Here is a 55,133-nt window from a genome sequence, read left to right as displayed (position 1 = left end):
TGGCGGGGGGGACGAGCGAAGTATCGTCTCCCATCGAACGCAGGAGGGCTCCACGCTGCGTGGAGCCCTCCGTCCGAACCGCGACTTCACAGGGTCTCGCCCGTCGTAACGGTCACGGGGCGAAGGTGAAGGCGCAGGGCGTGGCCTGCACGAAGTTCAGGTTGTTGTTGCCGCGGTCCAGCGCGTTCTTCAGCGCTTCCTGGTACGAGCGGAAGGCGCTTCCGTCCGTGGCCACGCCGTGCGCCCCGAGCTCGGTGTTGGCCTCGGCCATCACCGCGTTCACGGCCGCGAAGCCGAGCGCGTTGGCGCTGGTGCTTCCCGGCGCGTAGATCAGCGACCCGCCGTTCACCTTGCCGTTGAACACGTTCAGCTCCATCGCCGCCAGCTGCGCCGAGAGCATGTACGCCATGTTGGTGGCGGTCGCGCTCAGGATCCAGCTGCGGAAGCCCGCGTAGTTCGCCGGGTCGAACCCCGTGCCGTTCGCGTTGCGCAGGTTCAGCGCGGTCAGCATCGCCAGGTCGGCCGCGTCGATGAACGACTGGCCGTTCTTGTTCGACCAGAAGCCCAGCGTCAGCCCGCCGCCGGCGCCCACGCACAGGTTGCCGAACGTCACCGTCGCGTCGGGCGGCAGGGAGACGATGGCCGAGGTCGCCGTGGTTGCCATCCAGTTCGTCTCCACCGGCATGAACTCGGTCACCGTGTAGGTGTCCTGCTCCAGGAGCACGTCCACCGGCGTGTAGCGGGTCCAGTCCAGGCCGTCCTGGATGCGCACCTTCCAGCCGGTGACCGGCTGCGCGTCGTCATCCAGGCCGTTGGCGTTGGCGTCGTAGAACTTGCGCACGTGCAGCGTGCCGGTGATGGGGTCTTCCTTCACCTTGAAGTTGTCGGTCTTCGAGGCGCTCGGGTCGAACCCCGCGTCCTTGCTCACCCACACCTTGTACTCGCCGCCGGGGTTCGACGTGGTGTTGAATCCCTTCACCGCCAGGCCGGGCGGCAGGAAGACGATGTCCTGCAGCTGGTAGCACGAGGCGAACTCGCCGCCCGCCACGTGCACCGGCGTGGGCGCGGCGCTGCCGACGCTGGTGCCCAGCAGCGTGCCGCCGGGCTCGGTCACCTGCACGTAGTAGTCGCCGTCCGGGAGGCCGGCCGCGCCGGTGTGCGCCGGCCCGCCGTCGACGTAGACGTCGGCCTTGCTGCCGAAGATGTTGACGTTGGTTCCCGTGCACGCCACGCCGGTGGTGAAGATCGCGCCCGCGACCGGCCCCAGTGCCGCGGAGGGGGGCGTCGGCGTGCGGCCCGGCGCCGTGGGCGAGCCGCCCTGGTCCGAGCACGCCGCCGCGGCGGCGAGAAGCGCGAGGGGGATGAAGCGGAGGGTCCTCATGATGGGGCTCCTTCGACAGGGCCGGCGCGAGCGGCCGGCGGTGCGCTTCTTCGGTAGCCCGGCAGTCTGCGGGAGACCCGTGGCTTTGCGGACCGGCCTCGCGGCCGGGGTGCCGTTGTCGGAAGGAGGGTGGGGAGGGCGGAGTGCCCGTCCCCGGGGAAAGCTCGTGAGGGATTGGGTTCCCGTGGCTCCCCGTCAGCCGGGCCCGGCGCGAAGCGGGCGCGGAACCATTCGAATGGATTCGGCTGAATCGGGGGAGAGGCGCGTTCCGGTGCCGCGGAAGAAGTGCTGCGTCATGGCATCGGGCAGGGATGGATAGAGCAAGCGCCATTCCCCTCCCACACCACGTCGCCCCTGAGGAAAGCTGTTGGTGGACAATGACTTGGGTGATCGGTGAATCTGTCGGAAAAGGCGCCGTGTGGGTGGTGCGCGACATCTTGGCGACACTCATGTCCCACCCACCCCACAGAAAGAATGGGGCCACATATGAACAAACGGCGCACATCGGAGGAGACATTTTGGGAAAAACGGGACTCGTGCGCTGAGACTGCGGGACATCGGAAGGCTCCGGACGTTTGCTCCCTCGCCCGCGGCGGTTAGACTGTCGGCAGCTTCCACCTGAATCCCCCAGCGCCGGACCGCGGAATGGGCGAGCGGCCCTCCTTCACCCTCCGTTTCCTGGACCACCTTGCCGCGCTGGGGGTGGGAGATGGCGCGCACGTGCTGGTGGCGCTCTCCGGCGGCGTGGACTCCGTCGTCCTCCTGCACCTGCTCCGCTTCGCCGCGCGCGGGATGGGGATCGCCCTCTCCGCCGCGCACTTCGACCACGCGATGCGGCCCGGCAGCGAGTGTGACGCGCGCTGGGCCGCCGGCCTCTGCCGCGCGTGGGAGGTGCCGCTCATCGCCGATCGAAGCAATCGCCCGCTGCGGACGGAGGAGGAGGCGCGGGACGCGCGCTACGCCTTCCTGCGCGAGGCGCGCGAGCGGTCGAACGCGGATTGGATCGCCACCGCGCACCACGCCGACGACCAGGCGGAGACCGTGCTCTTCCGCGTGCTGCGGGGGACGGGCGTCGCCGGGCTGGCGGGGATCGCGCCGGTGGACGATGCGCGGCGACTCGTCCGCCCGCTCCTCCCCTTCTGGCGCGCGGAGATCCGGCGCCACGCCCGCGAGCACCGCCTGCGCTGGCGCGAGGACCCGACCAACGCCGCCGCCGACCCCGCGCGCAACCGCATCCGCCTGGAGATCCTCCCCGCCATCGAGCGGACGATCGCTCCCGGCGCGCGGCGCGCGCTGGTGCGCCTGGCCGCGCTCGCGCGCGAGGACGAAGCCGCCTGGGAGGCCGTTCTCCGGGCCGAGGCGGAGGGGTTGGCGAGGGAGGAAGACGGGGGCATCGTCCTTGTTCGGGAACGGCTTGCGGGTTATGATTCCGCCGTGGCCGCACGGCTGCTGCGCGGCCTGCTGCGCCGGCTGGGGGCGGTCCCGGACAGGGACGGAACCCGGTCGGCGCTCCGGTTTATCGGAGCCGCGCCCAGCGGGCGCGAGATGGCGCTCCCCGGCGGCATCCGCATCCGCACCGAGTTCGGCACCGCCCGCATCGAGCGCGCGTCCGCCCCCCCGCCCCCCGACCTCCCCCTGGCCATCGACGGCCCGCGCGGGGCCGGGACCTGCCGCATCGGCGGCCGCGAGCGCCGCGTCGCCTGGCGCTCGGACGGCGGGCACGCGGCGGCGGACGACGCGACGGCGGTGACGCTCCCGGCCGGCGAGGTGGAGCTCCCGCTGCTGCTGCGCGGGCGGCTCCCCGGCGACCGGGTGCGCACCCCCGCGGGCGGGCGCACGCTGAAGCGGCTGTTCAACGACCGGCGCGTGCCGCGGGGCTCCCGCGCGCGCGTTCCCGTGCTGGCCGACGCGGCGGGAAGGGTGGTGTGGGTGGCGGGGCTCGCGCGTCCGGTGCGCCTGCCCGGGCCGGGCGAGCCGGCACTAACAGTCCAGATCGACGATGCCTGATTCGGCGGAAACGCTGCAGCGGACGGGGGGGCGCGAGCTCACCCGGATCGTGTATGACGAGAAGACCATCGCCGCGCGCGTGGCCGAGATGGGCCAGGAGATCGCGGGCGCGTACGAACCCGACGAGCCCCTGCTGGTGCTGGGGCTGCTGAAGGGCTCCTTCATCTTCCTCAGCGACCTGGTGCGGCACATCCCGCGGCCGCTGCACGTGGACTTCATCGTGGCCAGCAGCTACGGGAGCGGCACCACCACGTCGGGCCACGTGAACCTCCTCTACGATCCCTCCATCTCCCTCGAGAACAAGCACATCGTGCTCGTGGAAGACATCGTGGACAGCGGGACCACGCTCTCGCGGCTGGTGCCCATGCTGGAGGAGCGCGGACCCTTGTCGCTGGAGATTTGTACTCTTCTCCACAAGCACATCGCGGCCAACCTGATCCGCGAGCCCCGCTGGGTGGGCTTCGACGCCCCCCACGAGTTCCTGATCGGGTACGGGCTGGACCATTCCGAGGATTTCCGCAACCTGCCGTTCATCGGGAGCCTGAAGCACGACTCCTGAGGCGGCGGGCTGCATCGCGGCCGGGCGACCGGCGCGCACACGGGACGCAAGCAATGGCTGAAGCACCCAATCCCCCTCCCGCCAAGGGGCCCAAGCTGGGCCGCATCACCCGCACGGTCAGCTTCTGGGCGCTGCTGGTGGTCATGTCCATCCTGCTGGTGGAGATGACCAGCGGGAGCCAGCGGCAGACCGCGCAGATCACCTACTCGGAGCTGCAGAAGCAGATCACCGAGCGCAACGTGGCCAGCATCGAGATCATGGGCGGGCTCGAGGGGCAGACCGCGCAGGGCGAGCTGCGCCGCGCCATCCAGGGGCAGCAGGGCCCGGTGCAGCGCTTCCGCACGCGCCTGCCCATGGCCAACTCCGAGAAGCTGCTGGAGCAGCTGCAGGGCTCGGGCGCCATCATCAGCGGCAAGGACGCCGAGATGAACTGGTGGTCGCTGCTCAAGAACATGTTCCCGTGGCTGCTGATCATCGGCTTCTGGGTGTTCATCTTCCGGCAGATGCAGGCCAGCGGGAACAAGGCCTTCCAGTTCGGCAAGAGCAAGGCGAAGCTCCTCTCGGGCGACACCCCCAAGGTCACCTTCGACGACGTCGCGGGCGCCGACGAGGCCAAGCAGGAGCTGCAGGAGATCGTGGAGTTCCTGAAGGACCCCAAGCGCTTCAGCCGCCTGGGCGGCCGCATCCCCAAGGGCGCGCTGCTGGTGGGCCCCCCGGGAACGGGGAAGACGCTGCTCGCGCGCGCCGTGGCCGGCGAGGCCGGGCGCCCCTTCTTCTCCATGTCGGGCTCGGACTTCGTGGAGATGTTCGTGGGCGTGGGCGCCAGCCGCGTGCGCGACCTGTTCGAGCAGGGGAAGGCCCATGCGCCGTGCATCATCTTCATCGACGAGATCGACGCCGTGGGCCGGCACCGCGGCGCCGGGCTGGGCGGCGGGCACGACGAGCGCGAGCAGACGCTGAACCAGCTCCTGGTGGAGATGGACGGCTTCGAGGGGAACGACGGGGTGATCCTGGTGGCCGCCACCAACCGCCCCGACGTGCTGGACCCGGCGCTCCTGCGCCCGGGCCGCTTCGACCGCCAGATCGTGGTCGACAGCCCCGATGTGAAGGGGCGCGAGGGGATCCTGAAGGTGCACCTGAAGAAGGTGCCCACCGCGGGCGACGTCAGCATTCCCGTCCTCGCCCGCAGCACGCCGGGAATGAGCGGCGCCGACCTGGCCAACCTGGTGAACGAGGGCGCGCTCCTGGCCGCGCGGCGCAACAAGGACCTGGTCTACATGGCCGACCTCGAGGACGCCAAGGACAAGGTGATGCTGGGCGCCGAGCGCCGCTCGCTGGTGATGAAGGACGAGGAGCGCCGGCTGACCGCCTACCACGAGGCGGGCCACGCCATCTGCGCGGTGAAGGTGGCGGGGAACGACCCGCTGCATAAGGTCACCATCATCCCCCGCGGCCGCACCCTGGGCGTGGCGTACACGCTTCCCGAGGACGACCGGGTGTCGATGACGCGCCAGCAGATCGAGGCGCGGCTGGTGATGGCGTACGGCGGGCGCGTGGCCGAGGAGCTGGTGTTCGGCCGCGAGCGGGTGACCACCGGCGCGCAGGGCGACATCCAGATGGCCACCTCCATCGCCCGCAACTACGTGACGCACTGGGGGCTCTCCGACGTGGTGGGCCCCATCCTGGTGGCCGAGGCGGAGACCGAGGTGTTCCTGGGCCGCGACCTGGGAACGCGCCGCGGGATCAGCGAGAGCACCGCGCAGACGGTGGACGCCGAGGTGGCGCGCATCATCGGCGAGGCGTACGAGCGGGCCCGCGGGGTGCTGACCGAGCACCTGGACCTGCTGCACCGCGTGGCCGGCGCGCTGCTGGAGCGCGAGACGCTGACGCGCGAGGACGTGGAGCTGATGGCCGAGGGGAAGCAGCTGCCGCCCTTCCGCACCTCGGAGCCGGTCCTTTCGCCCCCCGACATCCCCGAGCCGGTCCCGGCCGCCGCCAAGGAGCGCGCGCCGAGCGGGCCGGTGGAGCTGAAGCCGCGGCTCGCCTGAACGGCGGGTGCGAAAGTGCGAGGGTGCGAGAGTGCGAAAGTGACGGGCTGAAGCGCGAATCCGTGCTCTTCGACGGGGCTTGCAGCGAGTGGCGGAACTGCCGTGGAGACGGTAGTTTCGCCACTCGCTCTTTGTACTCTCGCACCTTCGCACTCTCGCACTTTCGCACTCGTTTGCTGACTGCGGCGAACCCCGGCACCTGGCGCATCCGCGGACGGACGCTCTCGCTGGAGCGCCCCGTGGTGGTCGGCGTGCTGAACGTGACGCCCGACAGCTTCAGCGACGGGGGCCGCTTCCACGCGGTGGCCCCCGCCTTCGCGCGCGCCCGCCAGCTGGTGGCCGACGGCGCGCACGCGCTGGACCTGGGCGGCGAGTCCACCCGTCCCGGCGCCGCGCCGGTGCAGGCGGACGAGGAGATCGCGCGCATCCTTCCCGTGCTGCGCGCGGTGAAGGCGGAGCTGGGCGTTCCCGTCACCGTCGACACGCGCAAGGCGGCGGTCGCGCGCGCGGTGCTGGCCGAGGGCGCGGACGCCATCAACGACGTTTCCGCGCTGGCGGATCCGGAGATGGCGGCCGTGGTGGCCGACTCCGGCGCCGGGCTGGTGCTGATGCACATGCGCGGCACGCCGGAAACGATGCAGACGCTGATCGGCTACCGCGACGTGGCGGCCGAGGTTGCCGACGAGCTGGAGCCGCGGCTGGCGCGGGCGGTGGACGCCGGCGTCGCCCCCGAGCGGATCGTGGTCGACCCGGGGATCGGCTTCGCCAAGACGGCGGCGCAGAACCTGGAGCTGATCGCGCGGCTGGACGTCATCGCCGAGCGGCTGGGGCGGCCGGTGCTGCTGGGGCCCAGCCGCAAGGCGTTCATCGGCGCGCTGCTGGGCGGCGTGGAGGCTTCGGGGCGCGACGCGGGGACGGTGGGGGCGTGCGTGGCGGGGCTGGCGCGCGGCGCCCGCATCTTCCGCGTGCACGAGGTCCGCGCGGCGCGCGAGGCGCTGGACGTGGCCGACGCCATCTTCCAGGCGGGGGCGGCGTGGGCGCGCTGATCGACCGCATCGCCTTCCTGGCGCCCGGGTGGCGCGACGTGGTGGAGGTGCTCCTCGTCGCCGCCGTCATCTACCGCATCCTGCTGGTGTTCGCGGGCACGCGGGCCTTCCAGATGCTGCTGGGCTTTTTCCTCCTGGTCGGCATCTACGTCGTCTCGCGCATCCTGGGCCTCACGCTGGTGGAGTACCTGCTGACGCAGCTCTTCAACTTCGGCGTGATCGCGGCGCTCATCGTCTTCCAGCCGGAGCTGCGCAGCGGGCTGGCCGCCCTGGGGCAGAACCGCATCTTCCGCGCGTTCACGGGAATGCAGGGGCGCGAGGTGGCCGGCGAGATCGTGGAGGCGGTGGAGGAGCTGTCGCGCGACAAGGTGGGCGCCATCATCGCCATCGAGGAGGAGATCGGGCTGGGCGAGTACCTGGAAACGGGAACGCAGCTGCAGGCCCGCGTTTCCGCGCCGCTCCTGCAGAACATCTTCACCCCGTACTCGCTGCTGCACGACGGCGCCGCGGTGGTGCGGGGCGACGAGATCGTGGCCGCGGGCGTCATCCTTCCGCTCACGCAGTTCCCCGTGACCGACCGCACCCTGGGCACCCGCCACCGCGCCGCGCTCGGCCTGAGCGAGGAGACGGACGCGCTGGTGATCGTGGTCAGCGAGGAAACCGGGATCGTCTCGGTCGCTCACCGGGGCCGCCTGGTCCGCGGCGTGACGCCGGACAGGCTCCAGCACATCCTCGCCGCCGGCGCGCTGCCGGGCGAGAACGGCGGCGCGCCCGCGGCAATCGCATCCGGCGCCGGAGCATCCGCGCCGCCGCCGAAGGGCTGAGCGACGCAGGAGGATGAACGAAGAGGGCCGCCAGCGATGGCGGCCCTCTTAGTCTGAAAATTCGGCGGCAGGCCGGCCGGGGCTCAGAGGCGGTCGCGCCAGTATCTCGGCTCACGGCTCTGATGAGCCAGCGCGATGATCTCCACCGCGTCTTCTTCGGTGACGCGGAATACGACCGTGTACGGGAAACGGCGGAGCGGCTTGTTTCGCACGCCCTCGGGCCCGGCGGCGAGGCTTCTCGGATATTCGAGGATCAGATCCAGCGCGGAGCGAAAATCCTCCGCGAAGGCAGCTCCCCGCGCCTGCGATTCGGCCTTGTGCCGCGCGATCGCGCCGAGATACTCGGCTTTCGCGCTCGGGTCGAACCACAGCGGCCTCACCGGAGCAGTTCCTCGGCCTCCCGGAGCACATCGTCACCCGGAACCAGCTTCGTCTTTCCGGAATCGATGTCGTGGATCCGGCGGCGGATCTCCTCGTTCCACGGCGCCTCGACCGCAGGTTCCACGCGCAGGCTGGCGATCAGTGCCTCGGCCAGCCGCTCGCGCTCCTCCCTCGGGCGGGAAAGCACATCCGCCGCAACTTCGTCGATCGTCTTCACCGCTCCTCCGCATCCAGGATTGGCATCTCCATCCACTTTAACGGCTTCGGGTGCGGTCTGGAAGTGAGGTCGTTCCCGCTCGCGGCGCCTGGAATCATACTCGGGCGTGCCCGGAGTGTATTCCGCACGGAGCCGTGCCAGCGCTTCCCTGGCATCCACCGCTTCGATCTCGCCCCTGAGAAAAGCCTCGTACCGGCGCGTGGACTCTGCGTCCCACCACTCGGCGATCTCGCGCTCCACGCTTTCGGCCAGCAGGTCGGCGAGGCGCGCGCGCTCTTCGCGGGGGAGCCGGAAGAGCTCGGCTTCGAGCTGGTCGAGCGGGATCGTCATCTCGTGATGCAGCGCGGTTCCCATGCAATCCTTCCTTTCCCAATGTGTAGAAGGTCTCGTGCCATGTGCGCGAGACCGTTGCAGCGGGAGGCGGGGAGATGGACGGCGGTTTGCAAATATTCTGTTCAACTTAATGGGTGTCATCTCCGGACGGAAGCTCTCGCCGTGGACGCACTGGCGCCGCCGAACGGCTTGCCGCACCCCGTGCCCGGGCTTACGTTCGTCGCCATGGAAACCGATGGGCTCGCGGCCCGGCTGGCGGAGGTGCGGGAGCGGATCGAGCGGGCGCGGCAGCGCGCGGGACGCACCGACGGGGTGACGCTGGTCGCCGTCACCAAGACGCATCCCCCCGCCGTCGTCCAGGCCGCGATCCGCGCCGGCGTGGCGGACGTGGGCGAGAACCGGGTGCAGGAACTGGGCGACAAGGTGGACGCGGTGGGCCGGCGCGCCGTGCGCTGGCACCTGATCGGCCACCTGCAGCGCAACAAGGTGGCGAAGGCGCTTCCGCTCTTCGACCTGCTGCACTCGCTCGACTCGGTGCGCCTGGCGGAGACCCTCTCCGCCGAGGCGGTGAAGGCGGGCGTCACCGTGCGCGCGCTGGTGGAGGTGAACTCGGCGGGCGAGGCCACGAAGGGCGGCTTCCCGGCGGCCGGGGCGGTGGACGCCGTCGGGCGGATCCTGGAGCTGCCGGGGATCGAGCTGGCGGGGATGATGACGATGGCGCCGTTCACCGACGACCAGGCCGTGGTCCGCCGCGCCTTCGCCGCGACGCGCGAGCTGCGCGACGAGGCCGCGCGGCAGCTGCCCGCCTTCCGCGGCGGGGAGCTTTCGATGGGAATGAGCAACGACTTCGAGATCGCCGTGGAAGAGGGTGCCACCCTGGTCCGCGTCGGCTCCAGCATCTTCGGGGAGCGGGGATGATCGACCTTACGCCGCTCGACGTCCGCAAGAAGAAGGGCGACTTCCGGCGGGTGATGCGGGGGTACGACCCCGAGGCGGTCGACAACTTCCTGGACGAAGTGGTCGCCCGCATGGAGGAGCTGGTCCGCGAGAACCAGGCGAACACGGGCAAGGTCGCGCAGATGGCCGAGGCCATCGCCGACTACCGCGAGCGCGAGCGGGCCATGAACGACGCCCTGGTCTCGGCCCAGCAGCTGCGCGAGGGGATGCGCGAGCAGGCCCAGCGCGAGGCCGACCTGGTGCTGCGCGAGGCGCGCTCCGAGGGCGAGCGCATCGTCTCCGACGCCAAGCGGCAGGTGACCTTCGCGCTCGAGGCGCTCCGGCGCGTGCAGGGGCAGCGCGTGCGCTTCCTGCGCCTGTTCCGCGCGCTGGTGGAGCGGCAGCTGGGCGAGATCTCGGAGGAAGAGGAGCGCACCGCGGCGCTCGGCCGGCTGGACGCCGAGGTGGACCGCGCCGGCATCGACGACGGGGAGGGGTGAGGGTGGAAGGAGACACGAAGCCGCTGGCGGAGCGCATCGCCGAGACCGTCGCCGCCATCCGCGCGCGGACGCAGGCAACGCCGCGCGTGGGAATCATCCTGGGCACCGGGCTGGGCGGGCTGGCGGAGCGCATCCAGGTGGAGACCGCCATCCCCTATGCCGATCTCCCCAATTTCCCGCTCTCCACGGTCGAGTCGCACACCGGGCGGCTGCTCTTCGGCACGCTGGGGGGGAAGGCGGTGGTGGCCATGCAGGGCCGCTTCCACCGCTACGAAGGGTACACGCTGCAGCAGGTGACCTTTCCCGTGCGGGTGATGCGGGCGCTGGGCGTGGACACGCTGATCGCCAGCAACGCGTGCGGGGGGATGAACCCGCTGTGGACGCCCGGCGACCTGATGCTGATGGCCGACCATATCAACCTGCTGGGCGAGAACCCGCTCACCGGGCCGAACGACGACGCGCTGGGGCCGCGCTTCCCCGACATGTCGCAGCCGTACGATGCCGAGCTCCAGCAGCTGGCGCGTGAAGTGGCGCTGGAGCTGAAGATTCCGCTGCGCACGGGCGTCTATGTCGCCGTCGCCGGACCGAACCTGGAGACGCGCGCCGAGTACCGCATGCTGCGGATGATGGGCGCCGACGTGGTGGGGATGAGCACCGTTCCCGAGGTGATCGTGGCCCGGCACGGGGGGATGCGGGTGATGGGCGTGTCGATCATCACCGACGCGTGCCTGCCGGACGCGCTGGAGGAGGCCGACATCGCCACCATCATCGCCACGGCGGGGCGCGCGGAGCCGAACCTGACCCGGCTGGTGGAGGGCGTCGTCGCGCGGATGTAGCGCGCCCCATCTCCATCCGCCCCAACCTTCTGAGCATCCCGATGAACCGCATCCTCTCCCGCGCCACGGCGGCAATCGCGGCGGCGCTTCTCCTCGCCGCCTGCGACGTGAACGCCAACGGCGGCGCGAACGCGGCGGCGGACTCCACGCAGCCGGCGGGAACGCGCCCCGCGCCCACCCCGCAGACCAACGCCGCGCCGCAGACGGGCCCCAACACGCCGCCGGCCGAATTCACCGAGCCGCCGGTGGAGAACCGCGACACCGTGCACCGCATGGGCCCTGCGCAGACGTACGCGTCGTGCATCGCCCGGGCGCGCGCCGCCAGCGAGGACGAGCGCCCGCTGCTGGAGCAGACCTGCAAGCGGCTTCCCGACGCGCCGAAGTAAGCCCCGCCATGCTCTATCCGGAGACGCTCCGCGCCGTGGACGGCTGGTGGGCGGGCGTCTTCGGGTGCTCCCACACCGCCCTGCTCCCGCGCCGCCCCACCGTCGTCCCGCGCCCCGCGGCGGACGCGTACCATGGCGTGCAGGCCATGACTTTCGGCGAGGCCGCGCCGGTCGCCACGATCTCCCCCGCGCTGTTCGCGGACTTCCGCGACCCCGTCAAGGCGGCGCTCGCGGGCGGGCTGGATGCATCCGCGCCCCTCTGGGCGGGGATCTTCGGCGCTGCGGTGGAGGCGATCGTCGGCCCCGCGGCGGTGCGTTGCGCCGACCGCGCCACCTTCCGCCCGCTCCCCGTCTCCCCCGCCGTCCGCCTGCTGGCGGAGGGGGACGAGCCGGCGCTCGCCCGGCTACGCGCGGCGGTGACGGCGACGGAGTGGGAGCACGGCGGGAGCGAGATCGTGCACCCGTGCGCCGGCGCGTTCGTGGACGGCGAGCTGGCGGCGCTGGCGGGGTACGAGGTGTGGGGGAAGTCGATCGCGCACATCTCCGTCGTCGCCCATCCCGCGCACCGCGGACGGGGCCACGCCGCCGCGGCGGTGAGCCGGATCGCGGCGCTGGCGCTGGAGCGGCGGCTGGTGGCGCAGTACCGGACGCTGGAATCGAACACGCCCTCGGCCGCCATCGCGGAGCGGCTGGGGTTCGTGCCGTACGCGCGCAGCCTGGCCGTGCGGCTCCGCGGGGAGGCGGGGGGCGGATGACGAACGACATGGCGGCGCCGGCGGGCGGCGCGTACAGCGAGCTGCAGGCCGGCCTCATCATCGGCACGGTGGAGCGGCTGGAGCAGCGGATCGCGGAGCGCTTCCCCGGCTCGGGCCTCAGCCGCGTGGCGGGCGAGCTGGCCCGCATCGGGGGCGAGACGGAGCGGGTCGTGGCGCGCCTGCGCCGCCCCATCTGGACGATCCGGATCGCCACGTTCGCCGGCGTGGTCGCGCTGATCATGTTCGCGCTCATGCTGGCGTCGCTGTTCGTGAGCGTGCCGCCGGCGGCCTCGCCGGGGGCCGAGAGCCTGTCCGAGCTGCTGCAGGGGGTGGAGGCGGGGGTCAACGAGGTCGTCTTCCTCTCGCTCGCCGTTTTCTTCCTGGTCTCGCTGGAAGCGCGGGTGAAGCGGCGCCGGGTGATCCGCGCGCTGCACCGGCTGCGCAGCATCGCGCACATCGTGGACATGCACCAGCTGACCAAGGACCCGCAGTTCGTGCTGGGCGGCGGGAAGGACACGGCCTCCAGCCCGCGGCGCACGCTCACGCGCTTCGAGCTGGCGCGGTACCTGGACTACTGCTCGGAGCTGCTGTCGCTGAGCAGCAAGCTGGCCGCGCTGCACGTGCAGTACGTGAACGACCCGGTGGTGCTGGACGCGGTGAACGACATCGAGACGCTGGCGGCCAGCCTGTCCAACAAGATCTGGCAGAAGATCATGATCCTGGACACGGTCGACGAGGAGCCGGACGCGAGGCGCGGGTGATGAGGGGGGAATCGGCCGGGCAGCGGCCGGTGGGCGGCTGGACGCGGGCGGCGAGGCGCCGCGGCCGGCCGCGCGATGGAGACGCGCCGCCGATTCGTCCACTCCGGCCGCCTCGTCCTCACCGCCGTCCTTCCATGCGCCCTCTGACGCTCGCCGCGCTCCTCCTGCTCCTGATCGTGCCGGCCACGGCCGCGCAGCGCGTGGTCGTCACCCACGGCGACGTGTGGTTCGAGCCGGGGCACGGCCGTGCGGCTCGCCGGCTGACCACGGACGGCCGCACGCTGCAGGCGGCGCTCTCGCCCGACGCGCGGCTGGTGGCGTACGTCCGCTCCACGCCGGGCCTGCCGGTGGAGACGGGGAGCGGGACGCAGGAGGCGACCGAGCTGTGGACCGTGGCCGCCGACGGCACGCGCCGCACGATGCGGGTGCGCGGCCACGGCGCCCGGCCGGTGGAGCGCATCGTGGCCGCGATGCAGGATCCGCAGTTCTCGCCGGGCGGGCGCCGCATCTACTTCGCGTCGGCGGCGTGGGCGGTGTCGGCGGCGGTGCACGTGTTCGACCTGGACGCGGGGCGCGAGCGGTTCGTGGCGCCCGGGTGGCTGGCCGAGGTGGTGCAGAAGGGCCGGTACGCGGGAAACCTGCTGGTAGGGCAGCACCGCTACTTCCTGGCGGGCGGCTCGTACGACTGGCTGTACCTCCTCACCCCTTCCGGAAGGGAGATCGGCCCGGTGCAGGCCGATGCGGTACCGTACGACAGCACCCTCGCCGACTTCCGCATGGACTCCGGCGCGGGGCTGATGGCGCCCGGCACCCCCGGCGCACGCCCCGCGGGCTCCGCGGAGCCGGATTGAACACCGGCATCGCGGGCAGGCGCGGCGAATTGCCGCGCCGGTTATATTCCGCGATCTTTTTTCGCGCCGCGCGGCCCGGGTCCGGAAGCTGCTGAACCCCGGCCCCACGCGTTCTCGTCCACCGCCCGCGTGTCGCGGGGATGGGGACCGGCCGGCGGCGTCCGCGGGTAACAGGTGGACTCCCGCCGATGATGCCGCGCCGGCGCGCGCGAACCGAAGCATGAACGGATGACCGAGAACGTGATGACGCAGAGCCAGCCCATGGCGGCAACGACCCCGGCCGACGAGGCGCGCCGCAAGATGGTGCTGTATGCCGCGACCGTGGGCGGCGTGATCGTGCTGGACCAGGTGACCAAGGCCATGGTCCTGCGCACGCTCCGCCCGTACACGCCGGTGGAGGTGGGCGGCGACTTCTTCCGCCTGACCTTCATCTACAACACCGGCGCCGCGTTCGGGCTGCACCTGGGCGATGCGTCACGCTGGGTGTTCATGGCGCTGGCCGCCGTGGCCGTGGTCGTGCTCTGGGTGATGTTCCGCGGCACGCCCTGGCGCGACCGGCTGCGGCTGATCGCCATCGCCAGCGTGACCGGCGGCGCCATCGGCAACGTGATCGACCGGGTGCGCTCGGCGCGCGGCGTGGTGGATTTCCTGGACTTCGGGGTGGGCGAAACGCGCTGGCCGGTGTTCAACGTGGCCGACATCGCCGTGACCTGCGGCGCGCTGCTGCTGGCCTACTCGCTCTGGCGCGAGGAGCAGAAGATCGAAACCGAGCTGGATATTGCAGAGCCCGCCGACTGACCGCACGCTGGAGCTGGCCGCCGGCGACGACGCGGCCGGCCGGCTGGACGCGTGGCTGGCCGCGCGTCTCGACGTGTCGCGCAGCCGCGCCACGCAGTGGATCGACGACGGCCGTGTGACGCTGAACGGCGCGCCCGTCCGCAAGAAGGACCCCGTCTCGCCGGGCGACCGCCTCACCGTCACCATCCCCGCTCCCGAGCCGTCGGACGTCGCGGCGGAAGACATCCCCCTCCACATCGTCTACCAGGACGCCGACCTGGCGGTGATCGACAAGCCCGCCGGCCTGGTCGTGCACCCCGCCGCCGGCCACCGCACCGGCACGCTGGTGAACGCGCTGCTGCACGGGGTGCGCGACCTGTCCGGCATCGGCGGCGTGCTGCGCCCGGGGATCGTGCACCGGCTGGACAAGGACACCAGCGGCCTCATGCTCGTGGCCAAGAACGACGACGCGCACCGCGCCCTCTCGCACGACCTGAAGCTGCGGAAGATCCGGCGCGCGTATCTCACCGCCTGCTGGGGCCACCTCCCGCAGGAGACGGCGAGCGTGGACGCGCCGATCGGCCGCCACACCACCGACCGAAAGAAGATGGGGGTGGTGCCCGACGGACGCCCGGCGCGCACGCACTTCCACCGCCTGGAGCGCTGGCGCGCCGCCGACCTGCTGCGCGCCGAGCTGGAGACCGGCCGCACGCACCAGATCCGCATCCACCTCCTCCATCTCGGCCACCCCGTGGTCGGCGACGCGACCTACGCGCCCGGGCGGGAGAAAGGCTTCGGCGGCGCCGAGCGCGGGTGGGCGCAGTCGTTTGCGCGCCGCGTCCCCCGCCAGTTCCTCCACGCCGCCGAGCTCCGCTTCCAGCACCCGAGGACGCGCGAGGAAATGCGCTTCGAGGCGCCGCTCCCCCCCGACCTTGCCGCCGCCACCGCGTGGGCGCGGGAGACGAGCGGGACGGCGCTTACGTAGTACGTTTTCTCCTTACGTGGTAAAATGTCTTCCTTTTTGGTGGCTTACGTGGTAAAATATTACCCGGAATCCCGAATCCGGGCGCTTACATGGTACGAAATCTCCCGCTCGCCAGTCTTCCCGAGGTCTTCGTCAGCACGCGGGAGCTATCCTCCGGCGTGGCCGAAGCCGTGCGCGCGGGTGCCGTGCGGAAGCTGGCCAGCCGGCTCTACACCACGAATCTCACCGATTCGCCCGACGCCGTCGTCCGGCGCCATCTCTGGCAGATCGTGGGGCTCCTCTTCCCCGATTCCGTCGTCAGCTACCGGACGGCGCTGGAGGCGAAGCCAACCCCGCGCGGGACGATCTTCCTCACCGGTCCCTATGATCGCATCGTCGAGCTTCCCGGGCTGCGCGTGCGGCAGCTGAAGGGGCCGGGGCCGCTGGACGGCGACAACCGCTTCGTGCAGACGCTGTGGCTGGCATCGCCCGCGCGGGCGTTCCTGGAATGCCTGCGCGTCCGGCGCGTGCGCGGGCCCGAGTCCCCCGCGCTCACGCGCGACGAGGTCGAGGCGCGGCTGGAGCGGATGGTGCGCCACGGCGGCGAGGCGGAGGCGAACGCGGTGCGCGACCGCGCGCGCGCCATCGCGCCGGCACTGGGTGCGGAAGCCGCGGCGGACGAGCTGGACGAGCTGATCGGCGCGCTGCTGCGGACGCGCACCGCGAACCTCGCCTCGCCCGCGGCGAGGGCGCGCGCGGCGGGCGAGCCGTACGACTCCGGGCGCACGGAGCTGTTCCGCGTGCTCCACTCGGCACTGCTGGAGTGGCCGGTGCGCGCGCGTCCCGACCCCGTCATGAGCGGAACGGCGTTCGAGAACCTGGCGTTCGTGGACGCCTACTTCTCCAACTTCATCGAGGGAACGGAGTTCGAGATCCAGGAAGCGGTGGAGATCGTCTTCGAGAACCGCATCCCGCGCGCGCGCCCCGAGGACGCCCACGACGTGCTGGGCACGTATCGCGTGGTCGGGAGCACGCGCGAGATGACGAGGAGCGCGGTGGGCGAGGGCGCCGATTTCGACGAGTTCATGGCGATGCTGAAGCAGCGGCACGCCACCATCATGGGCGGCCGCCCGGAGAAGCGCCCCGGCGAGCTGAAGAGCACCGTGAACCGCGCCGGGCTGACCGTCTTCGTCGCTCCCGAGCTGGTGACGGGAACGCTGCGGCAGGGGTGGGAGATGCTGCGCTCGCTCGCGGAGCCGTTCAAGCGCGCGGCGTTCATGATGTTCGTCGTGAGCGAGGTCCATCCCTTCGACGACGGGAACGGCCGCATCGCGCGGGCGATGATGAACGGCGAGCTGGTGGCGGGCGGCCAGCGGCGCATCTTCATCCCCACCTCGTACCGCGACGACTACCTGCTGGCGCTGCGCGCGCTCTCGCGGCAGAACGTGCCCGACGCACTGCTGAAGATGCTGGACTACGCGCAGGCGTTCTCGGCCGCGATCGACCTCGCGGACCTGCAGCGCGCGCTGGACGTGCTGCGGACGTGCAATGCCTTCGAGCGCGACACCGAAGCGCGGCTGCGCATGCCGCCGCCTCCGGGCGCCTGATCGCCGGCCGATCCCACCAGCGCGAGACTGCCCGGAAAGAAGGCCGCGGAAATCGTTCTCCCGGACGGGCGTGCCGGAGCGCGGTGGCCCTTCGTACTCCCGTACTTCCGTACTTTCGTACTCCCGCGCAGCGGGGCCGCGCTTTCTTGACCGCCCCTGACGCCCCCGCTATGTTGGTCCGCTCACGACCACAGAGTGCGGCTCCCCTTCAGGCCGGCGATGCTCCACACCGACACCGAAGACGTTCCCGCCGCGGCCGGCGCGCCCGAGGGCGAGGCGGCCGAGCCCGAGCGGATGGTGCTCTTCGTGGTCGGCGAGCACCGCTTTGCGGTTCCCGTCGCGCGCATCCGCGAGATCATTCCCGCCCGGCCGTACACGCCGCTCCCCGGGAGCGGCGCGCACGTGTGCGGGCTGATCAACCTGCGCGGGCGCATCGTGACCGTGGTGGACCTGGGCGCCCGCCTGAACCTTCCTCCCGCGTCGCGCATCCCCGAGCACAGCATCGTGATCGTGGAGCACCGCGGGAAGCTGGCGGGGCTGGCGGTGGAGGAGGTCGCGCGCATCGTGCAGGTGGACCCCGGCACCCTGGCCGACAGCGCCGAGACCCTGCGCTCGCTTCGCATCGACCGCGCGTACCTGCGCGGGGTGGGCGAGGTGGACGACGAGATCTTCGTCGCCATCGACCCCGACGAGATCTTCGACCCCATCCTGGCTTAGGGCGCTCCGGCGTACCCACCCCAACCCAAGCACGACAGACGGAGGCTTGATGAGTCAGACCGTGTTGATCTGCGATGACGCCATCTTCATGCGCACCATGATCGGCGACATCCTCACCCAGGCCGGCTTCCAGATCGTGGCCGAGGCCGAGACCGGGGTGCAGGCGGTGGAGAAGTACCGCCAGTTCAAGCCGGACCTGGTGACGATGGACATCGTGATGCCGGACATGGGCGGGATCGACGCCGTGCGCGAGATCATGAAGGAAGATCCCGGCGCCAAGATCCTGATGTGCAGCGCCATGGGCCAGCAGGCGCTGGTGATCGAGGCCATCCAGGCCGGCGCCCGCGACTTCGTGGTGAAGCCGTTCCAGCCCAGCCGGGTGCTGGAGGCCGTGCAGCGGGTTCTGGGGTGAACCGAAAGTGCGGAAGTGCGTGAGTGCGGAAGTGCGCTTCGACCGCGGATGCGGCCGGAGTCTTCGTCCACATCCCATGCACCGGCCGCACCGCCGCCCGGCCCGCGGCACACGGCCCGCCGCCGCTCCTGATTCAGCGCACTCCCGCACTTCCGCACTCACGCATTTTCCGTAATGGAACTCTCGCAGTACGGGGAGCTCTTCCTCTCCGAGTCGCGCGAGCACGTCTCGACGATCAACCACCTGCTGCTTTCCCTGGAGTCCGATCCGGGGTCGCGGCAGGTGGTGGAGGGGGTATTCCGCGCCGTCCACACCATCAAGGGGATGAGCGCGACGATGGGCTACCGCTCCGTCGCCGACCTCTCCCACGAGATGGAGAACCTGCTGGACCGCATCCGGCACGGGAAGGCGCAGGCCACGCCGGAGACCATCGACCTGCTCTTCGCCGCCTGCGACGCGCTGGAGCGGGCCATCGAGCTGGCGGTGGAGGAGAGCGGCGACGAGCCGCGGCTGGAGGCGCTGCTCACGCGGCTCCGCGCCGCCGCGGGCGACGACGTCTCGTTCGACATCTTCGCCCCGCAGATCGAGCTCGACGCCGCTCCGCCGCGCGAGATCGACCTCGCCGCCGAGGCGGAAGACGGGGCGCTCGCCGTCCGCGTTCAGGTCGCGAAGGAGGCTCTCCTTCCCGGCGTGCGCGCCTTCATGGCGCTGAAGCGCGCGCGCGAGCTGGGCGAGGTGAGCGGGGTGGAGCCGGGCGAGGCGGCGCTGAACGAGCCGGAGTTCACCGGCGCGCTGCGCTTCGTCCTGCGCACCGCCGCGCCCGCGGACGAGGTGCGGCGCGCCCTCCTCTCCGTCGGCGAGATCGGCTCGGTCGACGTGGGCGAGCGGCGCGTGGAAGCTGCGGCCGAGATCGCGTCGCCCGACGCGGGGGCGGAGGAGGGGCGCGCGGCGGCCGGGGCGGCGGGGCGGGCGCGGCACATCCGCGTGGACCTGCGCCGGCTGGACGCGCTGATGAACCAGGTGGGCGAGCTGGTCATCGCCCGCGACCGGCTGCGCAGGCTGGTGGGCCCCGACGTTCCCGAGCTGGCCGAGACGGTGGACCAGGCCAGCCGGCTGATCGGCGAGCTGCAGGACGAGGTGATGCGGGCGCGCCTCGCCCCCGTGTCGCAGGTTTTCGACCGCTTCCCCCGCCTGGTGCGCGACGCCGCGCGGACGCTGGGGAAGAAGGTCGACTTCGTGATGGAGGGGAAAGAGATCGAGCTGGACCGCTCGATGCTCGACGAGATCGGCGACCCGCTCGTCCACCTCCTGCGCAACTCGCTGGACCACGGCATCGAGGCGCCGGCCGAGCGCCGCGCGCACGGCAAGCCCGAGACGGGCACGCTCCGCCTGTCCGCCAGCCGCGAGCGCAGCCGCATCATCATCCGCGTGGAGGACGACGGGCGCGGGATCCAGCGCGAGCGCGTCCTCGCCAAGGCCGTGCAGAACGGGCTGGTGACGCGCGAGGAAGCCGCCGCGCTCCCCGACGAGGAAGTCCACCGCCTGCTGACGCGCCCCGGCTTCTCCACCGCCGAGACGGTGACGGACGTCAGCGGGCGCGGCGTGGGGCTGGACGTGGTGGCCACGCGCGTGCGGGCGCTGGGGGGGATGCTGGAGATCTTCAGCGAGCCCGGCCGCGGCACCTCGATGACGCTGCAGCTGCCGCAGACGCTGGCCATCGTTCGCGCGCTGCTGGTGCGGCAGAGCGGCGAGACCTACGCGCTGCCGCTCACCCACGTCGGCGAGACCGTCCATCTCCTGGCCGACGAGGTGGGGACGGTGAAGGGGCGCAACGTGGCCTTCCTGCGCGACGAGGTGATCCCGCTCCTGGGGTTGCGCCAGATCCTGCGCACCAACGGCACGCGCCCCGACGGCGAGAAGCGCCACGCGGTGATCCTGGAAGTGGGCGAGCAGCGCATCGGCCTGGAGGTCGATGCTCTGATGGGGCAGCAGGAGATCGTGGTGAAGCAGTTCGACACCACCGCCGACACGCTGCGCCTGTTCTCCGGCGCCACGATCCTCTCCGACGGGCGCCCGGCGCTGATCCTGGACGCCGGGAGTGTGCTGGCGGCGGCGAACGCGGCGTAGGGGACAGGGATAGGGGAGAGGGACAGGGCGAGCGGGACGATGCGAGTGTGCGTCCGCCGCATCGCGCCCTCTCCGGCCGGCTCAGGCCCTCCACCTCTCCCGTACCGGGAGAGGTAGCTTGGCCGGCATTGCTGCGGATGGACGCGCCTTCGTCGCGGAGGGGGCGCTCTGCGGGGGAGATGGAAACTCCGACGTTGCAGTTCGAGGCGTAAGAAGTTAGCTGTTCCTGATGGCGATGCGGACAGATCCGGCAGGACCACGACCCGAAGTTGATGCAGGTCCGACACACGCACACGAGGCGACCGCGAGTATGACGCTCGACCTGCGGGACCTGGGGGCCATTCAGATCGACGCCCTCCGCGAAGTCAGCAACATGGGGGCGGGGCACGCCGCCACGGCGCTGTCGCAGATGACCAACACGCGGATCATGATCAACGTTCCGCGCCTGCAGGTCACCGCGCTGGAGGACGTGCCCGACATCATGGGCCACCCCGAAGAGGTTGTGGCCGCCGTGCTGATGCACATGCTGGGCGACCTGACCGGGCGCACGCTGCTCATCTTTCCGCGCAACAGCGCCATGCGCCTGGCCGAGATCCTCCTGCACCGGCAGCCGGGCTCCAGCCACGTGTTCGGCGAGCTGGAGCAGAGCGCCATCAAGGAGGCGGGGAACATCCTCTCGGCCGCCTACATGAACGCGCTGTCGGACTTCATGGGGCTCATGCTCCTCCCGTCCGTCCCGTCGCTGGTGATCGACCTGTGCGGCGCGGTGCTGACCACGGCGTACACCAACTTCGGGCACGAGCGCGACTTCGTGTTCTGCATCCAGACCGAGTTCGTGATGGACGGCGACGAGACGGTGCAGGGCCAGTTCCTGCTCCTTCCCGACGTGGAGTCGCTCGAGATCATCCTCCAGGCGATCCGCCTTGCCTGAGCTGCAGGACCTTTCCCCCGCCGCCCACGAGCCGCGCCCGCCCCACTCGGAGCGCGACCTGCGCATCCTGCGCGGATTCGCCCAGCGGATCGACGCCGCCGACGCGGGCGCGCACAACAACCTGGGCGTCCTCTACTTCAACAAGGCGCTGTACGAGGAGGCGATCCAGCAGTTCCAGCGCGCGCTGGCCATCGACGCCAAGATGGTGGTGGCGCAGCGGAACTTGGAGATCGCCTACTTCGCCACCGGCTACTACGACCGGATGATCTCGGAGCTGCGCGAGCGGCTGCGCGAGGACCCGGCCGACGCCGAGGCGCGCACCCGGCTCGCGACCGCGTACCTCAACACCGGCGACCACGCCGGCGCGGTGGCCGAGCTGAAGCGCGTCCTGGCCCAGGACCCGGACGACCTGGGCGTCCTCATCCAGCTGGGGCAGGCGGAGAAGGCGGGGGGGAACTTCGAGACGGCGATGACGTGGTTCCTGCGCGCGCTGGAGCACGATCCCGACAGCGCCGTGCTCCACTTCTACGTGGGCGAGCTCTACTACAACCGCGGGCTGAACGACGAGGCGCTGCGCGAGCTGACGCGGGCGGTGGAGCTGAACCCGGAGCTCCCGGACGCGCACTACGTGCTGGCCTTCGTCTACGGCGACATGCAGGACATGGAGCGCGCCAGCCAGGAGTCGCGCCGGGCGATGCAGCTGAACCCCCACTTCGCCAAGGCGCAGGCCAACCTTTCGCTGGACCGCTACAGCACCGCGCGCTACCAGGAGCTGGTCGGCGGGCGCGTGCGCCGCCCCGAGGTGGCGCAGGGCGAGAAGCTGGCGCACTACAACCTGGGGATCGCCTTCCGCCAGAAGGCGCTGTACGACGAGGCGCTGCGCGAGTTCGGGCGCGCGCTGGAGCAGGCCGAAGAGCCGGCGCTGGTGCGCCAGGCCATGGCCGAGGTCTACCTCCTCCAGGGAAAGGCGTCGCAGGCGCTCGATCTCTACGACCGGCTGCTGGCCGAAGACGAGAAGAGCCCCAAGCTCTGGAACGAGCGCGGCGTCTGCCAGCACCAGACGGGGGATGTCGACGCAGCCGAGGGGAGCTACCGCCGCGCGCTGGACAGCGACGCCGGCTACGCGCTGGCGTGGAACAACCTGGGCGTGGTCCGCCTGCACCGCGGCGACGATGCGGGCGCCGAGGAGGCGTTCGCGCAGGCCGTGGGCCTCCGCGCCGAGTTCGTGGACGCGTGGTGCAACCGCGGGCTGATGTACCTGCGCCGCGGCCGCCACGGCGCCGCGCTGGACGCCTACCGCGCCGCGCTGCGCGCCAGCCCCGACGCGGCGGCCGCGTGGAACGGCATCGGCGCGGTGCTGATGGAGACCCGCCGGTACGAGGAGGCGAGGAACGCCTTCGTCCGCTCGGTGGAGGCCGACCCCGACTACGCCGAGGCGCGCTACAACCTTTCCTTCGTCCTCAGCAACCTGGGCGACTTCGAGGGGGCGCTGCGGGAGACCAAGCGCGCGCTGGAGCTGAACCCGTACTACACCACGCCGCGCTACAAGCTGTCGATCGACGTGCAGTTCGAGTACGCCGAGGTGCTGGCGCCCGAGCTGGACGCGGCCGAGCGCATCAGCGGCGACGCGGGGGTGGAGAGCTTCACCTTCGACGACCAGGCGCTGGACCAGATCTTCAGCGAGCTGGCCCCGCAGCCCGCCGCCGCGCCGGCGACGGCTCCCGTCGCCGCGGCGGACGCCTTCGCGCTGGCCGAGGACTATCTCTCCAAGGGGCTGCTGGACCGCGCGCTGGGCGAGGTGCGGCGCGTGGCCGTCGCCGGGGCCGACCCGGTGCAGGCGGCGCTGCTGACCGCGCAGATCTTCCTGCGGCAGGGGCTGGAGGGCGAGGCGCTGGAGCGCTTCGACAGCGCGATCGCGCGGCTGGAGGCGCAGCCGTGGGGGCCGGATCACGCGCGCGCCTGGGCCGGCCGCGCCCGCGCGCTCCTGCGCCTGGGCCGCCCGGCGGACGCGCGCGAGGCCGCCGAGATGGTGCGCGAGCACGACCCCGACCGCGTGGACAACCTGCAGGTGCTGGGCGAGGCGCTGCTGGGCGAGGGCGAGGCGACGGAGGCGGTGCGCGTCTTCTCGCGCGCGGTGGAGCTGGCGCCGAAGGATGCCGGGCTGCTGCGCAACCTGGGCCGCGCCGCGGTCGCCGCGGGAAAGCCGGACGACGCCGAGCGCGCGCTGAAGCTGGCCATCCGGCTCGATCCGGACTTCGTCGCGGCGCGGCTGGAGCTGGGGCGGCTCTACCTGGACCGCGGGCGGACGGAGGACGCGATCGCCGAGGCGCGGGCGGCGCTGGACGTGCTCCCCACGTACTTCGAGGGCGCGCTCCTCCTCGCCTCGGCCTACCGCGCGGCCGGGCGCTTCGGCGAGGCGGTGCACGGGCTGGTCGATCTCCTCGCGGGCGACCCGTACCACTTCGACGCGCTCCTCCTCCTGGGGCAGGTGCTGCTGGACGACGGGCGGCGGGCCGACGCGCGGACGGCCTTCGCGCGCATCCTGCGCTTCGATCCCCATCGCCCCGACGCGCTGTTCCACCTGGGGATGGTGGCCGCGGCGGAGCGGCGCTTCCGCGAGGCCATCGAGCACTGGCGCCGGGCGGTGGAGGCGGACCCCGAGGGGCCGTGGGCCGCGCCCGCGCGCGAGAACATCGACACGGCGCTGGACTTCGCGAGCGTGTTCCGCACCGCGGCGGCGCCCGCCGGCGCGGGCTGACGGGGGGCGGGGATGGCGATCGAGGGACCGCTTCGCGAGCTCGCGCTGAGCGACGTGTTCCAGCTCCTGGACCTGTCGCGCAAGACCGGCGTGCTCACCATTACCGCCGAGGGGCGCCGCCGCCCGGCCATCGTCCGCTTCGACCGCGGCGCCGTGACCGGCGCGGAGCTGGGCGAGGCGCACGAGCGCATCGGCCACCTGCTGCTGCGCGCGGGGAAGGTCACCGAGCGCCACATCGAGGCGGCGCGCGAGGTCCAGGCGCGCTCGCCCGGGCGGCCGCTGGGCGAGATCCTGGTGGAGATGGGCGCCGCCGGCGTGGCCGACGTCCGCCGCCAGCTGCGCTTCCAGATCGAGGAGGCGGTCTATGCGCTGATCCAGTGGAAGGACGGCTACTTCCGCTTCGAGGAGGGGCCCGCGCCGCAGGCCGGCGCCGTCCATCTCCGCGTTCCCACCGAGAGCCTGCTGATGGAGGCGGCGCGGCGGGTGGACGAGTGGAGCACGCTGGAGAGCAAGGTCCCCCACATGGGCGTCATCCCCGCCCTGGTCCCCGACACGCCCGACGGGACGATGCTCGACCTTCACCCCGCCGAGTGGGAGGTGCTGGCCGAGATCGACGGCGGGCGCACGCTGAAGGAGATCGCGGGGGCCATCGGGCGCGGCGAGTTCGAGGTGGCCAAGATCGTGTACGGGCTGGTGACGGCGGGGATCGTGGAGATCCTGGAGGAGCGCGCCGACGAGCCCGGCGGCCCGGTGATGGAGCGCCCGCTGCGCGACGCGCTGGGCGAGGCCAAGCTGGCGATCAGCGACGGCCACGCGGACCGGGCGCGGCGCACGCTGGACGAGCTGTCGCACACGCACTCGGACCACCCCGAGGTCTGGCTCCTCCTGGCGCAGGCGCAGCGCAAGCTGGGCCGCTGGGGCGAGGTGGTGGCGTCGCTGGCGCGCGCGGCGGCGCTGGACCCGCTCTCTGCCGTCACGCACTACGAGCTGGGCTTCGCGGCCGCGCACACGGGCGACATGCACCGCGCGCGCGACGCGTGGTCGACGTATCTCCGGCTGGAGGACGGCGACCCGGTGCGCCGCGAGAAGGCCCGCTCCGCGATGGCGGCGGCCGACGCGCTGCTGGCCACCATGGGCGAGGAGGCCGGATGAGCGCCACCCCGCAGCAGGTCCGCCAGTGGAGCGACGAGGTGGCGGCCGACGCCGGCAGCCCCGCCTTTCTCCCCCTCGCCGAGCACTACCGCGCGCTGGGGAAGGGCGATGCGGCGCTCCGGCTGGTGATCCGCGGGCTGGAGCGGCATCCTAACGACGTCGAGGCGCACTATCTTCTCGGCTGCCTGTACCGCGACGCGGGCGAGCAGGTGAAGGCGTTCGACGAGTGGGACATCGCCCTGGCGCTGGCCCCCGAGCACCACGGCGCGCGCCGGCAGATCGGCTTCCTCTGCCTGGAGCGCGGGGAGCTGGAAGACGCCGAGCGCCACCTGGAGCGCGCGCTGGAAAGCCAGTTCGACGATGCCGAGGTGCGCGACGCGCTGGAGCGGATCCTGGCGGAGCGGCGCGCGGCCCGCGGCCGCGGGAGGGGACAGGGGACGGGGGACAGGGGACAGGGAACGGCGGGGGCGACGGAGGCTCCGGCTCGTCCCGCGGTCGCCGCGACGACGTCACCGCCTGCCACGTCACCGATGACAGCCCCGGCTCCGTCCGCCGATACGCCGATCGCGAGCGCGGGGGAAGGGCACGTGTTCGACGTGCTGCTGCGCGACCTGGCGGCGCTGAGCGCGGAGCGGGGGATCGTGGGCGCGGTGATGCTGGACGCGCAGGGGTTCGTGGTCGCCGGCGAGATGCACGTGGGCGGGCGCGACCGCGGCCCCGAGATCGCCGCCGTCCTTTCCCCCGCATCCGACGAGGCGCAGCGCGCGGTGCGGCACCTGAAGCTGGGCGCGTGGAAGGGGATCATGGTGGAGACGCCCGACGCGGTCATCCGCCTCTCTCCCACGCCCGACGGGGGGATGGTGGCCGTGGCCGGGCGCCGCGACGTGCCGATGGGATGGGTGCTGCGGGTGGCCGCGCGGGCGCGCGACGCCGCGGTGCGCTTCCTGGGCGGAGGCGCCCCGTGAGCGCCTACGGCGAGCTGCTGGACCGGGTGAACCGCGTTCCCGGCGTGCGCGGCAGCATGGTCGTGGCCCTCGAGGACGGGCTGATCGTGGAGGAGGACCTGATGGTGGGCGTGCCCGGCGGCGCCGTGGCCGCGCTGGTGGCCTCCATCTTCCGCCGCGCCCGCCGCTCCGTGCAGTCGGCCGAGTTCGGGTCCGCCCAGTTCGTGCAGGTGGAGGCCGACGACGGCCTGCTCTTCGCCGCCGCGCCGCCGCAGCTGGGCGACCTGCTGCTGGTGGTGATCGCGGAAGGTTGGGTGAACGTCGGGCTGGTGCGGCTCGAAGCGGCGAAGGTCGTAGAGGCGCTGGGATGAGGCGCGCGGACCTCGCGCAGTTCGTGGGCGCGCTGGCGCCGCCGGTGGAGCGCTTCGCCCGCGAGGGCGGGCTGCGCCTGGTGCTGCTGATCAACGAGAGCGGGCAGGTGCTGGCTCAGCGGGGGTTCGCGCGGGCGCTGGACGTGATGGGGGTGGCCGCGCTGGGCGCCGGCATCCACGCCTCGTCGCACGCGCTGGCGGTGATGCTGGGCGAGGGCGGCTTCCGCCACCTGCACCAGGGCGGCGCGGTGAGCCAGGTGTTCATCGGCCCCTTCCGCACGCCGGCCGAGGACCTGATCGCCATCGCCGTGTTCGGCGAGGACTCGTCCATCGGGCTGGTGCAGGTGTTCTTCGACGAGTTCGTGCGCGAGGTTGCGGCGCTCCCCGGGTGGAGCGAGACGCGGCCCACGGCCGACGCGGCGTCGTTCGAGCGGGACCTTACGGCGGGGCTGGAAACCATCTTCGGCGGGCAGGACGGCGCCGCCGCGGGACCGGGTGCGTAGATTTCGCCATCGACGGCGAAGCGATGCACGGCAGAGAGATTGGAAGGAAGCGGAACGGCGAATGTCCCTGGTCAACTACTCGACCCGCGAGATCACCTCCAAGATCGTGTACTACGGTCCGGGGCGCTCGGGGAAGACCACCAACCTGCAGTACATCTACGGCCAGGTGCCGGAGGACCGGCGCGGGCGGATGGTGTCGCTCGCCACCGAGACGGACCGCACCCTCTTCTTCGACTTCCTGCCGCTGGACCTGGGCACCATCTCGGGCTTCCAGACGCGCTTCCAGCTCTACACCGTTCCCGGGCAGGTGTACTACGACGCCACGCGCAAGCTCGTGCTGCAGGGCGCCGACGGCGTGGTGTTCGTGGGCGACAGCCAGCGGGCGCAGGCCGAGGAGAACGTGGAGAGCTTCCGCAACCTGCAGGTGAACCTGCTGGAGCAGGGGGTGGACCCGCGCCAGATCCCCATCGTCCTCCAGTACAACAAGCGCGACCTGCCGGACGTGATGAGCGTGGAGGAGATGGACGACCTGCTGAACTACCGCGACCTGCCGCGCTACGAGGCCCGCGCGCTGGCCGGCGCCGGCGTGTTCGACACGCTGCGCGGCATCAGCGAGCAGGTGCTCCGCCGCCTCTCGCAGCGCTTCGGCCGCGGCGTCACCGCGGCCACCTGAGCAGCTGCCTTTCCTCCCGATTACCAGCCGCCGACGCGCATTTTTACGCCACCGTGCGTACGCGAGTACGCACGGTAGCCGTCTTCTGGCGCGGCCTTGTAGAATCTCCCGACCCGTTCATCTTTCGATGGACGGCTTCTCCTTCTGATCACGCGGGGCGGCCGGATTCCTGATCGATCGCATCCATCGAAAAGGGAGGGAGCAATGGCGAAGAAGAAGGTGCCCTGGCGCACGGTCATTCGTCCCGAAGGTTCGGGGCGGTTCACGGAGGAGCAGATCAGGGACGCCGTTCGCGCAGTGAAGGAGCGCAACGAGAAGCGTGCCGCCCAGGCGCGGAAGCGAGCCTCCGAGTCCGGCCGGGAGGCTGGCGATCCTCGGAACCGCTGATGGAGGATGGATACGAAAGGAACGTATTCATCAACTGTCCATTCGACTCGCGCTACCGCCCCATCTTTCACGCGCTTGTGTTCGCGGTCTACGACTGCGGGTTCATCGCGCGTTCCGCTCTGGAGGTCGAGGATGGGGGTGAGGTGCGGATCGTCAAGATCAAGCGGATCATCCGCGAGTGCCGGTACGGCATCCACGACATTTCACGCGTGACGCTGGATTCGAGCACGCGGCTCCCGCGCTTCAACATGCCGTTCGAGTTTGGCCTGTTCATGGGCGCGCAGGAGTACGGCGACCGGCGGCAGAGAACGAAGCGCTCGCTCGTGCTGGACCGGGACCGCTACCGGTACCAGAAGTTCTGCTCGGACATCGCGGGGCAGGATATCCGTGCCCACGACAACAGCCCCGCGCAGGCCATCGCGGCGGTGCGTGCGATGCTGGCGACGGCACTCGGCGGAACGGCCCGGATTCCCGGGCCGTCGGAGATCTGCAGGCGAGACGCGCAGTTCCGGTCCCCTTCCGTCGCTCTGTCGCCCCCTGCATGTGAAGCCCGCCGAGTTGCAGTTCGCCGAGTTGCGCTCCCTCATCTTCGAGTGGATGGCGGAGTACCCGGTCGGCACCTGAGCCGGGTTCCGGTGCCGGGCACCTAGCTTCAAGGCGCGTCGGGAGATAGCTTTCCCTCATCACCCTGACAATCGCCGCCGCCCGAATTCCGACGCCGCCAGCGACCCGATGAGGTTCCAGCCGGACCCCCGCTTCACCTTCGACACCTTCGTGGCAGGCCCCGGCAACCAGATGGCCGCGGCCGCCGCGCGCCGTGCCGCCGAGGCCCCGGGGACCAGCTACAACCCGCTGTTCGTATACGGCGCCGCCGGCGTGGGCAAGTCGCACCTGCTGCACGCGGTGGGCGCGCTGTCGCTGACCGTGCGCCCCGACCTGCACGTCACCTACCGCACCGCGCAGGAGCTGGTCGACGACATCTCCTCGGCCGTATCCGCCGGGACGCTGGAGGCGTTCGCCGACGAGCTGCTGGAGAGCGACGTCATCCTCATCGACGACGCGCATCTCCTGGCCGGGAAGAGCCGCACGCAGGCCGAGCTGCTGCGCGTGTGGGACGAGATCGTGTGGACGGGTACGCAGATCGTCCTGGCGGCGGAAGCGGCCCCGGCCGATCTCGAGGGCGTCACCGAGGAGTTCCGCGGGAAGCTTGCCGGCGGCCTCGTCGTCGACATGACGCCGGCCGAGCCCGAGACGCGGGTGGAGATCGTCCGCCGGGCGGCGGCGCGGCGCGGGGTGGAGCTGGGCGGCGGCGTGGGCGAGGCGCTGGCCGGCCTGCCGCTGGACGGCGCGCGCGAGCTGCACGCCGGGGTGGACCGCATCGGGCAGGTGCAGGAGGAGGAGCGGCGGCAGGTGCGCGTCTCCGAGCTTTCCTCGCTGGTCGGCCTCCCGCGCGCGGAGCACGCCGACGAGTTCAGCGCCTTCCTCTTCGACATCACCTCCACGGTCGAGCAGATCGTGGAGACCGACCCGTGGCGGAAGAAGCTGGCCGAGGCCATCCTGCGCTGGGAGGGCGAGGGCTTCCGTACGCGCCGCCTGGAGCACTCGCTGGACACCGACTCGGCGTTCGACGTGGACGCGCTGCTGGCCGGGTATGCGGCCGACGTGGAGAAGCTGCGCACCATCGCCGCCGCGCTGGCGGAGCTGGACTCCGAGGCGGCCGGCTCCGCCGTGCTGAAGGACCCCGACCGGGTGGCCGAGGCCGAGGCGCTGCTCCTGTCCGCGCGCGCCGCGGCCGAGCGGTCGCGCCCGGCGCCGCCGCCGGTGGACCGCTGGTACCTGAACAACCCCGAGAAGGTGGCGTGGGACTGGCTGGCGCTGGACGACCGCCTGATCGAGGAGCTGGCCTGAGATGGCGATCAAGGGCAACCTGCGCGAGGCCGGCCTTCCCGACGTGCTCCAGCTGCTGGCGATGGGGCAGAAGACGGGGTGCCTGTCGCTGACCGACCGCAGCAACTTCGGCTACATCTACTTCGACCGCGGGCGCATCACCTACGCCAGCATCGTGAACCGGCGCGACCGGCTGGGCGACCTGCTGGTGAAGAACGGCCTGCTGCGCGCGGAAGACCTGTTCGCCGCGATCGACGAGCAGGCGAAGACGCCGGGCGACAGGCTCGGAGAAATCCTCGTCCGCCGTGGCAACATCAGCCGCGAGCAGCTGCAGCACTACATCCGCATCCAGATCGAGGAGGCCGTCTACTTCCTCTTCACCTGGAACCAGGGGACCTTCCAGTTCGAGCCGGACCAGCGCCCCGAGGAGGGGGCGATGCTCGTCTCCATCAACCCCGAGAACCTTCTGCTTGAAGGCGCGCGGCGGATCGACGAGTGGAGCCTGATCGAGAAGAAGATCCCCTCGCTGGAGCTGGTGTTCGACATGGACCGCTCGAAGCCGATCGAGGGCTTCGAGCTGTCCGACGAGCAGCGCAAGATCCTGCCGCTGATCGACGGCAAGCGCAGCGTGCAGGACATCATCGACGACAGCGGGATGGTGGAGTTCGACGTGGGGAAGGCGCTGTACGGCCTGATCCAGGCCGGCTTCGCCCACCCGGTGGGCCGCCGCGCGCCCGAGGTGCAGCAGGTGCCCCGCGCGCGCATCGACGAGCACCGCAACCTGGGCATCGCCTTCTACAAGACGGGGATGTACGAGGAGAGCACGCGGGAATTCCGCCGTGTCGCCGAGCTGCAGCCGACCAATCCCGACTCGCGCTTCCATCTCGGCCTGATCGGGCTCAGGAAGGGCGACGACCGGTTCGCGCTGCGCTACTTCAAGGAGGTGGTGGAGATCGGCGGCGTGCGCGCCTCGGCGCTGCACAACATGGCGCTGGCGCTGGAGCGGATCGGCCGGCTGCAGGACGCGCGCTTCGCGGTGGACGAGGCGGCGCGGATGGCGCCGAAGCGGCCGCAGGTGCTGCTCTCCCGGGCGATCCTCACGCTGAAGCAGGGCGATCCGCACGCCGCGGCCGAGGCGTTCGAGAAGTATCGCGAGGTGCTGGGCGCGGGGAAGCCGCCCGCGGCCTACTTCGCCTACGGACTCATGGCCCTGGCGGCGGCGGGGAAGGCCGACGAGGCGGTGAAGCTGGGCGAGGAGGGGATCGCCGCGCACCCGCACAGCGCGCCGGTGCACCTGCACTACGGCGCCGTCCGCGAGCGCCGCGGCGAGTGGGACCAGGCCGAGGTGCTGTACCGCCGCGCCAGCGAGGAAGACGGCGAGCTGCCGCAGACGCACAAGGCGCTGGGCGACGCGCTGTACCGTCGCGGCGCCTACGACGAGGCGGCCGACGCCTACCGCCGCGCGCTGGAGCTGAGCCCGGAGCTGGGCGACGACGTGTATTTCCGCCTGGGCAACATCCACTACAAGCGGATGGAGCGGCCGGAAGCCGTGCGGCTCTGGCGGCGCGCGCTGGAGATCAATCCCCAGAACGGCGTGGTGCGGACGAACCTGGAGCTGGTGGAGAACGTGCTGCGATGAATTTGCCGCCGCCGTACCTCCCCTTCACCCTGCCGCTGGAGGGCGACGAGGAGGAGCTGGAGCGCCTGAAGCTGAAGATCGAGCGCGACCGGGGCTTCAACTGCTCGTTCTACAAGGACAAGTGCCTGCGCCGCCGCATCGCCGTGCGGATGCGCGCGCGGGGGCAGCGCTCGTTCGCCGACTACGCCTCGCTGCTGGACCGCGAGCCGGCCGAGTACGACCACCTGCTCGACACGCTGACCATCAACGTCACCAAGTTCTTCCGCAACATCGAGACGTGGCACGCCGTGGAGCAGCAGGTGCTGCCACCGCTCTTCGCCACGCCGGGGCCGCTGAAGGTGTGGAGCGCGGGAAGCGCCAGCGGCGAGGAGGCGTACACGGTGTCCATCCTGATGCGCGAGTGGGCCGAGAAGCACCACCGCCGCGGCGACGCGGACCGGGTGCGCGTGGTGGGCACCGACATCGACCGCAAGAGCCTGGAGAACGCGGCCAGGGGGAGCTACCCCGACCTGTCGCTGACCGAGACGCCGCCGCACATCCGGCAGCGCTGGTTCTCGCCCGGGCCGCCGTACTGCATCCGCCCCGAGGCGCAGAAGAACGTGAGCTTCGTGCGCCGCGACCTGATCTCCGAGCGCGCGGAGGGCGGGCAGAACCTCATCTTCTGCCGGAACGTGGTGATCTACTTCGACCGCGAGATCCAGGAGCGGCTGTTCAAGGACTTCTACGACGCGCTGGTGCCGGGCGGGTTCCTGGTGATGGGAAAGGTGGAGACGCTGGTGGGGGTGGCGCGCACCCTTTTCCGCTCCGTGAACAACCGCGAACGGATCTTCCAGAAGCCCGCATGAAGCCCCGGCAGATCTTCGTGAAGGTGGCCCACCACGCCACCGGCGCCCCCGGCGACGTGCTGATCACGCTGGGGCTGGGGAGCTGCGTGGCCATCCTCCTGCACGACCGGCAGGCGAAGGTGGGCGGGCTGGCGCACGTCCTCCTTCCCGAGCCGGCGCTGGCGCGCGACCGCGACAACTTCGCCAAGTTCGCCACCACCGCGGTGCCGATGATGGTGCGCGAGCTGGCGGCGATGGGCGCGCGCGAGGGGCGGCTGGAGGCGCGCATCGTGGGCGGCGCGTCGATGTTCACCTCGCTGATGGTGCCCGGCTCGCTGAACATGGGCGAGCGCAACATCCGCGCGACGCGCGAGGCGCTGCGGCAGGCGGGGATCCCGCTGCTGGGCGAGGCCGTGGGCGGCGACTACGGCCGCTCGGTGCGCTTCGACGTGGCCGCCGGACGCACGGTGGTCTCGTCGGTGGGGAAGCCGGATGTCGTCCTCTAGGCCGCCGTCGCCGCCGCCGCGCCCGCGCGGAAAGCGCCGCGGGCCGCACACCGTGCTGGTGGTGGACGACAGCGCCTTCATGCGCCGCGTGATCTCCGACATCCTTTCGCAGACCGACGAGTTCCGGGTGATCGGCACCGCGCGCGACGGCAACGACGCGCTGCGCAAGGTGCACCAGCTGGAGCCCGACCTGGTGACGATGGACGTGGAGATGCCGGGGCTCGACGGGCTGACGGCGCTGGGCTACATCATGAGCGAGACGCCTCGCCCCGTGGTGATGCTGAGCGCGTACACCACCGAGGGCGGCGAAGCCACCATGCGCGCGCTGGACTACGGCGCGGTGGACTTCGTCAGCAAGCCCAGCGGCACCATCTCGCTGAACCTGGAGACGGTGGCCGACCGGCTGCTGCAGGCGCTGCGCGCGGCGGCGTCGGCCAACCTGGAGATGATTCCCGTGCGCGTGGCCGGGCGCCCCGCGCCACGCGAACGCTCGGTGCTGGAGGCCGCGCCCGCCGCCGGGCCGAAGCCGCTCCGGCGCAGGCGGCGGCGCACGGTGGCGGCCGACGCGCCCGCGTCGGGAATGGCGGTGTGCATCGCGGCGTCCACCGGGGGGCCCCGCGCGCTGGCGGAGCTGCTGCCGCGGCTGCGCAACCCGCTGGGCGCGGCGGTGCTCATCGTCCAGCACATGCCCGCGCACTTCACCCGCACCTTCGCGGAGCGGCTGGACGCGCTGGACGGGCTTCCCGTGACCGAGGCGGCGGATGGCGAGCCGGTGCGGATGAACCACGTGTACATGGCGCCGGGCGACTTCCACATGCGCATCGTGCGCGACGAGGCGGGAACGCCGTGCGTGGCGCTGGACCAGGGGCCGTCGCTCTGGGGCGTGCGCCCCGCCGCGGACCCCCTCTTCCGCTCCGCCGCCGAGGTCTACGGCGCGCGCTCGGTCGGCGTGGTGCTCACGGGGATGGGGCGCGACGGCGCCGAGGGGCTGCGCGAGATCGTGGCCGCCGGCGGCGCGGGGATCGCGCAGGACAGGCGGACCAGCGTGATCTACGGGATGCCGCAGGCCGCCGCCGAGCACGCCACCACCATCCTGCCGCTGGAGCAGATCCACGCGGCCATCGAGGGCGCGGTGAACGCCCGCGCGGCGCTCGTCCCGGCACCCGCGGAGACGCCCACGGAGACGCCCGCGCTGGAGGAGGCGCCGTGAGCGGCGACGCGTTCCGCCCCTTCCGCGAGCGCGTGGCGGAGGACGAGGCGCAGGTGATCGCCTTCCGGCTGGGCGGCGAGCTGCACGCCTGCGACATCCAGCTGGTGGAGGAGGTGGTGACGAAGCGCCGCGTCCACCGTCTCCCCGACATGCCGCCGCGATTGATGGGGATGCTGCGCCTGCGCGGCGAGCTGGTGCCGGTGCTGGACGTGGCACCGCTGCTCGATCTCGCGCTGCAGGCCGAGCAGCCGGCGATCCTGGTCGTGGGGATGGGTGAGGCGCGCCTGGGCGTCGCCGTGGACGCGGCGCAGGACGTGGTGGCGCTCACCCCCGCCGACTACCGCCCCGCGCCCCTCACCGGCGGCGACCGCGACCAGTTCGTCGTCGGCGTGGCGCGGCTGGATGGAACGCTGGTGAGCCTGATCGACCTGGCGGAGATGCTGCGCGAGGCGGCGACCGCGGCGTAACGGGTTCGGCGCGCGCGACCGGCATCGCGCCCCCCTCCGGCTCGCCTGGGCTCGCCACCTCTCCCGTACCGGGAGAGGTAGCCGGATGGCAACGGTGCGGGATGGGATGCATCCTGCCCGCCCGGCTGGCCCTCTCCGCCCGTTCCGCGAGGGTTTCGTGCGGCGCGGGGATGGCGAGGTGGCAGTCCGCGAAGGCGGACTTCGGGCCGTTGTTGCCGCGAATTCATTCGCCCGGCCACGGCCGCGGGGATGCCTGCAAGCCGCCCCCGGCGCGGAACACGCCCACGCACAGCCGTTGAAGCTGCTTTTCACGATTTACTTTCCACGAACGGTCCCATGAGAAACGTTCGCGCGGCGGCGGTGCCGCAGGTGCAGCTCGTGACCTTCCGCATCGGCGGCGAGGAGTTCGGGCTCGACGTGTTCCAGGTGCACGAGATCCTGCGCTACGAGCCGCCCACCGCCATGCCCAAGGCGCCCGCCTTCGTGGAGGGCGTGCTGGACGTGCGCGGCGCCCTGGTGCCCGTGATCGACCTGCGCAAGCGGTTCGAGGTGCACGACCTGCGCTACGACGACGACACGCGCATCATGCTGGCCGATTTCCAGGGCGAGCGCCTGGGGCTGATCGTGGACGAGGTGACCGAGGTGCTGCGCGTGCCGGAAACCGCCGTGAACCCGCCGCCCGGCTACGTGAAGGGGCTGGCCGCCGAGTTCATCCGCGGGATCGTGCGGCTGGAGGGGCGCCTGGTGGTGCTGCTGGACCTGGAGCGCATCCTGAGCAGCCAGGAGCGGATGCAGCTCCTCTTCTCCGGCTTCGGCGCGGAGGACGAGGATGCGGGAACCCCGGCGGCGAAGGGCGCGAAGGGATGAACGCGGAGGATCTGCTGGCCGCGTACGAGGAGCGCCGCGCCGCCATCGTTGCCCGGCTGGACGCGGGCGACGCCGCCGATGCGGTCAAGAACGACATCGTGGGATTGTTCAAGGAGACCGAGGCGGCCATCGAGCGGCTGACGGCCTTCAAGGAGACCATCCGCGAGCTGGTGCAGCGCTACAAGTCGCTGGCCGGCGAGAAGCCCGCGCCCGCCCCGGCGCCGCGCGGGCGCACGGTGGTGTCCGACCTGATTGGCAGCACCACGTACATCGAGCGCGGGTGGAGCGCCATCGCCGGCGGCGACGCGAAGCGCGCGGTGAAGGAGCTGGAGCGCGCGCTGGAGCTGGCGCCCAACGACCCGCAGGCCGAGACGCTGCTGGGGTGGGCGCAGATGCTGCGCGGCCACTACGACGACGCGCTGTTCACCTACTACAAGGTGCTGGCGAAGACGCCCGACAACCCGCTGGCGCGCGTCAATCTCGGCTACATCTGCCTGAAGAAGGGGATCTTCGGCGAGGCCATCGAGCACCTGTCCAAGGCCATCCGCCAGGAGCAGGACCGCAAGGCATCGCTCTACGCCCACTTCTACATGGGGCTGGTGTACGCCGAGCGCGAGATGTTCGACGACGCGCGCGCCTTCTTCCGCAAGACGCTGGAGCTGGGCCCCAACATGCTCGAGGCGTGGTGGGAGATGGGGCGCGCCTTCTACCTGGAGGGCAACCACCGCGCGGCCGCCGAGGCGTGGCGGCAGGGGGTGGAGACGAACCGCTTCAGCCTGTGGGGCGAGCGCTGCGGCGTCGCGCTGAAGCAGGTGGACGCGGGCGAGCCGGTGACGTTCGCGACGCAGAACGTGGAAGCGGAGGCGGGGGAGACGGCGCAGGCGTGAGCAGGTGCGAGTCCGCAGCCGCAGCAACGGGTGGGCGCGGCGGTAGTGGCGTGATTGAAGAAGCCTCGCTGGCGAACGGCGAGGCTTCGTGCTTCCGGCGGCCTGGGATCGCGTCCGCCATGCAGCATCGTTTCCGATCCCTTCCTTCGGCATCGGAGAGAAGATCTGTATCGGTCAGGGATCGCGCTCGCAGTAGCAGCAGTGCGTCGAGAAGTTGCAGAGGGCCGGATAGCCACTGGGGAAGCCGGCGGCCTGGCACACTCCCTGGCACTGCGCCCCGGTGGAGCAGTAGCCCGACGCGAGGGGATCGGTGCAGAAGCCCCGCGCGGCAGGGGCCGCGAAGGCTTCACGCACGCCCGTACCCAACGCCACGCACACGCCGATGCCGAGGAGCAGTTTCAGGAAAAGGACGTTTCGGGTCATGCCGCCTCCGTTGCGTGGTTTTCGTCTGCTGAACCTTATGGCGCAATCTTGTCGCTCAGGGATGTGGGCTGCAAGACTTTTCTCGCTCGTCCGGTCGCCCTACGAAAGCCCGGGTTGAAGGATCGCCTTGGTCGGTGAGGCTTCACTTTTCCGGTACGCGCCGTGATCGTTCAGGGATGATGCGTCCCTTTTCCCTCCGGCGAGCGCTCCGGCTCGTCCTTGCCATCCTGTCGCTCGCCGCCGGTTCCGTCCCGATCGATTCACATCTCCATGCGCAGGCGACCGAGGCGATGTCGTCCGGCTCGGTGCGCGTGGTGTACGCGCCGCGGCAGAAGGATCTCGCGCGGCGGGTGCTTGCGGCGGCGCGTACGCCGGTGCGGTTTCCGGGGCTGGGCGCGGTCGCGGTGCCGGAGTCCACCACGATCATCCTGGCGTCCACGCCGGCGGAGTTTGCCGCGGCGACGGGGGGCGGCGTGCCGGAGTGGGCCGGCGGCGTGGCGATCCCCGAGATGCGGCGCATCGTGCTCCCCGAGTACCCCGGCGCGCGCGTCCGCGGCGAGGACGCGGCGACCATCCTGCGGCACGAGGTCGCGCATCTCGTCGTGCACGACCGGCTGGGCGACAACGTGCCGCGCTGGTTTGATGAGGGGTACGCCGAGGTGGCGAGCGGGGGATGGGACGTGGAGAGCGGATGGCAGCTGCGCGTGGCGTTCATGACCGGCTCCACGCCGCCGCTGGATTCGCTCACGCTGGACTGGCCGCGCGGCGCGGTCGAGGCGCGCTTCGCCTACCTGCTCTCCGCCACGGCGGTGGACTACCTGCGCCGGCGCGGCGGCGAGCGCGGGATGCAGCTGCTCTTCGCCAACTGGCAGCGCGAGGGAACGTTCGAGGCGGCGCTCCGCACCACGTTCGGCATCACCTTCGGCCAGCTGGAGGACGAGTGGCGCCGCGACGTGCGCTCGCGCTACGGCTGGCTGGCCATCCTCAGCAACGTCGCGCTCATCTGGCTCGTGGCGACGGTGCTGGTGCTGGCCGCCTGGATCCCGCGCCGCCGCCGCAACCGCCGCAAGCTCGCGCAGATGGATGCCGAGGAGCGCATGCTTCCGCCCATCCGCCCGGAGATGGCGGGTGTCGACTACCCGATCGCCGAGCCGGAGGAGGAAAGTGCCTGAGTGCGGGAGTGCGGGAGTGCGGGAGTGCGGGAGTGCGGGAGTGCGGGAGTGCGGGAGTGCGTCACCAGCGCGGGGAATCGCATCGCCAAAATCTCACCGCGGGAGGCGGAACGTGCCCCGCTTTCCGCATCTCCATGCGCCGTGCGGGGTTGACGCTTTCCGGCGCCGCAGCTAGGTTTTTCGCATGCCCAGACCGACTCCCGCGCGCACGGCGCGCAACGCTCCCGTCGCTCCCGCCCCGGGCGAATCCGCGGGCTCGCTCCGCTTCACGCCGAAGAACCTGGCGGTGCTGGGCGCGGGGCTGGCCTCCATCATCCTCGGCTACGTCTTGCTCGGCAACGCCGACAACGTGCTCGCGCCGCTGCTGCTGGTGCTGGGCTACGCCGTGCTGATCCCGCTGGGGATCATCCTGTAGCGCCATCCCGACGGGCGATTAGCTCAGCTGGTTAGAGCACCTGTCTTACACACAGGGGGTCGGGGGTTCGAATCCCTCATCGCCCACTTTTCCTTCCCGCCTCGCCGGCCGGCGCCACCGCCGCGCCGCCCTCGTCCGGACGATCTCGCAGGGTCCACCACCATGCCTTTGATCCCGTGCCCGGAGTGCCGGGGCTCGGTGAGCACCTCGGCCGCGCAGTGCCCGCACTGCGGGTTCCCGCTCGCGTCCGCGCCGTACGCGCCCCCTCCTCCGCCGCCCATGCCCGCGCAGTGGAGCGGCCCCGCCGCGCCGCCGCCCTCGGGGCGCGGCATCGGCACGGGGGTGATCGTGGCCGTGGTGGCGGGCGTGGGGCTCCTTGGCCTGCTCGCGTTCGTGGGGCTGATCGCGCTGGGCGCTTCGATGGATTCGGAGACGCGGGCGATGTCGGATTCCACGGTCGCGTTCTCCGCCACCGACACCACGTACGGCGACACGGTCGCGACGGTGCCCGGCGTGCCCGCCGGGAACTGGTCGGTCTCCGAGGACACCTCGGAGATGGACGGCACGCCCACGGTGGTGCTGACCGCGGTCGCCGACGCGGAGATCGAGGGGCGGGCGAACAGCGCGCGGCCGTCGCTGATCGTGCGCTGCCGCGAGGGAACGACCGACGTGTTCGTGGCCACGGGGCTGCAGGCGAACCCCGAGTACGGCCACTACCAGGAGGTCACCATCCGCTACAGGCTGGACGAGGCCTCGCCGCGGCGCCAGCTGTGGAGCGAGTCCACCAGCGGCGAGGCGCTCTTCGCGCCCGAGCCCGTCAGCCTCGCTCGGGCGATGACGCGCGCGAGCAGCTTCCGCTTCGAGTTCACGCCCTTCCAGTCGTCCGCGCAGACGGTCACCTTCGCCGTCGCCGGGCTGGAGGAGAAGCTCGCGCGCGTGGCCAACGCCTGCCACTGGCACATCTGATCCCGTATCTTGAGATTGCCTGTGCATTTCCGCTCATGACAGGGAGACGTCGTCCTGAGGCCGGCCACACTGCAAGCTGAATCTGCACAGGTATTTGCAGGCCGAAGGATCCATAGCCGGTGCCGCACGTCCGCTGAGGAAATGCACGGCCGATTTTCGATAGGTATGAATCTTCCCGGACCGGCGGGTTGGGAGACGACCGAAGAGGACGCGGGGGATGATGATCATCTCCCGCGTCCTTTGTGTTTGCGTTAGCTTCGGTCAACTTCAACCCCGATCGCAAGCCGCATGAAGATCACCGCCATCGAGCCGCAGAAGCTGCACCCCGAGCGCGTGAACGTGCACGTGGACGGCGCGTTCCGGCTGGCGCTCGCGGCCGAGCTGGTGGTCGCCGAGCGGGTGCGCGTGGGCGATGAGGTGGACGACGAGCGGCTCGCGGCGCTGGAGGCGAAGGACCGGGGATGGAAGGCGCGCGACGCGGCGCTCTCGCTCCTCTCCTACCGCTCGCGCTCGGCGACGGAGCTCACGCGGCGCTTGCGTCGGAAGGGGTTCGAGGACGAGCTGGCCGAGGCCACGGTGGAACGGCTGGGGGAGATGGGGATGGTGGACGACGCCGCGTTCGCCGAGAGCTTCGTGCGCGACCGCGTGCGCCTGCGCCCGCAGGGCCGCCGCCGCATCGCCAGCGAGCTGCGCGCGAAGGGGGTCGATGCGGAGACGGCGCGCGACGCCATCGCCGGCGTGATGGAGCGCGAGGGGGCCACGGAGCTGGACCTGGCCCGCGCCGCCGCCGCGCGCTGGAAGCCGCGCCCCGGCGAGGACCCCGCGCACGCCCGCCGCCGCCTGCAGGGCTTCCTCGCCCGCCGCGGCTTCGGCGGCGACGCCGTCCGCGAGGTCGTGCGCGAAAAGCTCCGCCCGGGGTGATCGCGCCGGTGGTTGGGAACATCGAACACGTCGCGATGACGTCAGCCTGAGTCGTCCTCGCTCTGCCGCGTCCTTGGAGGATGTAAGGAGATCGGTCGTGAGCGCCGATGCCTCAGAATGAGCGGATCAGCCTCGCGCAGTTTGCGAGGCTTCCCGTCGTTGTTGCTGCGACTTCAGTCGCCGGTGCGGGGCGGACGTGCGAGGATGGTATAGATCCTTCGGCCTGTAACGACTTGTGCGGACGAAGTGGATGGTGTGGCCGGCCTCAGGATGACGTCTCTGGGGAGGATGCTCGACTGATCCCACCAGATAAAGAGGGGGCGCTCCCCGGTTGGGAGCGCCCCTTCACCCTCTCAGCCCGCCGGGATCAGCGGACGCCGTCGCCGTCCAGGTCGCGGCCGCCGCTCAGCGGGTTGTCGGCGCGCATCCCGCCGCCCTCGTCCACGCGGCGCACGTCGCCGGTCTGGTGGACCTCGGCGCGCTCCTTCCGCAGGTCGGCCTCCACCGTCTGGGTGTCTTCCACCTGGTTCCGGCGGACGACGATTTCCTCGGCGCCCACCGCGCGCTTCTCGGCCACCACCTCTTCGCGCGTCAGCGGCACCGAGATGTGCTCCTCGGTGAACGCGCGGTCGGTGTTCACGGCGTCGGCGCCGGTGAGCTCGTGGCGCTCCACGGTGACCTCGTCGCGCATCACCGGAACTTCCTCGCGGACGTGGCGCGTGTCCACGTGCTTCTCCACCTCCACCTGCCCGGCCGACGTCTCGCGCTTGCCCACCGCGAGCTGCTCCTCCGACAGCGTGAGCCGCTCCTCGGCCCCGGCCGCGTCGCGGCGGGTGGTCTCGTCCAGACGGTTGTCGAGGCGGTCCAGGTTGTCGTTGTTGTCGCGCATCATCGGCTCTCCTGCGTTGAGTGAAGTGCCCTCCCGGTGCGGCACGTCCGCCAGATCGGGGGGCCAACCCCTGTGCAACGTTTGTTCCGCTCCCCGCGTCTGCAGCGTGCGGTTCACCTTGCATGGGACGAAATGGGACGGAGAGCCCAAACGGCGCTCCCGTCCCGACTTACGTTCGCGCTACCGCACGCGCACGCCCTCCGGCCCGCCGTCCTGGAGCAGCGTGTCGTCGCCCCGGTCGTCGTCGCCCCGGACGTCGCCGCGCACGTCGGCATCGCCGGTGTTGCGGACCTCGGCGCGCTCGCGGCGGAGGTCGGCTTCCACCACCTGTTCCTCCTGCACCCGGTGGCGGGTGATGACGATCTCCTCCGTGGCCACCAGCCGCTTCTGCACCACCAGCTCCTCGCGGACCAGGGGGATGTGGAGCTCGTCGCCCACCTGGTACGATTCGGTGGGCGAGTCGGGGGAGGTGACGGGGCGGCGCTCGACCGACACCTCCTCGCGCATCACCGGCACGCTCTCGCGCACGTGCTCCGTCTCCACGCGCTTCTGCACGTCCACCGCGCCGGCGGACAGCTGCTCCTTGCGCAGGGCCAGCTCCTCGCGCGCCAGCGTCATCCGCTGCTCGTCGCCGTCGCCCGGCGGGCGGCCCGCGCGCTCGTCGTACGCCGCCGCGCCCGCTGCCGCCGCGGCCGCGCCGGGGCCGCCCAGGCCCAGGTAGCCGGTTCCCGCGAAGGTCACCAGCACGCGCCGGCTGGAGGTGTCGATCTCCACCTGCTCGATCGGCACGCGCGTCGGGCCGCCGCGTCCGCCCTCGTTCCCGTCCACGTCCACCGTCACGGCGGCCACCCGCCGCGCCGCGGGATCCACCAGCAGCTCCCTCACCTCGCCGATCTTCCGCCCGTCGGGGAGAAAGGCGCCGAAGCCGCGGATGTCGGTGTAGCCCTCGGCCACCTCGAAGCCGTCCATCTGGTCCAGCGGGACCAGCCCGCGCATGTCGTCGTTCATCTGCCGATTTCCTCCTGCTCGAGGGCTGCCGGTGCCGCTCAGGGGCGCCTGGTGCTGTCGGTCTTGATCAGGGTGTCCTGCGCGTTCGCCGCCGGGGCGCCGCCCGCGGCCGGCGCGGCCGAGACAGTGGTGTCGCCCGGCGAATCCGCCCCGGGCGAGCGGGCCACGGTGGTGTCCTGCACCGCCGGCTGCACCGGCGCGGAGGCCGGCGAGCCGGCGGGCGCCGCCGCCGGGGCGACGGTCGTCGTGTCCGTGGCGGGCGCGGCGTGGTCGCCGCCGCGGCCGCGGAGGAGCAGGTATGCGAGCGCGGCGAGAAGGAGCAGGGGGATCAGCCACCACCACCTGAAGCCGCCGCCGCGGTGATCGTTGCGGTTCTCGACCTTGATCTCGGCCACCGTGCTTCTCCTTGCGGACGGGGGGGATGCGACGCGCATTCAGCCTGGGCGCGGGGCGGCGGGGGGTGGCAACTATCAAGCCATCCGGCGGGGGCGCGACCGGCCCGCGCGGAGGGGTGCGGCCGAGCTCCATCCACGCCGGACGGGGCGCGGCCGGCGGTCCGGAATCCCCATCTCCCTCCCGATCCTTGACCCCGCCTCGCCCGGACGCGCATCATTCCGCGCTCTCCGCAATCTTCCCATCCCCCGTTCCGCCCCGCCCATGCTCCGGAAGCTCGCGTACGTCCTTGCCGGGCTCGTGCTGCTGGTGGTTCTCCTGGCCGCCGGCGCGCGCTGGTACGTGGGGCGCGCCGAGGCCGACCCCGCGCGCGACGCGGTGATCCCCGGGCTGCACGGCAGCGTGGAGGTGTGGCGCGACTCGCTGGGCGTGCCGCACGTGTGGGCGAAGGACGAGGAAGACCTGGTGCGCGCGGTGGGCTACGTGCACGCGCAGGACCGGCTCTGGCAGATGGAGCTCTTCCGGCGCGTGGCCGACGGGCGGATGGCCGAGGTGCTGGGCCCGCCGCTGGTCGACACCGACCGCTTCCTGCGCACGCTGGGGATGGGCCGCTCCGCCGCCGACAACGAGCGCACGCTGGACCCGGAGAGCCGGCGCCTGCTGCAGGCGTACGCCGACGGGGTGAACGCCTGGATCGACCATCACCCCGGCCCGCTGCCGCCCGAGTTCCTGGCGCTGCGCTTCCGGCCCGAGCACTGGACCGTCCGCAACACGCTGGCGATCGGCAAGATCATGGCGTGGGACCTGGCGGACTGGAACGTGGGGCTGGACCTGCAGCGCGCGACCGAGGCCGTGGGCCCGGAGCTGGCGCGCGACCTGTATCCCTCGTATCCCCAGTGGGGGCCCACCATCCTGGGCGGCGACGCCGAGTGGGCGGGGAAGGGCGGCGCCGCTCCGTCCGGCTCCGCGCCGGGCACCCGCATCCCCCTTCCCGCGCCGGTCCCGGCCGACACCTCCGCCGCCGCGCGCCGCTCGGCCGTGCCGCTGCCGCGGGTTCCCGCGCTGGCGCTGGCATTGCTCGACGGCGTCTCCATCTCCCGCGCCTCCAACTCGTGGGTGATCGGGGGAGCGCGGACGAAGAGCGGCAAGCCGATCCTGGCCAACGACACGCACCTGGCGTTGCGCGCGCCCTCGCTCTGGTACCTGGGCGCCATCCACGGCGGCGCGATCGACGCGGCGGGGATGATGCTCCCCGGCTTCCCCATCATCGTCATCGGCCACTCGAAGCGCGTGGCCTGGGGATACACGAACGCGATGGTGGACGACGTCGACTTCTTCGTCGAGCAGGTCGATCCGTCCGACACCACGCGCTACATCACCCCCACGGGCCCGATGCCGTTCGTCGTGCGCCCGGAGACGATCCAGGTGAAGGGCGCGGCGCCGGTCGTGCAGCGCGTGCGCGTGACCCGCCACGGCCCGGTGCTGAGCGACGTGGACGAGCGGGTGAAGGGAAAGGTGCTGGCGATGCGGTGGACGGCGCAGGACCCGTCCACCGAGATGGCGGCGCTGGTGGGGATGAACCGCGCGGGGAGCGCGGCGGAGTTCGCGGCGGCGCTGCACGGGTTCAACAACCCGCACCAGAACGTGATCTTCGCGGACGTGGACGGGAACATCGGCTACTGGATGGGCGGCCGCGTTCCCGTGCGGAAGGGCGGCACCGGCCTTCTTCCCGTGCCCGGGTGGACGGGCGAGGGCGACTGGACCGGGTGGCTGGGCTTCGACCAGCATCCGCACGCGCTGAACCCGGCGGAGGGCTTCATCGTCACCGCCAACAACCGCCAGCTCCCGGCCGCTTCCGGCTATCCGTACCTCATCGCCAACGACTGGGCCGAGCCGTACCGCGCCCTGCGGATCCGGGAGATGATCCTGGCCGGGCGCGGCCTGACCGCGGCCGACGTGCAGCGCCAGGAGATGGACGTCCGCGACGAGATGGCGGTGCGCTACAAGGCGTTCGCCGTGCGCGCCGCGGAGCTGGCGGGCGATTCGGCCGCCGCGCGCGACCTCCGCGCCTGGACGGGGGACGCGTCGGTGGACTCGCACGCGGCGGCGCTCTTCTACGTCTGGCTGGAGAACCTGCGCCACGCCATCGGCGACGACGAGTACCGCGGCAAGCCCGTCTACTTCCCCCGCACCGCGCTGGAGCACGTGCTCGACCGCAATGGCGGCGCGTGGGTGGACGACGTGCGCACGCCGGCGGCGGAAACGCTCGACGGCCTCTCCGCCGCCGCGATGCGCGCCGCCATCGCGACGGTGGGCGCGCGCACCTGGGGCGACCTGCACGTCACCCAGATCGCCCACCCGCTCGGGGTGGTGGGGATGCTGAACCGTTCGCTGGGGCTCAACATCGGCCCGTTCCCCAACGGCGGCTCGGGGAACACGGTGAAGGTGGCGGGCTACGGCGGCCGCACGCCGCCGTTCGTGAACGCGTACGGCCCCAGCCAGCGCCACGTGGTGGACATGGCCGACGTGGACGGCGAGGGCGGCTTCGTGATCCCCACCGGCCAGAGCGGCGTGCCCACCAGCCGCCACTACCGCGACCAGACGCCGATGTGGCGCACCGGCCGGCTCTGGCGCATCCCGCTGGACCGCGGCAGGGCCGAGTCGCGCCGCGTCAGCCGCCTGGTCCTGAAACCGAGGTGACGCGCCGATGCCCGCGATGATCTGCCCCAAGTGCGGCAGCCCCATGACCACCGGCTTCCTGCTGGACTCGGCGCAAAGCCCGAAGCCCACCGAGTGGATCGAGGGCGCGCCGGAGAAGAGCTTCTGGACCGGCCTGAAGCTCGACCGCCGGCGCCGCTTTCCCCTGAACGCCGACCGTTGCGAGCGCTGCGGCTTCCTGGAGCTGTACGCCTAGCAAGCGGAGGACCGGTTCTGCGCGCGAAGGGCTCGGAATCCGACATTGGCTGGATCGAATGCTGGCGCGGGATTTCCAGCCGAGTTCGCGAAGTTTTCAGCGTGAACGCGGAGTATGCATCCCAGGATCGAACGGGATGGCGGAAGCGTGGCGATGCTCGCTATCTCTTCACGACGGTACTTGAAAATGCTGCGGGGCGTGGCAAGATTGGAGTCCCTTCCCGTCCCAACCCACCCGCATCCAGGAGTCTCCCATGCTCAACCTGAACCCCGAAGACCTGCAGGTCACCTCGTTCCAGACCGCCCCCGTCTCGGATTCGATCTCCACCGGCGGGCAGTCGTGGCCGGACGTGTGTACCTGCATCGGCATCTGCCAGCCGAGCGCGGACATCTACTGCAGCGGCGGGTGCCCGCCCGAGACCACCATGCCGGTGGAGCAGACCGTGGCGTACTGATCGCCAATCGGCAGCCGGGAGATGAGAGAACCCCCGCCGCGAACTGCTCGCGGCGGGGGTTCTCTTCGTCGTGTCCGATCGCATGCGGCGGATCAGGAGCCGGCCCCTTCGCGCAGCAGGATCGGCAGCGGCACGCGCGCCCAGTCGTCGCCCGGCCTTTGCGCGCCGACCACCGCGCCGGTGAGCGTGGTGACGCCGGTGAGCGGGAGGCCCAGGAGCGCGGCGCTCCCGGTGGGGCTGCTCAGCAGGCAGTCCTGGCAGGTGGCGCCGCTGGCCTTCACGATCAGCACCAGGATCCCCGTCGCGGTCGCCCCGCCCAGGAAGCCATACACGGCGCCGCGCCACGCGCCCTGCCCGGCGGTGCGCCGCCCGGTGGACAGGTCCACGTGCCGCACGTAGGCCAGCGGAATGGTCAGCCGGTCGTCGCCGCGCTGCACCACCAGGTCGGCGGTGTCGGCCTGCAGCACCAGCCCGGTAAAGGTGCGCGGGCTCAGGAAGTCCTGCGTCACGCGCACGCGGGCCAGCGAATCCACGGCCGTGGGGCCGCGCGCGGCCTGCGCGGCGGCGCGGGGGGCAAGCGCCAGCACCAGGGCCAGCGCGGCAAAAGCGGCTTTCGTCATCGTGCGGCTCCGCTCCAGGGACGGTACGCCGATGGACTGCGAAAGGATAACGATACAGCCCGCGCTATCCTGACGCACCCTTTTCCTCCGGCGGCGGCGCGACCAGCTTCATGGCCCCGCGCTCCAGCCGGTAGTGGAACGGCGCGGGGATGCGCGTGGTTTCGCCGTCGATGGCCAGGTAGGCGATGCGCCGCGGCATGGCGATGGTGCACTCGTCCACCAGGAACGCGTCCAGGTGCGGCGTGCGCGACACCACCTTCAGCCCGCGCGCCGCGGCCGCGATCCCCAGCGCGGTGAGGCGCGCCACCGCCTTGCCGTGCACGGCGATCACGTGCAGCCCCGCGCGCCCGTTCTCCACCCGCCCGCCGAAGGTGGGAAAGCGCGTCTCCCGTTCGCCCACGCCGATGAACACCAGCGCGGTGCGGTAGGAGCGCACCTTCCCCTCCACCCGCACCTGCACGTCGAAGCTGCGCAGCCGCGCCGTCATCCGCAGCCCGGAGAGGAAGCTGGCCATGCGGTACCCCATCCACCGCTCCATCCGGTCGCGCATCCGCACGAACCCCACGTAGGCGCCCACCGAGCTGGTGTTCAGGAACGGGCGGTCGTTCACGAACCCCAGGTCCACGCCGCGCGCCGTTCCCGTCGCCGCCAGCTCCAGCGCCTCGGCCAGCTCGGTGGGGATGCCGTTGTCGCGCGCGAAGTGGTTCAGCGTTCCCGCCGGGAGCACCGCCAGCTCCACCCCCGTCTCGCAGGCCGCGGCCGCCGCCGTGGCGATGGTCCCGTCGCCGCCGGCCACCAGCACGCGCCGGGTGCCGCGCTTCACCTCGTCGCGGATCGCGTCGGCCAGGCCGCTGGGCCCCGCGTCGCGCAGCTCGAAGCGCGCGTCGGCGGAGATGGCGTCGGCCGCCTCCTGGCCGCGCCCGGAGCCGGGGTTGGCGAAGGCGGGGATCGGCGGGGTGCTCGGGTCCGGAGCTGGGGGCAAGGCTGCCGCCGGGCGCGAAAGGTCGTTGGGCCGCGTGGGATTTGCGCGCGCCCCACTGCGCACGGATCGCGCCGCATGCGGAAAACCGCCGCGGCGCCTGGAAGAAAATCGGGGGATAACGAGGGAGGTAGATACGAAGAAGGCGCCGATTGCTCGGCGCCTTCCGGCGTTCAGCGCGCGGCCGGCGTGCGCCGCTTGGGCCCCGGCCGCTCGCGCCGGAGCAGGCTGCGGCTGGGCGCGGGCCCCTCCCCGGCCGCCTCGCGGGCACGGATCCGGAACTCCCAGACGATCATCGGCGGCATGATGACGGCGATCCCGATCATCACGATCGTGCCGAGGGTAAACACCCACTCCGTGTCACCCATCACAGGCCTCCTCGCCTTGAAGGTGGAAAGCAGAAGATAGCGAAAGCGCCCAGAATGGTAAAGATGATCGCAACGCGCTTCGAGAATACGAAGTACCGCTCTCGTCTGCGCTCCCACCGCGAGCACGGCGCGCCCCATTGCCGGCGGATCGTCTCGACCAGCGGATCGGCGGCGGTCACGGCCGAGGCGGTGCTCGCCGCCTCCGCAACGATCTCGCAATCGATGCCGGCTTCGCGTCCCGGGCTGCTCAGCTCGTCACCCAGGTAGGCTCCGTACGCAATCGCGGCGAGCACCACGCCCGTCCCGAGCGCCACCTGGAAGGTGTGGCGCAGCGGTGATGTTCGCCGGTGCCCGAACGAGATCTCGGCCAGCGCGCTGGAGCACGCGACCAGGACCAGGAAGATGATCTCCGGCGAGCTGCGCCAGGGGTTTCCATCTCCATCCTTGAAGTACCGCAGCGCCACGCTGGCGAAGTACGGCACGGAGCCGAACGCGACGTGGAAGATGAGCCACTTGGGAAGGCCTTCCATCCGGCACCGGCGACAGGTAAGTGGACGGAGAGATGGGAGGCGGGATGATAAACGAGATGCGAACGAAAGGCAAGGGCTAAAAAGGAGCTATGCTGGATGCTGCGCATCTCGCTCTCCGGCAACGACTTCCGCGCCGTCAAACCGGTTTCGGGGATCGATCGTGCAATCCGGCAGCGCACGTGCGACTTCGCCTATAGATCCTTCGGCCTGCAACCGCTTGTGCGGAGGCAACGACGGTGTGGCCGGCCTCAGGATGACGTCAATTCTGTGCGTCTGGTGCATAGTTGATTGCCAGATCTGGTATCACACCGCCAGCGTGAAGATCGCCAGCTCGGGGACGGAGCCGAAGCGGACGGGGAGCCCGGTTTCGCCGATGCCGCGGGAGACGTAGAGCGGCACCTGCCCGGCGTCGCGGAACCAGCCGCGCACGTAGCGCCCGCTCCCCGGCGGCAGCACCGGCGCCGCGCCGAAGAACGCCACCTGCCCGCCGTGCGTGTGCCCGGACAGCATCGCGCGGAACTCGCGCGCCTGCACGCCCGCGCCGGGGGCGATCAGCGAGCCGCCGACCATCTGCGCCGCGGCGTCGCGGTCCAGGGCGTCGCGGTACTCGGGGCAGTGCATCAGCAGCAGCCGCGCGTCGGCGGGCTCCGCACCGCGGACGGCGGCGCGCAGGTCGGGGCGGCCGGCGAGCAGGTCGTCCAGCCCCGTCAGCGCGAGGCGACGTCCGCGGTGGAGGTGCACCGCCGTCTCGTTCACCAGCAGCCGCCCGCCGAAGCGCGCGTAGAGCTCGCCCAGCGCGGACGGATCGATCCCGCTCCAGCGGTCCCAGTTCCCCAGGATCGCGTACTTGGGCGTGGCGGGGTCGAGCAGGGAGAGGAACTCGCGGAAGGCGGGGAGCGCGTCGCGCCGGTCGACGGAACCGCCGGTGAACAGGATCAGGTCCGGGCGCGCGGCGGCGACCTGCTCGGCGATGTGGTGATGGAGCCCGCCGACGCGCTTCAGGTGCAGATCGGCGATCTGCGCCAGCGTGACCGGCGCGCGGCCGGGAGGGGACGGGGATCGAGGTCGTGGCGGGTGACCTCCAGGCGGCGGGGCTCCACCAGCCCCGCGTCGGCCGCCAGCAGGGCGCCGGCGGCCCCGAGCGACGACGCGATGAACCTGCGCCGGTTCATCGCGCCGCTCGAGTCGTCAGGCCCCCGCGGGCGCGGCGGCGGGGTGCCGGACCGCGCGGCGGGTGACGGCGAAGTACCCCGCGACGCCGGCGAGCACGATCAGCACGCTGATCAGCTGGGCGACGGAGAACATCCCCAGCAGGCGGTCGTCCTTGGCGCGGAAGATCTCCACCACGAAGCGCTCCACGCCCGCCAGCGCCAGCCACACGAACCAGACGGCGCCTGGCGTGCGCAGGCGGTCGCGCAGCTTCCAGACGACGAAGAAGATGGCCAGCGACAGCGCCGTCTCGTACAGCTGCGTGGGGTGCACCGTCATCACCATCCCGTCGGGGACGTTGGCGGGGATGTTCACGCCGAACGCGCGCAGGTTCCCCGCGGTGGACGGCGGCGCGCCGTTGGGGAAAGCCACGCCCCACGGCAGCTTCGTGGGGCCGCCGTAGTCGTCGCCCACCAGGAAGCAGCCCACGCGGCCGATCGCGTAGCCGATCGCCAGCGTCGGCGCGCACGCGTCGGCCAGGGTGAGGACGGGGAGCTTCAGCCGGTGGACGCGGAAGAGCACCGCCAGCGCGGCCAGGATGAAGCCGCCGTACCACACCAGCCCCGAGCGCGAGAGCAGCGACGCCCACGGGTGGGCCGCCGTCTCGGGCCAGTGCAGGATCATGTAGTAGATCTTGGCGCCCACGATGCCGAAGATGGCCGCGTAGCCGGCCAGGTCCCACGCGTGCTCGGGGTCCTGCCCCCTGCGCCGGAGCTCGCGCGCCAGGATCCAGCCGCCGGTGACGAAAGAGAGCGCCATCATCACGCCGAACGACGTGACCGTGAAGCCGCCGATTCTGAACAGTACGGGTAGCATTGGGGACTGCGCGGGTGGTGGAAGCCGCGGCGTGGAGGGGCGCCGGGAAGGTCAGGAGTGATATGAACTTAGCCGAATCCAGCCGGACGGTAAAGTCATCCCCCGCCGATCGTCGTTGTGGAGGGTAGACGAGCACGTGGTGCGGCTCGCCAATCCACCCCAATCCGGCGGGCTCGTCCCTGTCCCCTGTAACCTGTCCCCTGCGGTTCAGTCGAACATGTCCCACGCCGTGCCCAGGTCCTGCTTGGAGAACACGCGGAAGGCGGTGAGCGTGTTGGTCCGCTCGATCCCCTGGATCTGCGCGATCTCCTCGGTCACGATCTCGGCGATGCGCTCGTACTCCTTCACGCGCACGATGGCGATCAGGTCGTAGTCGCCGGACACGGAGTAGACCTCGGCCACGCCGTCGATTCCGGCGATGCGGCGCGCCAGCGCGGGCACGTCGCCGGGCACGGCGCGGATCAGCACCACGCAGGCCACCATCTGGCTCATCGGCTCACCGTTCGTCGTCGTGGTTGGCAGTCGATCTTCAACGGATTGGAACCGCAGGTTCTGGGCGTGTTTGGCGCTTAGGCGCCAAACCGGGCTGCGCGCGCGGTAGGCAACGATACAACTGTTGCCAACCGCGCCGGGCCACCGCCGCGCCGTGCATCCGGCGCGTTTTGCCGGCATCCACCCACGCGCGGCGCCGTCTGAGCAACCGGGATGATCCTTGACAGATCAGACCGGGAGGATGCTTGACACTTTCTTCCTCCAGAACCCGGGGAGTTGATCTCCAAACACCCGGGGGTTAGTCCACAAACTTCCACGTCCGTTCGTTGAGGCGCGCGAGCAGCAGATCGTAGAAGTAGACCGACCACATCCCCTCTGCAATCTCCTCCAGGGCGACACTGTGGCCGATCAGCACCTCGCTCAGGAACAGGTCCCGATTGCGAAAGTGGAGAATGCCGTTCGCACGCACCGGCCGGACCACGCAGTGACCCGGGTACTCCGGCTCCGGCAGGCGCTCGGGGAGCTCGCGCGGCGAGCGCACGTACAGCGAGCCGGGCGTCTGCATCGCGAGCGCCTGGTGCGGCCGCTCGAAGTCGAACTCGGCGCGGAACCGGTCGCACCGCTCCTGCTGAGCCGGCATGTCCGCGGCTGGCGGCCATACCGTTTCCTGCTTCAGCGTCCGGTGCATTCGCTCGTGCGAGCCGTTCTGCTCCGGGTGCCCCGGCTCGATGCGGTCCTGCCGGATCCCCAGCTGCGTCCACCAGACGTTCAGCCGCGACAGCCCGGCAATCGCCTTGCTCGAGAACGGGCACCCGTTGTCCGAGCGGATGACCCAGGGCAGCCCGTATTCCCGGAACACGCGCTCCACCACGGCCTGGGTCCCGGCGTGCGTGATGGAGGACAGCACGTCGACCGCCAGCAGGAACCGCGTGTGGGCGTCCGCGATGGTGAGCGGGTAGCACAGCTTCCCGTCGCGCGTGCGGAACTCGCCCTTGAAGTCGATCGTCCACAGGTCGTTGGGCCCGGATACCCCCACCTGCGTTCGTCCCGGGTGGCTCCACTTCCGGCGCCGCGGCCGCGGCTTCGTCAGCCGCTCCCGGCTGAACAGGTCGCCAACGGTGCTCGCGGCCGGCAGCACCCGCCCGGGTTCGCGCTTGCGCAGGCACGCCAGCAGCGTCCGCGGCCCCCAGTGCGGATGCAACCGCCGTTCGGCCAGGAGCTCCTCGCTCATCTCCGCCGAGATTCTGTGCGGGCAGTTCAGGGGCGCGTGGCTGCGGGCCTTCAGTCCGTCGACCCCCAGCGCGTTGTACCGCGCCAGCGTCGCGTAGCCCGTCTCCCGGCTCACGCCGAAGCGCTCGCACAGCTCGGACATCTTGTAGAGCTTCTCCTGCGCCTTGGCTACGAACCGCAGCCGCTCGTTCTCCGAATCCGTCCGGTTCCACGGCATGGCGTCCCCCCTGTGGCTTGGGCGAGATCAACGATACCGTGTCAGGCATCCTCCCGGTCTGATCTGTCAACAATCTACCCGGTCTGTACCGTCCCGGCCCTCCGGGCGCGCATCCCTCACGCGGATCCCGCTCGCTTCCTCGCCCATGCATCCGAAACGCCCGGATGCATGGCAGCAGTCCCGGAGGGACTTTGTGCTTTTGTTGCCCCCGAATTCATTCGGGGGACGGGGCAGCCGCATCCCCCGCCGCCCGCGTCCGCCGGGGAAGAAGCCACAGCCCCGCGGCCAGCGCAAGGGGCGCCAGCGCCACCAGCCACCAGTTCGGCTCGCCCGTCGCGCCGTTCATCACCGCGCCACGTACGTCGGGGCGCGAGACGATCACCACCGCCAGCCCGTTGTTGATGAAGTGCATCCCCATGCTGGCGAAGATCGACCGCGTGCGCCAGACCGCGATCCCCATCAGCACCCCGATCCACGCCGTCGGCAGGAAGCGGATGGCCGTCTCGCCGGAGAGGTGGAAGGCGCCGAAGATCAGCGCCGTGAGCCCCACCGTCCTCCACATCCGCTCCTCGCGCGCCACCCCCTGGAAGAGGACCCCGCGGAACACCGCTTCCTCGCACACCGCCGGCGTCACCGCCACCAGCAGCAGGAGCCAGAGGAAGCGCGGCAGGTCCGTGGCCGTCGTCAGTTTCTGCATTGCCCCGAACAGCTCCTTCGGCACGTCCAGCCACTGCAGCTGCACCCATCCCAGCGCCCAGCCCAGCGGGATCCCGCCCAGCGCGACGAGCAGCGCGCCCGCCATCCCCCGCGCCGACGGCGCCCGCAGCGCCAGCGTCCGCCGCGCGTCGAACGGGCCGAGCGCGAGGAAGAGCAGGGCGGGGAGGAGGAGCAATCCCCACTCGCTGTACAGCAGTCCGCGCTCGCCGAAGCGCGCCTGCAGCGCCGTTCCCGCGTGGAAGTACAGCAGCGCGATGGCCGCGACGAACGCCAGCGACTCCGCGGGGAGCGGCACCCGGCGCGCGCCCGTGCGCACCGCGGCCAGCCGCTCGCGCCAGCCGGTCTTCGCCGCCGCGCCCGCGCCGCCGCCGAAGAGCACGTCCTCGCGCCCGAACGCCCGCGCGGCGAAGTGCAGCGCCAGCCCCGCGTACAGCACCGTCGTCCCGAACGCGACGAGGGAGGGGACCAGCGTGGCCGTCCCCGCCATCAATTCGCGGAACATCATCGCGATCCCCACCACGGGAACGGCGGCGAGGGCGGCGTTGAAGTCGATCCCCGGGAGCGAGATCACCAGGATCGGCAGCGTGCTGGCGAGCTGCACGGGGGTGAGCGCGTTCTGCGCCTCCTTGAAGCTCTGCGAGCGCACCGCGATCCCCAGGAAGAGCGCGGAGAAGAGCACCGCGAGGGGAACGAGTCCGACGAGCACCAGCGCGGCGGTGCTCCACGGCAGCGTGAACTTCACGTGCGCGGCCCGGGCGAACTTGAAGATCCCGCTCTGGAAGGTCAGCAGCATGCTGAGCAGGTTGGCGCTCGCCGCCGCCATCCCGATCACCGTCACCGCCGCGAACTTCCCCGCCACGATCTCGCGCGCGGGAACGGGCGCGGTCAGCAGCGTTTCCAGCGTCCCCCGCTCCTTTTCCCCCGCGGCCAGGTCGATCGCGGGGTAGAAGGCGCCCAGCAGCGTCATCAGGATCAGGATCACCGGCAGGAAGCGGCCCAGCGCGTACGCCCCCGTCTCCTCCGCCGTCGCGACGGACGAGTCGGCGACGGCGATGGGCCGGGCGAACGCCGGCGGCAGCCCGCGCCCGGCCAGGCGGCGCGCCAGCAGCGAGTCGTTCCACTCCCCCAGCTTCTTCCCCACCAGCTCGTGCGCGCGCTGCGAGCGGTCGTCCGACGCGTCGAAGAGCACGCGCACGTCCCGCGTTCCCGCCGTGTCCGCAGGCGCGGGGGCCAGGACGACGGCGGCGTCGGCGTGGCCGGCGCGGATCGCCCTCGTCGTCGCGCTGTCGGCGGGGAGGATGCGGAGGGTGGAGTCACGTCGGAAGAAGGCGGAGAATTCCGCGTCCGCCCCGGCGACGGCGACGGCTGCAGGGCGCTCGCTCAGGCGCCGCTGGCCGAAGAGCGTCAGCTGCTCCATCACCACCAGCAGGGCGGGGTAGAGCAGGGTGGGGATGACGATCATCATGAACAGCGTGCGCCGGTCGCGGAGCGTCTCGCGGAGCTCCTTCGCCAGCACGGTGCGGACGACGCGCCAGTTCACGCGGCCTCCCGCACGATGCGCAGGAAGGCGCGCGCCAGGTTGTGCTCGCCCGCGCGCTCCGTGATCTCCTCGGCCGTCCCCTCCTCCACCAGCCGCCCGTTGGCGATGATCCCCACGCGGTCGGCCAGCAGCTCCACCTCGCTCATCTGGTGGGTGGAGAAGAGCACGGCACGCCCCCGGGCCCGCGCGTCGGCGATGAAGCGGAAGATGGCGTCGCTGCTCAGCACGTCGAGCCCCAGCGTGGGTTCGTCCAGCACCAGCGCGGGCGGATCGTGCACCACCGCGCGGGCGATGGACACCCGCTGCCGCTGGCCGGTGGAGAGCTTTCCGCAGAGGCGGTCCGCGAACTCCTCCAGCCCGAAGGCGGCCACCATCTCCTCCACCCGCCGCTCAGCGAGGTCGTCCGCGATGCCGTTGAGGCGCGCGAAG

59 protein-coding genes, 1 tRNA gene, 1 pseudogene and 1 riboswitch are annotated in these 55,133 nt (G+C 71.5%); of the genes and pseudogenes, 43 read left to right on the top strand and 18 right to left on the bottom strand.

The annotated features are described in order from the left end of the window. Positions 1-112: 112 nt before the first annotated feature. On the bottom strand, positions 113-1,381 hold the full coding sequence (locus VLK66_RS27755) for a hypothetical protein (protein ID WP_325312773.1): 1,269 nt from the start codon (positions 1,379-1,381) through the stop codon (positions 113-115). Positions 1,382-1,430: 49 nt separating this feature from the next. Next, a riboswitch (cyclic di-GMP riboswitch) is annotated at positions 1,431-1,505 on the bottom strand. A gap of 521 nt (positions 1,506-2,026) precedes the next feature. Here VLK66_RS27755 and tilS point away from each other — a divergent pair. The 5 genes from tilS to cdaA all read left to right on the top strand — a co-directional run bounded on the left by tilS (position 2,027) and on the right by cdaA (position 7,865). Next, positions 2,027-3,388: a tRNA lysidine(34) synthetase TilS gene (tilS, locus tag VLK66_RS27750; protein WP_325312772.1), complete on the top strand. Its 1,362-nt coding sequence runs from the start codon at positions 2,027-2,029 to the stop codon at positions 3,386-3,388. Beyond that, entirely contained in the window at positions 3,381-3,947 is a 567-nt protein-coding gene (gene hpt / locus VLK66_RS27745; protein ID WP_325312771.1) for a hypoxanthine phosphoribosyltransferase, read from the top strand. The genes tilS and hpt overlap by 8 nt, the downstream gene beginning before the upstream one ends. A 53-nt stretch (positions 3,948-4,000) precedes the next feature. Beyond that, complete coding sequence (gene ftsH, locus VLK66_RS27740; protein ID WP_325312770.1) at positions 4,001-5,995, top strand: ATP-dependent zinc metalloprotease FtsH; 1,995 nt, start codon at positions 4,001-4,003, stop codon at positions 5,993-5,995. Positions 5,996-6,168: 173 nt separating this feature from the next. Further along, positions 6,169-7,041 (top strand): dihydropteroate synthase, encoded by an 873-nt coding sequence (gene folP / locus VLK66_RS27735; protein ID WP_325312769.1) that lies wholly within the window; start codon positions 6,169-6,171, stop codon positions 7,039-7,041. After that, positions 7,029-7,865 (top strand): diadenylate cyclase CdaA, encoded by an 837-nt coding sequence (cdaA, locus tag VLK66_RS27730; RefSeq protein ID WP_325312768.1) that lies wholly within the window; start codon positions 7,029-7,031, stop codon positions 7,863-7,865. The genes folP and cdaA overlap by 13 nt, the downstream gene beginning before the upstream one ends. A gap of 83 nt (positions 7,866-7,948) precedes the next feature. Here cdaA and VLK66_RS27725 read toward each other — a convergent pair whose 3' ends face one another. Both VLK66_RS27725 and VLK66_RS27720 read right to left on the bottom strand, forming a co-directional pair. After that, positions 7,949-8,245 carry a type II toxin-antitoxin system RelE/ParE family toxin gene (locus VLK66_RS27725; RefSeq protein WP_325312767.1) on the bottom strand — a complete coding sequence of 99 codons (297 nt, stop codon included), beginning with the start codon at positions 8,243-8,245 and terminating at the stop codon, positions 7,949-7,951. Beyond that, positions 8,242-8,817: an addiction module protein gene (locus VLK66_RS27720; RefSeq protein WP_325312766.1), complete on the bottom strand. Its 576-nt coding sequence runs from the start codon at positions 8,815-8,817 to the stop codon at positions 8,242-8,244. Before VLK66_RS27720 ends, VLK66_RS27725 begins: the two co-directional genes overlap by 4 nt. Before the next feature lie 141 nt (positions 8,818-8,958). Between VLK66_RS27720 and VLK66_RS27715 the strand changes: the two genes are divergently transcribed. From VLK66_RS27715 to VLK66_RS27570, 30 genes and pseudogenes are all read left to right on the top strand, one after another. Beyond that, a complete protein-coding gene (locus VLK66_RS27715) occupies positions 8,959-9,714 on the top strand; it encodes a YggS family pyridoxal phosphate-dependent enzyme (RefSeq protein ID WP_325312765.1) in 756 nt (251 codons plus the stop codon). Continuing rightward, a complete protein-coding gene (locus VLK66_RS27710; RefSeq protein ID WP_325312764.1) occupies positions 9,711-10,232 on the top strand; it encodes a DivIVA domain-containing protein in 522 nt (173 codons plus the stop codon). The genes VLK66_RS27715 and VLK66_RS27710 overlap by 4 nt, the downstream gene beginning before the upstream one ends. Before the next feature lie 2 nt (positions 10,233-10,234). Further along, positions 10,235-11,068 (top strand): purine-nucleoside phosphorylase, encoded by an 834-nt coding sequence (locus VLK66_RS27705; protein WP_325312763.1) that lies wholly within the window; start codon positions 10,235-10,237, stop codon positions 11,066-11,068. 41 nt (positions 11,069-11,109) lie between these two features. Then, positions 11,110-11,454: a hypothetical protein gene (locus VLK66_RS27700; protein WP_325312762.1), complete on the top strand. Its 345-nt coding sequence runs from the start codon at positions 11,110-11,112 to the stop codon at positions 11,452-11,454. Between the two features lie 8 nt (positions 11,455-11,462). Further along, positions 11,463-12,209 (top strand): GNAT family N-acetyltransferase, encoded by a 747-nt coding sequence (locus VLK66_RS27695; protein WP_325312761.1) that lies wholly within the window; start codon positions 11,463-11,465, stop codon positions 12,207-12,209. Then, positions 12,206-12,970 (top strand): hypothetical protein, encoded by a 765-nt coding sequence (locus VLK66_RS27690; RefSeq protein ID WP_325312760.1) that lies wholly within the window; start codon positions 12,206-12,208, stop codon positions 12,968-12,970. Before VLK66_RS27695 ends, VLK66_RS27690 begins: the two co-directional genes overlap by 4 nt. A 134-nt stretch (positions 12,971-13,104) precedes the next feature. Then, entirely contained in the window at positions 13,105-13,821 is a 717-nt protein-coding gene (locus tag VLK66_RS27685; protein ID WP_325312759.1) for a hypothetical protein, read from the top strand. Between the two features lie 228 nt (positions 13,822-14,049). Continuing rightward, entirely contained in the window at positions 14,050-14,619 is a 570-nt protein-coding gene (gene lspA / locus VLK66_RS27680; protein ID WP_325312758.1) for a signal peptidase II, read from the top strand. Beyond that, positions 14,600-15,583 carry an RluA family pseudouridine synthase gene (locus VLK66_RS27675; RefSeq protein ID WP_325312757.1) on the top strand — a complete coding sequence of 328 codons (984 nt, stop codon included), beginning with the start codon at positions 14,600-14,602 and terminating at the stop codon, positions 15,581-15,583. Before lspA ends, VLK66_RS27675 begins: the two co-directional genes overlap by 20 nt. An 89-nt stretch (positions 15,584-15,672) precedes the next feature. Further along, a complete protein-coding gene (locus tag VLK66_RS27670; RefSeq protein ID WP_325312756.1) occupies positions 15,673-17,169 on the top strand; it encodes a Fic family protein in 1,497 nt (498 codons plus the stop codon). Positions 17,170-17,388: 219 nt separating this feature from the next. Continuing rightward, complete coding sequence (locus VLK66_RS27665) at positions 17,389-17,886, top strand: chemotaxis protein CheW (protein ID WP_325312755.1); 498 nt, start codon at positions 17,389-17,391, stop codon at positions 17,884-17,886. Between the two features lie 49 nt (positions 17,887-17,935). Continuing rightward, the gene (locus VLK66_RS27660) at positions 17,936-18,298 is read left to right on the top strand and encodes a response regulator (protein ID WP_325312754.1); all 363 of its coding nucleotides are present in this window, start codon (positions 17,936-17,938) and stop codon (positions 18,296-18,298) included. A 174-nt stretch (positions 18,299-18,472) separates the two neighbouring features. After that, positions 18,473-20,425, top strand: coding sequence for a chemotaxis protein CheA (locus VLK66_RS27655; RefSeq protein ID WP_325312753.1), 1,953 nt, complete (start codon positions 18,473-18,475; stop codon positions 20,423-20,425). A gap of 310 nt (positions 20,426-20,735) precedes the next feature. Continuing rightward, positions 20,736-21,356 (top strand): chemotaxis protein CheC, encoded by a 621-nt coding sequence (locus VLK66_RS27650; protein ID WP_325312752.1) that lies wholly within the window; start codon positions 20,736-20,738, stop codon positions 21,354-21,356. Then, positions 21,349-24,114: a tetratricopeptide repeat protein gene (locus VLK66_RS27645; protein WP_325312751.1), complete on the top strand. Its 2,766-nt coding sequence runs from the start codon at positions 21,349-21,351 to the stop codon at positions 24,112-24,114. The genes VLK66_RS27650 and VLK66_RS27645 overlap by 8 nt, the downstream gene beginning before the upstream one ends. Positions 24,115-24,126: 12 nt before the next feature. Continuing rightward, on the top strand, positions 24,127-25,266 hold the full coding sequence (locus VLK66_RS27640) for a DUF4388 domain-containing protein (RefSeq protein ID WP_325312750.1): 1,140 nt from the start codon (positions 24,127-24,129) through the stop codon (positions 25,264-25,266). Beyond that, positions 25,263-26,231 carry a roadblock/LC7 domain-containing protein gene (locus VLK66_RS27635; protein ID WP_325312749.1) on the top strand — a complete coding sequence of 323 codons (969 nt, stop codon included), beginning with the start codon at positions 25,263-25,265 and terminating at the stop codon, positions 26,229-26,231. Before VLK66_RS27640 ends, VLK66_RS27635 begins: the two co-directional genes overlap by 4 nt. Continuing rightward, the gene (locus VLK66_RS27630; protein WP_325312748.1) at positions 26,228-26,581 is read left to right on the top strand and encodes a roadblock/LC7 domain-containing protein; all 354 of its coding nucleotides are present in this window, start codon (positions 26,228-26,230) and stop codon (positions 26,579-26,581) included. Before VLK66_RS27635 ends, VLK66_RS27630 begins: the two co-directional genes overlap by 4 nt. Further along, positions 26,578-27,084: a roadblock/LC7 domain-containing protein gene (locus tag VLK66_RS27625; RefSeq protein ID WP_325312747.1), complete on the top strand. Its 507-nt coding sequence runs from the start codon at positions 26,578-26,580 to the stop codon at positions 27,082-27,084. The genes VLK66_RS27630 and VLK66_RS27625 overlap by 4 nt, the downstream gene beginning before the upstream one ends. A 61-nt stretch (positions 27,085-27,145) precedes the next feature. Then, positions 27,146-27,757: a GTPase domain-containing protein gene (locus tag VLK66_RS27620; protein WP_325312746.1), complete on the top strand. Its 612-nt coding sequence runs from the start codon at positions 27,146-27,148 to the stop codon at positions 27,755-27,757. A 204-nt stretch (positions 27,758-27,961) separates the two neighbouring features. Continuing rightward, positions 27,962-28,144, top strand: coding sequence for a hypothetical protein (locus VLK66_RS27615; RefSeq protein ID WP_325312745.1), 183 nt, complete (start codon positions 27,962-27,964; stop codon positions 28,142-28,144). Beyond that, entirely contained in the window at positions 28,144-28,794 is a 651-nt protein-coding gene (locus VLK66_RS27610; RefSeq protein ID WP_325312744.1) for a hypothetical protein, read from the top strand. The genes VLK66_RS27615 and VLK66_RS27610 overlap by 1 nt, the downstream gene beginning before the upstream one ends. Before the next feature lie 82 nt (positions 28,795-28,876). Next, positions 28,877-30,052, top strand: coding sequence for a DnaA ATPase domain-containing protein (locus tag VLK66_RS27605; protein ID WP_325312743.1), 1,176 nt, complete (start codon positions 28,877-28,879; stop codon positions 30,050-30,052). Position 30,053: 1 nt separating this feature from the next. Next, positions 30,054-31,670 (top strand): DUF4388 domain-containing protein, encoded by a 1,617-nt coding sequence (locus tag VLK66_RS27600; protein ID WP_325312742.1) that lies wholly within the window; start codon positions 30,054-30,056, stop codon positions 31,668-31,670. Beyond that, a complete protein-coding gene (locus tag VLK66_RS27595; protein WP_325312741.1) occupies positions 31,667-32,515 on the top strand; it encodes a protein-glutamate O-methyltransferase CheR in 849 nt (282 codons plus the stop codon). Before VLK66_RS27600 ends, VLK66_RS27595 begins: the two co-directional genes overlap by 4 nt. Beyond that, positions 32,512-33,000: a chemotaxis protein CheD gene (locus tag VLK66_RS27590; RefSeq protein WP_325312740.1), complete on the top strand. Its 489-nt coding sequence runs from the start codon at positions 32,512-32,514 to the stop codon at positions 32,998-33,000. The genes VLK66_RS27595 and VLK66_RS27590 overlap by 4 nt, the downstream gene beginning before the upstream one ends. Then, positions 32,987-34,135, top strand: a pseudogene (locus tag VLK66_RS27585) (protein-glutamate methylesterase/protein-glutamine glutaminase); the annotation flags it as partial. The gene VLK66_RS27590 and the pseudogene VLK66_RS27585, both read left to right, overlap by 14 nt. A 71-nt stretch (positions 34,136-34,206) precedes the next feature. Continuing rightward, on the top strand, positions 34,207-34,677 hold the full coding sequence (locus tag VLK66_RS27580; protein WP_325312738.1) for a chemotaxis protein CheW: 471 nt from the start codon (positions 34,207-34,209) through the stop codon (positions 34,675-34,677). A 336-nt stretch (positions 34,678-35,013) separates the two neighbouring features. After that, positions 35,014-35,544, top strand: coding sequence for a chemotaxis protein CheW (locus VLK66_RS27575; RefSeq protein WP_325312737.1), 531 nt, complete (start codon positions 35,014-35,016; stop codon positions 35,542-35,544). Continuing rightward, positions 35,541-36,431, top strand: coding sequence for a tetratricopeptide repeat protein (locus VLK66_RS27570; protein ID WP_325312736.1), 891 nt, complete (start codon positions 35,541-35,543; stop codon positions 36,429-36,431). Before VLK66_RS27575 ends, VLK66_RS27570 begins: the two co-directional genes overlap by 4 nt. Before the next feature lie 174 nt (positions 36,432-36,605). On the opposite strand, the gene VLK66_RS27565 is transcribed toward VLK66_RS27570, so the two are convergent. Further along, positions 36,606-36,854: a hypothetical protein gene (locus tag VLK66_RS27565; RefSeq protein WP_325312735.1), complete on the bottom strand. Its 249-nt coding sequence runs from the start codon at positions 36,852-36,854 to the stop codon at positions 36,606-36,608. A gap of 176 nt (positions 36,855-37,030) precedes the next feature. Here VLK66_RS27565 and VLK66_RS27560 point away from each other — a divergent pair, with 176 nt between their 5' ends. From VLK66_RS27560 to VLK66_RS27540, 5 genes are all read left to right on the top strand, one after another. Beyond that, positions 37,031-38,026 (top strand): peptidase MA family metallohydrolase, encoded by a 996-nt coding sequence (locus VLK66_RS27560; RefSeq protein WP_325312734.1) that lies wholly within the window; start codon positions 37,031-37,033, stop codon positions 38,024-38,026. 184 nt (positions 38,027-38,210) lie between these two features. Continuing rightward, complete coding sequence (locus VLK66_RS27555) at positions 38,211-38,441, top strand: hypothetical protein (protein WP_325312733.1); 231 nt, start codon at positions 38,211-38,213, stop codon at positions 38,439-38,441. A gap of 12 nt (positions 38,442-38,453) precedes the next feature. Next, positions 38,454-38,527, top strand: a tRNA-Val gene (locus tag VLK66_RS27550). Positions 38,528-38,639: 112 nt separating this feature from the next. After that, positions 38,640-39,407 (top strand): hypothetical protein, encoded by a 768-nt coding sequence (locus VLK66_RS27545; RefSeq protein WP_325312732.1) that lies wholly within the window; start codon positions 38,640-38,642, stop codon positions 39,405-39,407. A gap of 288 nt (positions 39,408-39,695) precedes the next feature. Continuing rightward, entirely contained in the window at positions 39,696-40,328 is a 633-nt protein-coding gene (locus tag VLK66_RS27540) for a regulatory protein RecX (RefSeq protein WP_325312731.1), read from the top strand. Between the two features lie 367 nt (positions 40,329-40,695). Here VLK66_RS27540 and VLK66_RS27535 read toward each other — a convergent pair whose 3' ends face one another. The 3 genes from VLK66_RS27535 to VLK66_RS27525 all read right to left on the bottom strand — a co-directional run bounded on the left by VLK66_RS27535 (position 40,696) and on the right by VLK66_RS27525 (position 42,620). Continuing rightward, the gene (locus VLK66_RS27535; RefSeq protein WP_325312730.1) at positions 40,696-41,220 is read right to left on the bottom strand and encodes a YsnF/AvaK domain-containing protein; all 525 of its coding nucleotides are present in this window, start codon (positions 41,218-41,220) and stop codon (positions 40,696-40,698) included. Between the two features lie 177 nt (positions 41,221-41,397). After that, positions 41,398-42,225: a PRC and DUF2382 domain-containing protein gene (locus VLK66_RS27530; protein WP_325312729.1), complete on the bottom strand. Its 828-nt coding sequence runs from the start codon at positions 42,223-42,225 to the stop codon at positions 41,398-41,400. A gap of 38 nt (positions 42,226-42,263) precedes the next feature. Beyond that, the gene (locus VLK66_RS27525; protein WP_325312728.1) at positions 42,264-42,620 is read right to left on the bottom strand and encodes a hypothetical protein; all 357 of its coding nucleotides are present in this window, start codon (positions 42,618-42,620) and stop codon (positions 42,264-42,266) included. A 262-nt stretch (positions 42,621-42,882) separates the two neighbouring features. Between VLK66_RS27525 and VLK66_RS27520 the strand changes: the two genes are divergently transcribed. The 3 genes from VLK66_RS27520 to VLK66_RS27510 all read left to right on the top strand — a co-directional run bounded on the left by VLK66_RS27520 (position 42,883) and on the right by VLK66_RS27510 (position 45,986). Further along, on the top strand, positions 42,883-45,318 hold the full coding sequence (locus VLK66_RS27520) for a penicillin acylase family protein (RefSeq protein ID WP_325312727.1): 2,436 nt from the start codon (positions 42,883-42,885) through the stop codon (positions 45,316-45,318). A gap of 7 nt (positions 45,319-45,325) precedes the next feature. After that, a complete protein-coding gene (locus VLK66_RS27515) occupies positions 45,326-45,532 on the top strand; it encodes a PF20097 family protein (RefSeq protein WP_325312726.1) in 207 nt (68 codons plus the stop codon). A 253-nt stretch (positions 45,533-45,785) separates the two neighbouring features. Beyond that, complete coding sequence (locus VLK66_RS27510) at positions 45,786-45,986, top strand: hypothetical protein (protein WP_325312725.1); 201 nt, start codon at positions 45,786-45,788, stop codon at positions 45,984-45,986. Between the two features lie 92 nt (positions 45,987-46,078). Here the strand turns inward: VLK66_RS27510 and VLK66_RS27505 are convergent, their stop codons facing one another. The 11 genes from VLK66_RS27505 to VLK66_RS27455 all read right to left on the bottom strand — a co-directional run. Further along, complete coding sequence (locus VLK66_RS27505) at positions 46,079-46,606, bottom strand: hypothetical protein (RefSeq protein ID WP_325312724.1); 528 nt, start codon at positions 46,604-46,606, stop codon at positions 46,079-46,081. Positions 46,607-46,670: 64 nt separating this feature from the next. Continuing rightward, positions 46,671-47,588 (bottom strand): diacylglycerol/lipid kinase family protein, encoded by a 918-nt coding sequence (locus tag VLK66_RS27500; protein ID WP_325312723.1) that lies wholly within the window; start codon positions 47,586-47,588, stop codon positions 46,671-46,673. Between the two features lie 170 nt (positions 47,589-47,758). Further along, positions 47,759-47,953: a hypothetical protein gene (locus VLK66_RS27495; protein ID WP_325312722.1), complete on the bottom strand. Its 195-nt coding sequence runs from the start codon at positions 47,951-47,953 to the stop codon at positions 47,759-47,761. After that, positions 47,953-48,483 carry a hypothetical protein gene (locus VLK66_RS27490; RefSeq protein ID WP_325312721.1) on the bottom strand — a complete coding sequence of 177 codons (531 nt, stop codon included), beginning with the start codon at positions 48,481-48,483 and terminating at the stop codon, positions 47,953-47,955. Before VLK66_RS27490 ends, VLK66_RS27495 begins: the two co-directional genes overlap by 1 nt. Positions 48,484-48,786: 303 nt before the next feature. Beyond that, positions 48,787-49,455: a metallophosphoesterase gene (locus tag VLK66_RS27485; RefSeq protein ID WP_325312783.1), complete on the bottom strand. Its 669-nt coding sequence runs from the start codon at positions 49,453-49,455 to the stop codon at positions 48,787-48,789. 26 nt (positions 49,456-49,481) lie between these two features. After that, positions 49,482-49,655, bottom strand: coding sequence for a hypothetical protein (locus VLK66_RS27480; RefSeq protein WP_325312720.1), 174 nt, complete (start codon positions 49,653-49,655; stop codon positions 49,482-49,484). A gap of 16 nt (positions 49,656-49,671) precedes the next feature. Then, positions 49,672-50,508, bottom strand: a complete 837-nt coding sequence (lgt, locus tag VLK66_RS27475; protein ID WP_325312719.1) for a prolipoprotein diacylglyceryl transferase — start codon at positions 50,506-50,508, stop codon at positions 49,672-49,674. 207 nt (positions 50,509-50,715) lie between these two features. Continuing rightward, entirely contained in the window at positions 50,716-51,000 is a 285-nt protein-coding gene (locus VLK66_RS27470; protein ID WP_325312718.1) for an Lrp/AsnC ligand binding domain-containing protein, read from the bottom strand. 298 nt (positions 51,001-51,298) lie between these two features. Beyond that, positions 51,299-52,447 (bottom strand): IS481 family transposase, encoded by a 1,149-nt coding sequence (locus tag VLK66_RS27465; protein WP_325312717.1) that lies wholly within the window; start codon positions 52,445-52,447, stop codon positions 51,299-51,301. Positions 52,448-52,661: 214 nt separating this feature from the next. Further along, positions 52,662-54,704, bottom strand: coding sequence for an ABC transporter permease subunit/CPBP intramembrane protease (locus VLK66_RS27460; RefSeq protein ID WP_325312716.1), 2,043 nt, complete (start codon positions 54,702-54,704; stop codon positions 52,662-52,664). After that, positions 54,701-55,133 (bottom strand): ABC transporter ATP-binding protein (locus tag VLK66_RS27455; RefSeq protein WP_325312715.1); only part of this gene is annotated, 433 nt, incomplete at its 5' end. The genes VLK66_RS27455 and VLK66_RS27460, both read right to left, overlap by 4 nt.

This window comes from Longimicrobium sp. (assembly GCF_035474595.1).
GTDB lineage: Bacteria > Gemmatimonadota > Gemmatimonadetes > Longimicrobiales > Longimicrobiaceae > Longimicrobium.
This window is presented reverse-complemented; position numbering and strand designations above follow the sequence as displayed.

Excerpts from the sequence above, each read along its gene's own strand:
- VLK66_RS27755 (WP_325312773.1), bottom strand. The coding sequence starts at position 1,381 with ATGAGGACCCTCCGCTTCATCCCCCTCGCGCTTCTCGCCGCCGCGGCG.
- tilS (WP_325312772.1), top strand. The coding sequence starts at position 2,027 with ATGGGCGAGCGGCCCTCCTTCACCCTCCGTTTCCTGGACCACCTTGCC.
- hpt (WP_325312771.1), top strand. The coding sequence starts at position 3,381 with ATGCCTGATTCGGCGGAAACGCTGCAGCGGACGGGGGGGCGCGAGCTC.
- ftsH (WP_325312770.1), top strand. The coding sequence starts at position 4,001 with ATGGCTGAAGCACCCAATCCCCCTCCCGCCAAGGGGCCCAAGCTGGGC.
- VLK66_RS27720 (WP_325312766.1), bottom strand. The coding sequence starts at position 8,817 with ATGGGAACCGCGCTGCATCACGAGATGACGATCCCGCTCGACCAGCTC.
- VLK66_RS27710 (WP_325312764.1), top strand. The coding sequence starts at position 9,711 with ATGATCGACCTTACGCCGCTCGACGTCCGCAAGAAGAAGGGCGACTTC.
- VLK66_RS27700 (WP_325312762.1), top strand. The coding sequence starts at position 11,110 with ATGAACCGCATCCTCTCCCGCGCCACGGCGGCAATCGCGGCGGCGCTT.
- VLK66_RS27695 (WP_325312761.1), top strand. The coding sequence starts at position 11,463 with ATGCTCTATCCGGAGACGCTCCGCGCCGTGGACGGCTGGTGGGCGGGC.
- VLK66_RS27690 (WP_325312760.1), top strand. The coding sequence starts at position 12,206 with ATGACGAACGACATGGCGGCGCCGGCGGGCGGCGCGTACAGCGAGCTG.
- VLK66_RS27685 (WP_325312759.1), top strand. The coding sequence starts at position 13,105 with ATGCGCCCTCTGACGCTCGCCGCGCTCCTCCTGCTCCTGATCGTGCCG.
- lspA (WP_325312758.1), top strand. The coding sequence starts at position 14,050 with ATGACCGAGAACGTGATGACGCAGAGCCAGCCCATGGCGGCAACGACC.
- VLK66_RS27670 (WP_325312756.1), top strand. The coding sequence starts at position 15,673 with ATGGTACGAAATCTCCCGCTCGCCAGTCTTCCCGAGGTCTTCGTCAGC.
- VLK66_RS27665 (WP_325312755.1), top strand. The coding sequence starts at position 17,389 with ATGCTCCACACCGACACCGAAGACGTTCCCGCCGCGGCCGGCGCGCCC.
- VLK66_RS27660 (WP_325312754.1), top strand. The coding sequence starts at position 17,936 with ATGAGTCAGACCGTGTTGATCTGCGATGACGCCATCTTCATGCGCACC.
- VLK66_RS27655 (WP_325312753.1), top strand. The coding sequence starts at position 18,473 with ATGGAACTCTCGCAGTACGGGGAGCTCTTCCTCTCCGAGTCGCGCGAG.
- VLK66_RS27650 (WP_325312752.1), top strand. The coding sequence starts at position 20,736 with ATGACGCTCGACCTGCGGGACCTGGGGGCCATTCAGATCGACGCCCTC.
- VLK66_RS27640 (WP_325312750.1), top strand. The coding sequence starts at position 24,127 with ATGGCGATCGAGGGACCGCTTCGCGAGCTCGCGCTGAGCGACGTGTTC.
- VLK66_RS27635 (WP_325312749.1), top strand. The coding sequence starts at position 25,263 with ATGAGCGCCACCCCGCAGCAGGTCCGCCAGTGGAGCGACGAGGTGGCG.
- VLK66_RS27625 (WP_325312747.1), top strand. The coding sequence starts at position 26,578 with ATGAGGCGCGCGGACCTCGCGCAGTTCGTGGGCGCGCTGGCGCCGCCG.
- VLK66_RS27620 (WP_325312746.1), top strand. The coding sequence starts at position 27,146 with ATGTCCCTGGTCAACTACTCGACCCGCGAGATCACCTCCAAGATCGTG.
- VLK66_RS27615 (WP_325312745.1), top strand. The coding sequence starts at position 27,962 with ATGGCGAAGAAGAAGGTGCCCTGGCGCACGGTCATTCGTCCCGAAGGT.
- VLK66_RS27610 (WP_325312744.1), top strand. The coding sequence starts at position 28,144 with ATGGAGGATGGATACGAAAGGAACGTATTCATCAACTGTCCATTCGAC.
- VLK66_RS27605 (WP_325312743.1), top strand. The coding sequence starts at position 28,877 with ATGAGGTTCCAGCCGGACCCCCGCTTCACCTTCGACACCTTCGTGGCA.
- VLK66_RS27600 (WP_325312742.1), top strand. The coding sequence starts at position 30,054 with ATGGCGATCAAGGGCAACCTGCGCGAGGCCGGCCTTCCCGACGTGCTC.
- VLK66_RS27595 (WP_325312741.1), top strand. The coding sequence starts at position 31,667 with ATGAATTTGCCGCCGCCGTACCTCCCCTTCACCCTGCCGCTGGAGGGC.
- VLK66_RS27590 (WP_325312740.1), top strand. The coding sequence starts at position 32,512 with ATGAAGCCCCGGCAGATCTTCGTGAAGGTGGCCCACCACGCCACCGGC.
- VLK66_RS27575 (WP_325312737.1), top strand. The coding sequence starts at position 35,014 with ATGAGAAACGTTCGCGCGGCGGCGGTGCCGCAGGTGCAGCTCGTGACC.
- VLK66_RS27570 (WP_325312736.1), top strand. The coding sequence starts at position 35,541 with ATGAACGCGGAGGATCTGCTGGCCGCGTACGAGGAGCGCCGCGCCGCC.
- VLK66_RS27565 (WP_325312735.1), bottom strand. The coding sequence starts at position 36,854 with ATGACCCGAAACGTCCTTTTCCTGAAACTGCTCCTCGGCATCGGCGTG.
- VLK66_RS27560 (WP_325312734.1), top strand. The coding sequence starts at position 37,031 with ATGATGCGTCCCTTTTCCCTCCGGCGAGCGCTCCGGCTCGTCCTTGCC.
- VLK66_RS27555 (WP_325312733.1), top strand. The coding sequence starts at position 38,211 with ATGCCCAGACCGACTCCCGCGCGCACGGCGCGCAACGCTCCCGTCGCT.
- VLK66_RS27540 (WP_325312731.1), top strand. The coding sequence starts at position 39,696 with ATGAAGATCACCGCCATCGAGCCGCAGAAGCTGCACCCCGAGCGCGTG.
- VLK66_RS27535 (WP_325312730.1), bottom strand. The coding sequence starts at position 41,220 with ATGATGCGCGACAACAACGACAACCTGGACCGCCTCGACAACCGTCTG.
- VLK66_RS27530 (WP_325312729.1), bottom strand. The coding sequence starts at position 42,225 with ATGAACGACGACATGCGCGGGCTGGTCCCGCTGGACCAGATGGACGGC.
- VLK66_RS27520 (WP_325312727.1), top strand. The coding sequence starts at position 42,883 with ATGCTCCGGAAGCTCGCGTACGTCCTTGCCGGGCTCGTGCTGCTGGTG.
- VLK66_RS27515 (WP_325312726.1), top strand. The coding sequence starts at position 45,326 with ATGCCCGCGATGATCTGCCCCAAGTGCGGCAGCCCCATGACCACCGGC.
- VLK66_RS27510 (WP_325312725.1), top strand. The coding sequence starts at position 45,786 with ATGCTCAACCTGAACCCCGAAGACCTGCAGGTCACCTCGTTCCAGACC.
- VLK66_RS27505 (WP_325312724.1), bottom strand. The coding sequence starts at position 46,606 with ATGACGAAAGCCGCTTTTGCCGCGCTGGCCCTGGTGCTGGCGCTTGCC.
- VLK66_RS27495 (WP_325312722.1), bottom strand. The coding sequence starts at position 47,953 with ATGGGTGACACGGAGTGGGTGTTTACCCTCGGCACGATCGTGATGATC.
- VLK66_RS27490 (WP_325312721.1), bottom strand. The coding sequence starts at position 48,483 with ATGGAAGGCCTTCCCAAGTGGCTCATCTTCCACGTCGCGTTCGGCTCC.
- VLK66_RS27480 (WP_325312720.1), bottom strand. The coding sequence starts at position 49,655 with ATGAACCGGCGCAGGTTCATCGCGTCGTCGCTCGGGGCCGCCGGCGCC.
- lgt (WP_325312719.1), bottom strand. The coding sequence starts at position 50,508 with ATGCTACCCGTACTGTTCAGAATCGGCGGCTTCACGGTCACGTCGTTC.
- VLK66_RS27470 (WP_325312718.1), bottom strand. The coding sequence starts at position 51,000 with ATGAGCCAGATGGTGGCCTGCGTGGTGCTGATCCGCGCCGTGCCCGGC.
- VLK66_RS27465 (WP_325312717.1), bottom strand. The coding sequence starts at position 52,447 with ATGCCGTGGAACCGGACGGATTCGGAGAACGAGCGGCTGCGGTTCGTA.